This window comes from Rhodococcus sp. SJ-2 (assembly GCF_053750035.1).
Map to the genome: position 1 here is coordinate 114902 of NZ_CM132340.1, position 56745 is coordinate 171646.

The window sequence follows — 56745 nt, forward strand, 5'->3', positions numbered from 1 at the left end:
GAACCGGAACCCCGATCACGGGCAGCGGGGTCGCGGACGCCACCATCCCCGGCAGGTGGGCTGCACCGCCGGCGCCGGCGATGATGACCTTGATCCCGCGACCGGCGGCGTCCTTCGCATAATCGAGCATGCGCTGGGGGGTCCGGTGGGCGGAGACGACACCGACCTCGAATCGGACACCGAACTCGGCGAGCGCCTCAGCAGCGGCTTCCATCGTGGGCCAATCCGAATCGCTGCCCATGATCAGGCCGACCTGTGCGCCTTGCGTCATCGCGGTTTCCTGTGCCGTGTCTGTCACTCTGATTCTCCCGTGTGTTCGTTCCAGCCGTCGGTCCACTGTGCGTGCGAGAGCCAATGCGCGGCACGTTCGGCTCGTTCCCGAACCGCTGCGACGTACTCGGCGTCGTCGAGTGAGCCGGACGGGTCGCCGAGCAGGTTGACGTGCCCGATCTTGCGGTCCTTGCGTTCACCCTTGCCGTAGAGGTGTACACGCACGTCGGGCATCCGGGCGAACAGATGATGGAGTCGCTCGTCCATGCTCATCGCCGGAGCTTCCGGCGCGCCGAGGACGTTGGCCATCACCACGACGGGGGCGAGGGGGGTCGTGTCGCCGAGAGGGTAGTCGAGCACCGCGCGCAGGTGCTGCTCGAACTGGCCCGTTCGCGCACCGTCCATTCCCCAGTGCCCCGAGTTGTGCGGGCGCATCGCGAGTTCGTTGACGATCAACTCACCGGCCTGGGTCTCGAACAGTTCGACGGCCATCACACCGACCACGCCGAGCTCACCTGCGATCCGCAACGCAAGCTGCTCTGCGTCAGCCGCAACGTGCGCGGGCAGACCCGGTGCCGGTGCGATCACGACGGAGCACTGGCCGTCTCGTTGCACAGTCTCCACGACCGGCCAGCTTGCACCCTGCCCGAACGGCGAGCGGGCGACCATCGCCGACAGCTCCCGACGCCATGCCACCTTCTCCTCCGCGAGCAGCGGCACGCCGCGATCGAGTTGTTCCGAGACGATCCGCTCCAGTTCGGCCTCGTCGTCGATGATCCACACCCCGCGGCCGTCGTACCCGCCGCGGGCGGCCTTGAGCACGAACGGCCATCCGAGGTGTTCCCGAGCCGAGGCGAGGTCGCCGGTCGAGGTGATCTCCGCGAACTTCGGCATGGGCGCACCGAACGCGCCGAGCCGCTTGCGCATCGCGATCTTGTCCTGCGCGAAGATCAGCGCTTGCGGCGGAGGCAGTACGGCGACGCCCTCGCTCTGCAGAACTTCGAGGTGTTCGGTCGGAACGCCTTCATGGTCGAAGGTCAGCGCGTGGGCACCGGTGGCGGCGCGCCGCAGCGCGTCGAGATCGTCGTGGCTGCCGATTACGAGGTGGGGGCTCACCTGAGCGGCCGGTTCGTCCTCACTGCCCGCGAGTACACGCAGCGTCTGGCCGAGCGCGATCGCGGCCTGATGCGTCATCCGCGCGAGCTGGCCACCGCCGATCATCGTCACGACGGGCATCCCCGCAGTCAGCGCGCGGGGAGAGTCGGATCTGGGGAGCGAGTCAGGTCTACCGGTCACAGCTGACAATGGTGTCACAGGCCGGAGCGCCGTCGTGACAGGGCAGCAAGCCGCCCCCGAGTCGCGGGACCCGCCACTTTCGCGGCCCGGCGAACATTTCGGGACGAATATTCCGAATCGTCACTTTCCTGTGGTAAGTCTGAAAATTTTCGATGTAGTTCGTGGAAATCGCTCCACGTTTCGTAGACTCGGCCGAGTGTCCGTCGTCGATGATGCTCTGAGCCGCTTTCCCGCACCATTACGGGAGCTGATGTTGCGTCACCGCGAACTCATCAAGTTCGCGATCGTCGGAGGTACGACCTTTTTGATCGACTCCGGGATCTTCTACACCTTGAAGCTGACGGTGCTCTCGGAGAAGCCCGTCACCGCGAAGATCATCGCCGGTGTGGTCGCAGTGATCTGCTCGTACATCCTCAACCGCGAATGGTCGTTCCGAAACCGCGGGGGACGAGAACGCGCGCACGAAGCGTTCCTGTTCTTCTTCGTCAGCGGAATCGGGGTGGTTCTCAGCTTCATTCCGCTGTGGATCTCGAGTTACGTCTTCAACCTGCGTGTACCCGAGGTCAGCCTCGCCGTCGAGAACATTGCCGACTTCGTCAGCGCGTACCTCATCGGAAACCTGCTGCAGATGTTCTTCCGCTTCTACTGTTTCAAGCGATTCGTGTTCCCCGACGAAACCGTCCCGGATGTGCACACGGTGGACGAATTGGACAAGCCCGACCTCGACCGGACCTGACCGCCCTCTCACCTCGGTTCCCGGACTCCGTCCATGTGCACCGACGTCCAGTCGCGCGCCGCGCCGAGGAACAACGCGAACAGGGCTGGTCGTCGTCGCTGCAATTCGAGTCGCCCACCGTCTGCTTCCGCGAGTGCACGAGCGAGCGCGAGTCCGACCCCGGTCGATCCTCGCCCTGAGAAACCTCGATCGAAGATGTGCGGCACGAGGTCGTCGCTGACGCCGTCGCCTTCGTCGCTGACTTCGACGCACACAGTCGAATCCCCCCGCATCGCGACATGCCGCACGGATACCGTGCACGTGCCGCCGCCGTGAGCAAGAGCGTTGTCGACGAGGACAGCGACCGCTTCACGCAGACGCGATGCAGTCACGGACGAGCGCAAGGACGGGTCACCCCGAAGGACCAGATCGCGATCTGCATCGTGGTACGGACCGCGCCAGTCGGCGATCACGCCCGCAAGCTCACCTACCACGGAGACTTCGGTCCGTAATTCGGCTCCGCTGTTCCGAGACTGACGCACGAGCCCGGCGATGGCTGTGGTGAGGCGGTCGACCTGAGCCATCGCCGCCTCGGCCTCCTCGACCACTGTCGGATCCTCGTGCGTGGACAGCTCGTCGAGTCGAAGGCGGATCGCGGTCATGCGGGAGCGGAGTTGATGGGAGACGTCGCCGACCAGCGCATGCTCGCGTTGCAGGCGCCCCGAGATCTCCACCGCAGCGGAGTCGAGCACATCCGAGACCCGGTCGAGCTCTGCGATGGAATGACGCTGCGGCACCGGTTTGAAGTCTCCCTCGGCGAGCCTGGCTGCGCGCGCGGCCACATCACGCAGCGGGAAGGCCAGCCGTCTGGCGGTAGCCACCGCCACCAGCGCCCCTACTGCAACGGACAACAGGACCAGGAAGCCGACCGCGGCGAGCACCTGCCGTTGCAGCGTGCGCATGCTCTCGGAGGGGGCCTCGATCCGCAGCGACCCGGAGGTACCCATCGACAAGGACTCGACGAGGGGATTCTCCGGGGTGGCGTCACCGATGTCGAGGCGCGCTGCCTCGTTCTCAGGAGTGGGATAGACCACGACCACGCGTCCGCCGTCGGGTACGAGAAGCCGCAACGAACCGGTATCGAGTCCTCCCACCACGAGGCCGTCCGTGCCTTCCTGCGCAATGATCTCGTCCGACATCCGCTCGAGCCGATCTCGGAGGTCTCTGCGTGTGGTGTCCTCCACGAACAGATAAGCGGTGAAAGCGAGTGGGATCCCCAGCAGAAGAGCGACGAGCAGCACCGCAGCCAGAACGGCATTGAGGATGCGCCTGCGCACCGTCGGGCCCCTTCTAGTCGGTGTTCAGCCGGAAACCGACCCCGCGGACGGTCGCGATGCGTCGTTCCCCGGCCGGCCCCTCGTCGCCGATCTTCCGACGCAGCCACGACATGTGCATGTCGAGGGTCTTCGAACCTCGGAGATCTGCGTCGCCCCACACCTCGTCGAGAATTGCGTCGCGCGAGACGACCTGCCCGGCATGCTCGAGCAGGACACGCAGGAGTTCGTACTCCTTGTTCGCAAGGGTCACCTCGGAGCCGTCGACGAGAACACGCCGCGCTGCGCGTTCGAGGCGGATCCCGGAGACCTCGACAACTTCGTCCGCGTCACCGCCGCCGCGGCGGCGCAGCAGCGCGCGTACTCGCGCCATCAGTTCGGCGAGCCGGAACGGCTTACCGACATAGTCGTCGGCGCCTGCGTCGAGCCCCACCACGAAATCGACCTCGTCGGTGCGCGCTGTGAGCATCAGCACCGCCAGGTCGGAACGATTCGCTCTGATCTGACGGCACACTTCGAGGCCGTCCATGCCCGGCAACCCGAGGTCGAGGATCAGCAACTCGTAGTTCCCGGAAAGCGCTTGTTCGAGCGCTCGGGGGCCGGTGGCCTCGACGGTCACGTCGTAGCCCTCACGCCCCAGCGCTCGGGACAGAGGCGCAGCGATTGCTTCATCGTCTTCCGCTAGCAGAACGGCAGTCACTCGCTCAGCCTACGGACAGGCCGACGCGAAACCGGATCACCACGCCAGTCACCATGCCTTGCGATGTCCCCCACCTTCGCCGGAAGGTTGCGCCGCGGGACGGCCGGTGGGGGAATCGTCCTGTGCCTCGAACGCCGTCCGGTACAGCAGGGTGTGCACCTTCTGGACGTCGGGAATGTTGTCGAATTCGAGGGGGTCGTCAGCGGCCGAGACCACCACGAGCGTGCCTGTGCGCAGGATCCGGTCGACGAGGCCGTGCCGGAACTGCACGTTGCTGATGCGCCCCATCGGGATGTCGATGCCGGTATGAGTGATCACGCCCTGACGCACGAGCACCCGCCGATCCGTGACGATGAAATGGGTGGTCAGCCACCGAATCAAGGGGGCGACACATCGCCACCCCACGAGGATCGCCCACAACACCAGCACCGCTACCACCACGGCTGCGGATGCGCCGCCGTCGAGGCGGGTCTGTGCAAGCCCGACCAGGAATCCTGTGACGGCCGTGGCCGGCAGGAATACGACGACCGGAACGATCAGCATCTTCGCGTGCGGATGCCGGTGGAGCAGCAGATTCTCATCCGGTGCGAGCGCGTCCTCCGGGTATCCCATGGACACCACGATGGCACACCGGTCTACACCGGCCGCAGGTGCGTGATGTCGCCCGCGGCCACCGCGACAGGCTCACCTTCTCCGTCCGGTTGGATGACGATGCGACCCTCCTCGTCGATGTTCACGGCCCTGCCGTGCAGTTCTGCGTCCCCGGGCAGGATTGCGCGTACCCGCCTGCCGAGGGTGCTGCATCGATCCCGGTACGCGTCCGCGGCGACCGTGGGATCCCAGCCGTGCCGTTCCCACTGCCGGATGCGTTCGGCGAACGAAGCCAGCAGAGCCTCTGCGAGCCTCGTGCGATCGAGTTCGTGTGCGCCGGCGAGCAGCAGTGACGTCGCAGTGGGTACGGGCAGTTCGTCCTCGGTGAGCGTGACGTTGAGCCCCACACCGACGATGACTGTGGGAACAGGGGCTGTCGACGCCACTTCGACGAGGATGCCTGCAAGCTTATGGTCGTCGACGAGGACGTCATTGGGCCACTTGAGCTCTGCCGGAACACCGGTGACTTCACGGACGGCGTCGACGATCGCGATACCGGTGAGCAGCGGAAGCCAACCGAGATCGGCAAGGGCTACACCAGGCAGTTTCAGCAGCACCGACACGATCACCTGTGCCCGGGGAATTCCGTTCCAGGCGCGCGAGTGCCGTCCGCGTCCTCCGCTCTGGAACTCGGCGAGCAGAACGCGACGGTCGCCGGATGCGGCCTCGGCGAGCAGATCGGCGTTCGTCGACCCTGTTTCGTCGACGACGTCGACGCGTTCGTAGAACCCGTCGTCACCTTCTGCGCCGTCCACCAGCACGTGTCGCAGCTGCGATACGTCGAGCGGAACACGCAGGTCGGAATCATCGGGCAATTCGGGGTTGCGGGGCATGCGCCCCAGCCTAAAGTGGCCGAAAACAACTACTGGCGGGTAGCTCCAGTTCAATAATTCAACGCACACGGACCTCCGTGCGGCGGCGCAGATTGACGATCGCTAAGCTGACTGCCCATGACCACTGTCCAGGAGCCGTCCGCGCCCGAGGCGGCGAGTACGCCCGATATCCACACCACCGCCGGTAAGCTGGCAGACCTGCGCGAACGCCAGGCCAAGGCTCAGGCTCCGGTCGGTGAAGCAGCCATCGAGAAGGTCCACGCCAAAGGCAAGATGACCGCCCGCGAGCGCATTACCGCGCTCCTCGACGAAGGCTCGTTCGTCGAGATCGATGCGCTTGCCCGCCACCGCAGCACCAACTTCGGCCTCGCCGACAACCGTCCCATCGGTGACGGCGTCGTCACCGGCTACGGCACCGTCGACGGTCGCGATGTCTGTGTGTTCTCCCAGGACGCGACCGTCTTCGGCGGCAGCCTCGGTGAGGTCTACGGCGAGAAGATCGTCAAGGTGATGGACCTGGCACTGCGCACCGGCCGACCGCTGATCGGCATCAATGAAGGCGCAGGCGCTCGCATCCAGGAAGGCGTCGTCTCCCTCGGCCTCTACGGCGAGATCTTCCACCGCAACGTGCAGGCCTCCGGCGTGATCCCACAGATCTCACTGATCATGGGCCCCGCCGCCGGTGGGCACGTCTACTCCCCTGCCCTCACCGACTTCGTGGTGATGGTCGACCAGACCAGCCAGATGTTCGTCACGGGCCCCGATGTCATCAAGACCGTCACCGGCGAAGACGTCACCATGGAAGATCTCGGTGGCGCCCACACCCACATGGTCAAGTCGGGTGTCGCCCACTACGTCGGCAGCGACGAGCAGGACGCCCTCGACTACGTCAAGGATCTGCTCTCCTATCTGCCGTCGAACAATCAGGCTGCGACGCCGCGCATGGCGCCGACGGACCCGATCGTCGGCGCCATCGAGGACTCACTCACCGACGAGGATCTCGAACTCGACACGATCATCCCGGATTCGGCGAACCAGCCGTACGACATGCATGAGGTCATCCGTCGTCTCCTCGACGACGACGAGTTCCTCGAGGTTCAGGCCGAGCGCGCCCAGAACGTCATCGTCGGCTTCGGTCGCGTCGACGGCCGCAGCGTCGGCATCGTCGCCAACCAGCCGATGCAGTTCGCCGGCTGCCTCGACATCGATGCCTCCGAGAAGGCTGCCCGCTTCGTGCGCACCTGCGACGCGTTCAACGTCCCGATCATCACGCTGGTCGACGTCCCGGGCTTCCTCCCCGGCACCGAGCAGGAGTACAACGGCATCATCCGCCGCGGCGCGAAGCTCCTCTACGCATACGGCGAAGCGACCGTCGGCAAGATCACCGTCATCACCCGCAAGGCCTACGGCGGAGCGTACGACGTGATGGGTTCGAAGCATATGGGCGCAGACGTGAACCTCGCCTGGCCGACCGCGCAGATCGCCGTCATGGGCGCCTCCGGTGCCGTCGGATTCGTGTACCGCGGCAAGCTCAAGGAGGCCGCCGCGAACGGTCAGGACGTCGACGCACTGCGCCTCGAACTGCAGAACGAGTACGAGGACACTCTCGTGAACCCGTACGTCGCGGCAGAGCGCGGTTACGTCGACGCGGTCATCCCGCCGTCGCATACCCGCGGCCAGATCGTGTCCGCACTGCGGCTCCTCGAGCGCAAGATGGTCTCGCTCCCGCCGAAGAAGCATGGGAACATTCCGCTGTGACCGCGCTGACCGAGGAAAAGATCATCACTGACGCAGAGCTGACCGCCGTGACCGACGGTGCCCTCGAGGGCACCGAGACCTCGGCGGCTTCGGGCCCGGAGCCTGCAGCGACCTCCGACGCGCCCGCGATCCGCATCGTGAAGGGAAACCCGACCGACGCCGATGTGGCAGCGTTGGTCACAGTGCTCGCGGCCGCGAGCGCAGGCAGTGTGCCTGAGGGCGACGGAAAACCGCCGGAGACATGGGGGGCACCCACCCGGATGCACAGGCAGTGGGCGCCGTTCTCGCCGTACTCCTACCCCAACCGCGGCTGATCCATGCCCCGTTTGGTCCTCGCCTCGGCGTCGCAGGCACGGTTGTCCGTGCTACGCGGCGCCGGGGTCGAGCCGTTCGTACAGGTGTCCGAGGTCGACGAGGACGCGCTCATCGCGGAACTCGGCCCCGCCGCGGCACCCGAAGCTGTGGTCACCACACTGGCCCGTGCCAAGGCAACCGACGTCTTTCGTGCACTCACCGCAGACGGCCGCGCCCGTGACCAACACGAGGATCTCGTGGTGATCGGCTGCGATTCGATGCTGTTGTTCGACGGGAAGCTCCAGGGAAAACCCGGCACCGTCGACGTGGCCCGGGCCCGCTGGAAGCGAATGTCCGGGCACAGCGCAGAATTGCTGACCGGGCACAGTGTGCTGCGTGCACGCGGCGGGCAGATCGTCTCGCAGGTCGACGACCATTCCGGCACGACCGTGCGTTTCGGCACTCCGTCCGATGCCGACCTCGAAGCCTATCTCGCGACCGGTGAGGCGCTCGAAGTCGCCGGAGCGTTCACACTCGACGGTCTCGGTGGCTGGTTCATCGACGGTATCGAAGGCGATCCGTCGTCGGTGATCGGGATCGGCCTGCCTCTCGTCCGGCGCCTCCTCCTCGATGTCGGGGTCTCCGTCGCAGACCTCTGGTCCTCGAACTCCTTCGCCGATGAGTGACCGCAGCGCGACGGAAGAAAGCTTCGAGCGCCTCCGAGCGGAACCGTTCTTCGAGGTGGTCGTCGATCTCGTCGCAGGCTACCTTGCCACCGCATTCGACGATCCGGATTCGGTCGCGGGCGAAAAGTGGACGTTGCGCTGCTTCCCGGCCGTCGACGCACCCTCCGGAACGACCCGCCTGTTCTCGCTCGGCCTCGGGGCGCTCGATGTGCTCTACGTCGACCAGTACACCGAGAACGGCGAGACGGTCGACTACCACACCGTGATGGTCACCTCGACCTCCGCTCTGCTTCGACAACTCGGATGTCGGCTCGACGAACTCCCCTTGCGCTACCCGCTACTGCGTTTCCGGCCGGTCGAGAATGCGGCTGCGGAAGGGGACGCCGTGGCGATCGACTGGTTCCTCTCCGACGAGGGCGCCGACGATCAGTTCTTCACGCTGCCGCTCGACGAGTCGACGATCGGACCCCTTGCCGCGCTGCTGACCGATAGCGACGGCCACTCGCATGCTCGGTCCCACAACCCGTGGTTCGCGGAGTATGTGCTCGCCGCAATGGAAGACGACGACTGACCTACCGATCGCGCGCCAACGCCCTCGCCCTCGGTTGCCGTCCTTCGAGTCCGCTGCACCGAAGTCGTGGCCGATCACACCCCGATCGTCGAGCGTCGCAGTGCCGCGGCCATGGCGTCCGCTTTCGACTTCGCTCGGTCGGCGTCGACGCCGATGAAGAGCTCGTCGACCGAGTCGTGCCACAGCTCGCGCCAGCGCTCGAAACGCTCGGGAGTGAGCCCGTATTTCCCGTGCAATGCACGGTGAACGGGAGTGAACGCCCCCTCGTAACGCGACGTGCGGAAGAGGATCTGTTCCCAGAAATCACCGACGACCACGAGGTGCTCGTCGAGGCCGACGATCGCGAGCACCTCGAACACCGGGGCCAGCAGAGGGTCTGCCATCGCCCGTTCGTAGAAGAGCTTCACCAGCCGGTCGATGTCGGCACGCGACGACAGCTCGGCGCGGTGGGGTCGACTGGAGGTCACACCCACCGAAGGTACCGCTTAGAATCGACGACGCACCTGCCACCACTGCCTCAGGAGCCCCTGTGCCCGTCGCGCCCGATCCCCACACTTCCTTCGCTGCCTACGCAGATCCCGGCCGTCTCGTGTCCTCCGAGTGGCTGTCCGCTCATCTGGGCCACCCCGAGGTGAAGGTCGTCGAATCCGACGAGGACGTGCTTCTCTACGACGTCGGGCACATTCCCGGCGCGGTGAAGATCGACTGGCATCTCGACCTCAACGATCCGGTCACTCGCGACTACATCGACGGTGCCGCGTTCGCCGCGCTCATGGACCGCAAGGGGATCCGGCGCACCGACACGGTCGTGATCTACGGCGACAAGTCCAATTGGTGGGCCGCATACGCACTGTGGGTGTTCACACTGTTCGGTCACGAGGATGTCCGCCTGCTCGACGGCGGCCGCGACGCGTGGATCTCCGAGAACCGCGACACCACCCTCGACATTCCCGTCACGACGACCAGCGGCTACCCCGTCGTCGAGCGCAACGACGCTCCCATACGGGCTTTCAAGGACGACGTGCTCGACCACCTGGGCAAGGGTCCGCTGGTGGATGTCCGGTCGCCGCAGGAGTACACCGGTGAGCGCACCCATATGCCCGACTACCCGGAGGAAGGCGCGCTGCGCGGTGGTCACATCCCCACCGCGGTATCGATCCCGTGGGCGAAGGCCGCGGCGCCCGACGGTCGATTCCGTTCGCGCAGCGAACTCGACGAGATCTATGCAGGTATCAGCAAGGACGACGACATCGTCGCGTACTGCCGCATCGGTGAGCGGTCGAGCCACACCTGGTTCGTGCTGACTCATCTGCTCGGCTACCCCAATGTGCGGAACTACGACGGTTCGTGGACCGAGTGGGGCAACGCCGTGCGCGTCCCGATCGCCCGCGGCGAGGAGCCTGGAATCCTCCCGGCGTCATGAGTATCCCCGCACAGCTCGCCGAGATCGTGGACGACTTCGCCGCCGTCGAGGGCCAGGACAAACTCCAGTTACTCCTCGAGTTCAGCCGTGAGTTGCCTCCGCTGCCTGCCGAACTCGAGGAAGCAGCGATGGAGCCGGTCCCCGAATGCCAGTCACCCCTGTTCCTTTCCGTCGACGCAGCCGACCGGGCGCACGTGAAGCTTCATTTCAGTGCGCCCGCCGAGGCACCCACCACGCGTGGTTTCGCGTCGATCCTGCACCAGGGACTCGACGGCCTCAGCGCACAGGAGATCCTCGACGTCCCTGACGACTTCTACTCCGATCTCGGTCTGGCCGACGCGGTCAGTCCGCTGCGGCTTCGCGGCATGAGCGCGATGCTCGCGCGTATCAAGCGGCATCTGCGGGCCTGAAAGTCCATGGAGTTCACGGAGCTCGCCGACTATTCCATCCCGGCGGGGACCTTGACCGAGTGGTTGCCCTGCGCCGCGGAAGATGCTTGGCGTCAGGATCCTCGTCCGGCGTCGTACATCCACGAGGCGCACCTGCGCCGGTCTGCTGATCCGCGGACCGGCCAGGGCCGGGAATCGTGGCTGGGCACCGCTTTCGAGATTGCGGGCCCACTCGACCCGGAGGTATTCGGTCGTGCCCTCCAACGGTGGATCGACCGTCATGAGCCCCTGCGTAGTCAAGCGACGTTCACCTCGAAGGACAATCCGGCCAGCGCGCTGATCCGCCGGACGGCACCACCCGGAAAGGTTGCGGTGCGGCGGGTGCAACACGACCCGGCAGATTCCGCCACCATCCGGACTCAGCTCCATCTGTTGTACGACGACTACACGACACCCCAGCTGTGGCCCGCGTATGTCTTCGCGACACTGACCCACGAACCCGCCGATTCGCACGAGGAATCAGGTGGGCAGAGCGAACGGGGCACCGACCGGGTCTTCACGGTGTTCTTCGGAGCCGATCACTCGATCATCGACGGCTACTCCATCGTGCTCGTGGCGCACGAGATCACGGCACTGTACGAGGAAGAAAGGACCGGCCGACCGGCCGATCTGTTTCCCGTCGGCAGTTACATCGATTTCGGAGCCTCCGAGCGTGCCGACGCCAGCGACCTCGACATCGATCACGAGGCGGTGCGGATCTGGCGCACCACGCTGCAGGAGAGCGGAGGCGCGATGCCGGAGTTCCCGCTGCCGATCGGCCGACGCACCACCAGGACCTCACCCCAGGAACGTCTGTCCGAGCGATGGTTCGACAGCGAGGATGCGACCCGGTTCTCGGAACGATGCCGTGACGCCGACGCCGGGTTCTTCTCAGGGGTGCTGGCGTGTTTCGCTCAGGCCACCACGGACCTCACGGACGCCGACCACTTTCGCACCGTCGTCCCCTCGCATACCCGGACCGGACCGATGTGGGCCGGTTCTCTGGGGTGGTTCGTCGGTCTCCGGCCGATCGATCTCGACCTCGGTGGTTCGCCCGGTTTCGTCGCCCTCGCCAGCCGTGCAGCACAGGAGTTGCGACGCACCCGCGCGAGTGCGCGCATTCCGTTCGACAGGGTCGCTGAATTGCTCGGCGTACCGATCCGTCCTCGGTTTCTCGTGTCGTATATGGACGTCCGGTTCGTGCCCATGGCGGCCCAATGGCCGGAAGCGAACGCCCGGGCGCTGCGCAGCCGCAGTTACACGCACGACGTCTATGTATGGATCAATCGGACGCCCGAGGGCATCAACGTCTCTGCCAGATTCCCCGACAATCCCGAGGCGACGACGAACGTTCCGCGATTCCTGGAACGAATCCGCCTGCTCATGGAACGACTCAACACATCCGGACCGTGGGCGCCCGACCTGGAGAACGCGGGCTTTCCAGCTACTGGTCAGTAGCATTGTGCGTTCGAGTATGCGCCGTAGTGTGTAGAGGCCATCCGGTTACATCGTCTATCCGATTGGCGCTTAGACTGCCGACGACGGAAATAACCTAACGATCGATCAACAGGAGGCTCCGTGCCCAGTCATGCCAGCGCGCAGATCTCGAAGGTGCTTGTCGCGAACCGCGGCGAGATCGCTGTGCGGGTCATCCGAGCCGCCAAGGACGCAGGCTACGGAAGTGTCGCGGTCTACGCCGAACCCGACGCAGACGCACAGTTCGTGAAGCTCGCAGACGAGGCGTTCGCCCTCGGTGGCCAGACCTCGGCCGAGTCCTACCTGGTGTTCGACAAGATCCTCGACGCCGCGGCCAAGTCCGGCGCCGACGCGATCCACCCCGGCTACGGCTTCCTCTCCGAGAACGCCGACTTCGCGCAGGCGGTCATCGACGCGGGTCTGATCTGGATCGGCCCCTCGCCGCAGTCCATCCGCGACCTGGGCGACAAGGTGACGGCACGCCACATCGCCGAACGCGCCAACGCTCCGATGGCAGCAGGCACCAAGGACCCGGTCAAGAACGCCGACGAGGTAGTCGAGTTCGCCAAGCAGTACGGCGTACCCGTCGCCATCAAGGCGGCCTTCGGTGGTGGCGGTCGCGGCATGAAGGTCGCGCAGACCATCGAAGAGATCCCCGAGTTGTTCGAGTCCGCCACCCGCGAGGCCATTGCCGCCTTCGGTCGAGGCGAGTGCTTCGTCGAGCAGTACCTCGACAAAGCCCGCCACGTCGAAGCACAGGTCATCGCAGACCAGCACGGCAACGTCATCGTCGCGGGCACGCGCGACTGCTCGCTGCAGCGCCGCTTCCAGAAGCTCGTCGAAGAGGCTCCCGCGCCGTTCCTCACGGACGACCAGCGTGGTCGCATCCACGCGTCCGCCAAGGCCATCTGCAAGGAAGCCGGCTACTACGGCGCGGGCACCGTCGAGTACCTGGTGCAGGGCGACACGGTCTCGTTCCTCGAGGTCAACACCCGCCTGCAGGTCGAGCATCCGGTCACCGAGGAGACCGCAGGCATCGATCTCGTGCGCCAGCAGTTCCGTATCGCCAACGGCGAGAAGCTCGAGCTGACCGAGGACCCGACGCCGCGCGGTCACTCCTTCGAGTTCCGCATCAACGGCGAGGACGCCGGTCGCGGCTTCATGCCCGCCCCCGGCCCCATCACCGTCTACAAGGAGCCGACGGGCCCCGGCGTGCGCGTCGACTCGGGTGTCGTCCAGGGCGACGTCATCGGCGGCCAGTTCGACTCGATGCTCGCCAAGCTGATCGTCACCGGCGAGAACCGCGAGCAGGCGCTGCAGCGCGCCGCCCGCGCCCTCGCCGAGTTCGAGGTCGACGGCCTCGCCACGGTCATCCCGTTCCACCGCCACATCGTCGAGAACCCGGCGTTCATCGGTGACGGCGAGAAGTTCGACGTCTACACCAAGTGGATCGAGAACGAGTGGGACAACACCATCGAGCCGTTCTCCGGGTCCGGCGCAGCAGATGACGAGGACGAGACACTGCCGCGTCAGAACGTGGTCGTCGAGGTCGGCGGTCGTCGCGTCGAGGTGTCGCTGCCCGGTCAGTTCTCGCTCAGCGGCAACGGCGGAGGCGCTGCAGGCGTCATCCGCAAGAAGCCGAAGGCTCGCAAGCGCGGTGGCGCAGGCGGCGGCAAGGCGTCGGGCGATGCGGTGACCGCTCCGATGCAGGGCACCGTCGTCAAGGTCGCGGTCGCCGAGGGACAGGAAGTCGCCGAGGGCGACCTCATTGCAGTGCTCGAGGCCATGAAGATGGAGAACCCGGTCACCGCACACAAGGCCGGTGTCGTCACCGGTCTGTCGGTGGAGCCGGGTGCAGCCATCACCCAGGGAACGGTCCTCGCCGAGCTCAAGTGATGACGCGCTGAGCGGTCACACGCCGAGCAAGGTCGACGGCGCCCCTCCCCACCCCGGGGATCGGGCGCCGTCGTTTTCTCCACCACAGCAGTTCGGAGAGCATCTGATGGAACCTGTCGAGATCAACGCAGGCAACTGGTACCTCCTCGCGCGTGAGCACGAGGCGTGGGCCGACGACACCGCGTACAGCTGGTCGGTGTGCGAGGCGACGACCGCCGATGTGCAGGCAACCCTCACGCTGGCGCCCGACGGAGCGTTGAGCGGGACCGCGATCGACGGCCACACCGACGCATTGGAGGCGGCCCGTGCTGCAGTCGCGCGATTCGCTGAGGGAGGGCTGGGCCTGACCGTGCGCGGTGAGTGATCCCACCCCCCTCGCCCGGCTCCTACTACTCTGGGCGTATGGCCGAACTGCCCGAGATCCGGATCGGCACCGCGGAGCGCGAAGAAGCGATCGCGTTGCTCGGTGAACACTTCTCGGCCGGTCGGCTGTCACTCGTCGAGTTCGACGATCGAGTCGCGCTTGCGACACAGGCCGTCACTCGTGCCGATCTCGTTCCGTTGTTCTCCGACCTGCCGTCGGCACCGTCGTTCCTGCACACACCCGCGGCGGGAAACGTCGCCACCGACCTCCTCACGCTGGTTCCATTCGCACTCGTGGCACTGGTCATCATGATGGCGGTCCGCCATCCGATTGCCATATTGCTGGGTTTCGTAATCCTGTTCATGGTCGTCAGGCGCGGACTGCGACTGATGCGAGATTCCGGAACCGGGTGACCGCCGGGCCGACCAACGGGACGATTTCGCCACGGCAGCGAGCACTGAGCAGGAAAGTCGTGATCTAGGCTCTGATCATGGACTCCCCCGAAATCCGCATCGGCGACAACGAGCGGGCCGAAGCGTTGAATCTGCTGGGCGAGCATTTCAGCCACGGCCGCCTCAACCTGTCCGAGTTCGAGGAACGGAGCGCGCAGGCTACGTCTGCGACCACCCGCGGGGAACTCGAGATCTTGTTCACCGATCTCCCCACAGTAACGGCAAACGTGCCGGAGACCGTGCGGGAGAAGGACAGTGCATCGGGCACCCTCGATCATTGGCGAGAGATCGTGATGGGCCTTACGCCGCTCCTGGCCCTGGTGCTGTTCTTCGCATTCGACACGTGGCTCTGGTTCCTTCTCGTTCCGGCCGTATCGATCGTCCTGTATGCGGGACGAGACGACGATGACGACAAGCCCGAGAAGGAAAAGAAGAAGAACTGACCCGTGGCCTGTACGTCCCGCTATCGCTGTCGTTTCCCGTTCCGGGGTGTCTCGTATCGCGTCGTCCCGTTGGTGCTCGCCACCGTCACCATCACCTTCATGCTGCTCACACCCGGCGGCACCGTCCCCAGTGGCCCGCCTCATACCGACAAGGTCACGCACGCACTGATGTTCGCCGTGCTGGCCTACTGCTCTCGATACGCCCGCATCTCCCCTGTCATCACTGTGGCGTGGCTCGCGGTCTACGGGATCGTCACCGAGATCCTGCAGTCCACGGTCGCAGTGCGACGGTCCGGGTCGGTATGGGACTGGTGCGCCGATCTGGTGGGTATCGCCCTCGGCCTTGCGATCGCCGCCGGTATCGGTCGGCGAGTTCGTGCCGGTCGGACGCAGTAGACCACCAGCCCTATTCGACAGTCCGGGCGTTCTCGGTGTCGATCATCCGGGTACGCAATGTCTGCAGGCTGTCGTCGTCGAGTCCGAGACCCGACGCGAAGTACTCGTCGATAGTGCCGTATCGACGCAGCGCCTCGTCGACGGCTGCTTCGAGGTATTTGCGCTCGACCCCGAGCAACGGGACGAGCAGCGAGCGATCTCCGCCGAGCTTCTCGAAATGTACGAACATCTCCTCGAACTTCGGAAGCAGCAACTCGTTCGTCAGCATGTAGTCGTCGAAGACGTCTTCCTCTGTCGCCCCGGCGAACATGAGCAGCGCTGCGGCTGCCCAACCGGTCCGATCCTTTCCGGTGGTGCAGTGGATGAGCGCGGGAACGTCGCCCATTGCGATATCGAGGAACATCCTCCGATACGAACACTGCGCGCTCGACAGCGTGACGAGGTCGCGGTACGTCTCGAGGAGAAACTGTTCCCCCCTCCCACCTCCGAATCCGCGCACTGCTTGCACTGGATCGGCCACCAGGTCGCCCATTGCAGCAGCAATCGACCCCGCATCCTTGTCGGCGAGGACATCGAGGTCCACACCCTTTGCTCCGGGTGGCAATCTGTCCGGAGCCTGATCACGTTCGTCCACCGTTCTCAGGTCGAACACGGTGGTGATCTTCAGCTCGGTGAGGACGTCCAGATCGGTGTCGGTGACGGCACTCAGATCTGTGGACCGGAACACCACTCCGGTGCGGATCGTCCCACCGAAACTGCTGGCGCTGCCTCCGATGTCCCGTAGGTTGGCCAACGAAGGAACCGCGAAAGCCGCCATACCGGGGTCATTGCCCACCTCATCGGTCATACGCAACAAGCTACCGCCGGCGGGGACATTCGGTAGCCGCTTGCCACACCGGGCATCACCCCCGGCCGGAATGGCCCTCGGTGTCGATCATCCGGGTGCGCAATGCCTGCAGGCTGTCGTCGTCGAGTCCTAGTCCGGCTGCGAAATACTCGTCGATCGTGCCGTACCGACGGAGCGCCTCGTCGAAAGCACTCTCGAGATAAGCGCGCTGAACCCCGAGCAGTGGGAGAAACAGAGCACGGTCGCCACCGGCGGCTTCGAACCTGGCGAACATCTCTTCGAACTCTGGTAGCAGCATCTCATTCGTCAACATGTAGTCGTCGAAGACGTCCTGCTCGGTCGCGCCGGCGAACATGAGCAGCGCTGCGGCGGCCCAACCCGTGCGATCCTTGCCTGCGGTGCAGTGAATGAGCGCCGGAACATCTCCGTGGGCGATACCGGTGTACAGCTGACGGTACGAGGTCACTGCACTCTGCAGGGTGATGAGTTCTCGGTAGGTGCCGAGCAGATGTTGCTCGGCGCGCCCGTCCCCCAGATGAGTTGCGGCAGCAGCAGGGTCGGCGACCACGTCGGCGAGGGATCCCGCGACCGAGCCCGTCGGACGATCCGCGAGCACATCGAGACCGATGAGTTTCGCGCCGCCGGGTAGCCGGTCCGGGCGCCGCTCACGTTCCTCAGCCGTCCGGAGGTCGTACACAGCTGAAATCTGCAGCGAGGTGAGCACATCGATATCGGTGTCGGTGAGATCGACCAACGCTGTCGAGCGAAAGACCACACCGGTGCGAATGACACCACCGAACGAGCTCGCTCGGCCACCGATGTCTCGGAGGTTGACGAGCGACGGAACCGCAAAAGTCGGCGTGACATCGGTCGCATCCACGGCATCGGTCATGCCACCCAAGTTACGCAACATGATCCGATCCAGCAGCACACGGTCCCACCTTTCGTTGCAGTAGATCAATTGTTCGATTTTCCTTGTATATCGCTTGTATGTTCGATAGACTTCGATCATGGGTGGGGACCTCTGGAAATACAACGACACACAACTCATGGCCGAGACGCTCGCCGTCTCCGCCGAAATCCATACCTGGCAGGCACACCGCCTGGATCTGATCATCGCGATGATCGAACGCGACACCGTCAAAGAGCACGGCTACCGCAGCCCCGCCCACTGGCTGTGCGCCGCCACCAACCTCGAACTCGGGGAATGCCACCGCATCGAAACACTCGCTCGGCTCTTACGGTTGGAACCGGAAGTGCGCGAAGCCTATTCATCCGGCCTTCTCGATGCACAGAAGGCACGGCAGATCGCCTACTTCTGCCAGCACTACCCCCGCACCATGAACCCCTGCGAGTTCGAGAAGGCCCGCGACATCCTCATCGAGCACGCCAGCAAGAAGGTCGCGACCACAGCGACCGTGCGGGCATTGATCCGCCGACTCGAACACCTCTTTGGCACCGGCGACGGACCACCACCGGGTGAAGACTCTTCACGCAACGAACTGTTCGTCTCGACCACCTGGCACGGCCGGGTCGTCATCAAAGGCGAGTTCGACGCGCTCACCGGCGCGCGTCTGCGGCATCTGCTGTCCCCGCTGGCCACACCACGACCGGAGGTAAATGGCGTCAAGGACGATCGGCCGGCGTCGAAACGCAACGCCGACGGGTTCGATCAACTCCTTCAGTTCGTCGAAGCCGCCGGACTCGTCCCGGTCGAAGGCGGCGTGAAACCGCACGTGACGGTCACCGCGTCGATCAACGACCTGACGACCAACACTGCGGTGAAAGAACTATTCGCGAACAGTCCCGAGCATGGATATGCGACCGAGCCGTGGGCCGGGCCGTTGTCGATCGACGCTGCCCGGATGCTTGCGTGTGATTGTCAGGTCACCCGGATCCTTCTCGACGAACACGGGGTGCCGCTCGCGCACGGGCAGACCCGCCGCACCGCGAGTCGGGAGCAGCGACGTGCCCTGGCAGTCCGTGACGGTGGATGCGCTTTCCCGGGGTGTTCGTCACCACCGGCGTGGGCGGATGCGCATCATCTTCGCCATTGGGTCGATGGTGGTGATACCGATCTCGACAATCTGGTATTGCTCTGTGGTCATCATCATCGGTTGATGCATCACACCGAGTGGGAGGTGGAGATGACCAGCGAGCGTCGGCCGCAGTTCATCCCGCCCGTGAGTGTGGATGTGTTCCGTAAACCGATACCGGGGAACAGGCCGGATCTGGTCGCGTAGCTCCACCACAGAACACAGAATCAGCCACCGTTACCAGGGCACTCGTGTGCCCTGGTAACGGTGGCTGGCTTTACTTCTAGTTCGCCAGTGGTCTGCAGTCGGCATCACACCCAGGGTTCGTCGCGGGATGCTCGGCGGTGGCAGGCCGGTGCAGCACTCCAGAGGTCGGCCGGACATGCAGCACCGACCCATCCAGTTCCGCCTTCCCGTCGACGATCAACGAGTATCCGCCCGGGATCGCCGGTGGGTACACGAGTGAGACGCCCGGATGCACCTGCGCGTTGGCGCCGGTCCGGCGACCCGGCTCGCCGATGCGGAACACACCATCGACGAGGACCGGAGTCACCACAACCGCGTGTGGCTTGGCGTCGGTACCGGTGGTCAGCAGGTAGGCGTACTCGAAGTCACCGAGCGCGGCGTCGAGTGCGTCGAGGTCGACCTTGATGCTCATGGCGCCAAGAGTGCGCCCTCGGCGCGCCCGAGGTCAACGTCAGGACACCGGGCACGCGCTACCGAAATTCACGCCGGTACCCACAGCCACCCGACGGCCTGCCAAAAGCAGGTCATCGGTCCCGCGGGCCACAACATTCGCATCTCTCCGGGCGATGTGCAGCGAATGTGTTGTCATATCCCTTCAATGCTTCTGCAACGCCCGAGACGCCCGTCGCTGAGTGAAGTCACAATGCCGATTCGTCGAGTGATCGACGCGATTCGTCGAGCGCTAGTTCGAGGGTTACGACTCTGCGATACAACGCCTGAATTGCGGCCATGCACACACCGTTGGCGTCGACGACGGGGATATGTCGTTCGGAGAATCCGAGCCCGAACGCTGCAGCAAAATCCTGGGCCATGGGGCCGAGGTGCCGGACCGAGTGGTGGTCGAACCCGTACGTCCATACGCTGAGCGGCAATTCGCCCAGTCGAACGAGAATTTCGTCGGCACTGACCGGTGTTTGCGCCGGAATTCCACGTCTGCGGGTGGCAATTGACCGCATCCACGCAACCGGATGCCGGCTACGTGCCGAGAGTCGAGCGCGCCGGCGCCCCCGGGCCGTGGAAATCCACTGCCCGGGGAGCTCGGGGAGTCTCCTCTCGATATCTTTTCGGTCACGCTCATTCGTGAGTGTCACGGGAACTCTTCCTTTACCGCTCGACCGCCTGGACGTCGTGCTTGATGGTCGCGTCACTGGGAACCAGCAGCGCAAAGAAGTTCGTCAACGCGGTGACGATGATCGTGAACAGGTCCATGGTTACTCCTCGGACTGTACGGCGCTTGCCGCATCTGGTGAATGTGCCGGCCATTCCGGCCACGACACCAACTCTCCGCTGACAATCTGCACGGCGAATCCGTGCGGACCCCACATTTGTTCCCCGCGCGGCCACGGTCCGCCTCATCCGTGGCAGCACGGTGGAGTCGTGAGGTGCCGGAGAGGAGACTGGAACAGTTCGGTGAGGAGGCTGGCTCGATGAGTCGTCGCACGATTCTTCTGCTGTCCGGGCTCGTCATTGCGTTGGTCGCGATGGTGGTGGCATCCGTCGACTGGTCCGATATCGCACGACGCGACCCCGCGCGCAGTCTGCTTCTCGGACCGCGCGAGTCGTTCGCAGCAGCACAAGGCCCGTATCTTCCGGTATTCAGTCCGACCGAGATGGCACTGTTCGTCTGCGCTGGAGTGGCATTCCTCGTCGCCGGCGCAGTCGCGTGGACGTACCGCCCACACGATCTGACCGGACTGCTTCTCGTCGTTGCGGGTGCGCTGTGGCTTCTGGGTGGGCTACGTCGCTCCAGTAACCCAGTGGCATTCACCGTCGGTATCGTTGCAACAAACCTGTATCTGCCGTTACTTCTCCAGGCTGTGATCGGTTTCCCCACCGGTCGCCTACAGCAACGTTGGGAACGGTGGTTCGTCGGCGCCGCGTGGGCACTCGCTGTGGTCGGCGTCGCGGCCGAATGGATGTTCTTCGATCCGCGCGCCGCAGAGTCGATACAATCGTCGACCTCCACGAATCTGCTGCTGATCCGGCACGGTCCCGAAATCTCCGACGCGATCCAACTCGGTGTCGGTACGGGGGCAGTTGTGCTCACCGCGATCCTCGTCGGTGTGGTGGTCGCCCGCTTGAAACGGGGATCTCCGGCATATCGAGCGGGGTTTGCGCCGCTCGGGATCGCATGCGCAGCTGCAGGACTCCTCACAATCGCCACACTCGCCATCGCAGTTCCGGGCTCTCCCCATACCTGGATTCTGAATCTGCGCTATCCCGGGGCCGCACTGTTCCCACTCGCCGTCGCGATCGGACTCGTCCGATACCGGCTCACCCGGGCGGCCGTAACCGACGCGATGGTCGAGATCGGCGACATCCCCATCGACGTCGGTTTCGTCGATGCGTTACGCCGCGCCGTGCACGACCCGAGCCTGGCCCTGTGGACATACTCGGACGGCACCTACCTCGACTCCGACGGCGAACCGCAGACCTTGCCCCGCCGCTCCCGCACGCGGGGATTCACCCTCCTCGAACACGAGGGAACACCCGCTGGGGTGCTCGTCTACGACGCCACGTTGGAAGCCCAGCCGGAACTACTCGCCGCGGTGCGTGGCGCAACCAGCCTGGCCCTCGACCACGATCGCCTCCAGCGCGCCCTCGAGGAGCAGCTCGCCGAGGTGCGCCGGTCTCGCGAACGCATCGTCACAGCGGGCGATGTGCAACGGCGCCGCCTCGAGCGCAACCTGCACGACGGCGCTCAGCAACGGCTGGTAGCGGCCTCACTGCTGCTCCGCCGGGCACAGCGAACCGACGACGGTATGCAGATGCGCTCGTTCCTCACCGACGGCGCTGCCGAGCTGAACGCCGCACTCACGGAACTGCGCGACCTGGCGCGTGGCGTCTACCCGCCGGTGCTGGCCGAGCGAGGTTTGGCGGTCGCATTGAACTCGATGGCCGAGCGAGCACCGATTCCGGTGTGCATCGACGAAGATCTCGAGTCACGGTTGCCGAGCCACGTCGAACTTGCCGCGTACCTCATCGCATCGGAAGCTGTGACCAACGCCGCGAAGCACTCGTCCGCGACCCTTGTGAGAATCATGGTGTACCGCGAGGGCGATACGCTCCGCTTGACCGTCACCGACAACGGATCGGGCGGCGCCCGGCGGGTTCCCGGAGGCGGATTGGACGGCCTGTCGGATCGTGCCGAAGCCCTCGGCGGCAGCTTCACTCTCGACAGCCCGACCGGCTGCGGCACGACTTTGACGGTCACGCTGCAGCTTCGCGCGGACGCCGACAGCTGACCAAGCGACACTTCCGCACCGCCGCGCCGCGCGGTTCAATGGATGAGGGGTCGTCGGCGAAAGGTGCAGGCGATGGCGGTGAACGGTCGGCTGGAGGCCGGTTCGGTGTTTGCCGGATACAGAATCGAGAAGTTGCTCGGTGTAGGCGGTATGGGGGCCGTCTATCTGGCGGCCCACCCGCACCTACCGCGCACGGTTGCGCTGAAGCTTCTCCATTCCGGTCTCACCTCGGATGACTACGTCGCCGCCCGCTTCGAACGCGAAGCCGGGCATGTGGCGCGCCTCGAACACCCGAACATCGTGCAGATCTACGACCGCGGACGAACCGACGACCGCCTGTGGTTCACGATGCAGTACGTACCCGGAACGACCGCCGCCGACCTGATCGTTGCCGGCCCCACGCCGGTGGAACGAGCCCTGCATATCATCACCGAGACCGGGAAAGCGCTCGACTATGCGCACCGCGCGGGCGTTCTGCATCGCGATGTCAAGCCGGCGAACATCCTGATCGTGGAACCTGCCGGCCCCGGTGAACGAGAACGTGTCCTACTCACGGATTTCGGTATAGCAAAGGCCCTCGACGAACCGGGACGTCTCACACGTACCGGGGTGTTCGTAGCGAGCCTGCACAACGCCGCACCAGAGCAGTTCGACACGACGGTGGAACTCGATCCCCGCGCCGATCTCTATTCACTCGGCTGCACGTTCTATCATCTGCTCACCGGACGACCCCCGTACCCGGGTGAGACGCTCCCGCAGTTGTGGCACGGACACGCCCGGGACCCGATCCCGCGGCCGAGTGCACTGCGTTCCGATCTCAGCCCGGCAATGGATGCCGTCGTTGCGCGGGTACTGGCGAAGAACCGGAACGACCGGTACGACACGTGTCGGGCGTTCTGCGACGCTGCGCGGGCAGTGCTGAACCGCGATACGGGCGCACTGCTCGATCCCACCCAGGTGTCGCCCTTACCGACCACACCTACTGCTCGCACCGGTCCGCGGCGCCGGCGGTCCAGCCCCTTGCGTGTCGTTCTCGCCGACGACTCTGTGCTTCTTCGGGAAGGGATCCGAAGCCTGCTCACCGATGAGGGTCTCGACGTGGTCGGCGAAGCAGACGACGTCCAGACCTTGATCGATACGGTGGCACGAACTCGACCCGACATCGCCGTCGTCGATATCCGGATGCCGCCGACCCACACCGTCGAGGGCATCGAAGCCGCACGAACGATCCGCACCGAATATCCCGAGACCGCAGTGCTACTGCTGTCGCAGTACGTCGAATCCGAGTACGTGATGGATCTGTTGGCAACCGGCGCAGCAAGTGTGGGATATCTACTCAAGGATCGCGTCGGCGACATCGACGAGTTCGTGGACGCACTCCACCGTGTCGCCGACGGCGGGTCGGCGATCGATCCCGGTGTGGTGAGCCGGATGGTGTCGCGCCCTCATTCTGATTCGAGGCCGATCGACGACCTGTCGGCGCGGGAACGCGAGGTGCTCACGCTCATGGCCCAGGGCCGATCCAATCGCGCGATCGGTGCGACACTGTTCCTCGGCGAACGCACCGTCGAGGCGCACATACGGTCGATCTTCCTCAAGCTCGGGCTGCATCCGGAACCGGAGGACCATCGTCGCGTGCTCGCGGTGATACGACATCTCGAGGCAAGCACACCCTGATCACAGCACTTGTTCAGACGACAGCAGTTGTTCAGGCGACAGTGGCGAGCACCCTGTCGAGCGCGGCGATCGCCTCGTCGAGTTCCTCGGAGGTGACGGTCAGGGGCGGCCGGAAACGGATGCCGCGCTGCCCCGAACCGATCATGAGGACCTGCTCCTCGTGGTACAGACGAGCGAGCACTCGGTCACGAAACTCCTGTGATGGCAATGTGATCGCGCACATCAGCCCACGGCCCCGCGGCTCGGTGACGATCGGATACTGCGCCGCGAGCTGCCGCAACGCAGCCAGCAGATGCGCACCGGTCGTCCGCGCACGATCGACCAGTCGATCGCGCTCGATCACTTCGAAGATGCGGCGGGCACGCACCATGTCGGTAAGGTTTCCACCCCAGGTGGAGTTGAGCCGCGAAGACACCGCAAAGACATTGTCCGGAACCTCGTCGAGACGCCCACCGGCCATGATCCCGCACACCTGGGTCTTCTTCCCGAACGCAACGATGTCGGGCTCGATGCCGAACTGTTGGTACGCCCACATCGTTCCCGTGATGCCGACTCCGGTCTGCACCTCGTCGACGACCAGCAGTGCATCGTGCTCGCGGCAGAGTGCCGCGATCGCCTGGAAGAACTCCGGCCGGAAATGGTGATCGCCGCCTTCACCTTGAATGGGTTCGGCGATGAAGCACGCGATGTCGTGGGGATTGTTCGTGAAAGCAGCACGGGCCTGCGCGAGCGCGCGTGCTTCGTCCTCCTCGACGGCGCCACCGTCACGCAGGTACGGAGCATCGATGCGAGGCCAGTCGAATTTCGGGAAGCGATCGGTCTTGACGGGATCGGTGTTGGTCAGCGACATCGTGTATCCGGTGCGCCCGTGGAACGCTTCTGTCAGGTGCAGCACCTTGGTCCCCAGTGCGGGATCGCGACCGTGCGATTCGTTCAGCCGGCTCTTCCAGTCGAACGCGGCCTTGAGTGCGTTCTCGACCGCGAGGGCGCCACCGTCGATGAAGAACAGGTGCGGTAGTGCCGGATCGCCGAGTATTCGCGCGAATGCGTCGACGAAACGGGCCATCACCACGGTGTAGATATCGGAGTTGCTGGGTTTGTTGGCAGCAACCGCGGCAAGTTCGTCCCGCAGCGCAGGATCGTCGGCAATGTCGGGGTGGTTCATCCCGAGAGCGGACGACGCGAAGAAGCCGAACATGTCGAGATAGCATGTGCGGTCGCGGCGGTCGACGAGGCGCACCCCTCTCGAGCGTTCGAGATCCAGGACAAGGGGAAATCCGTCGGCCACCATGTGCGCTCGGATGACGGCGTGTACCCGGTCGGGTGCCACGACTTCGGCACCGTCCCGATCACGGAATGCAGTGCTCATATCCGCGAGGGTACGCGAACATTTTCAGCCCAGCCGTAGTTTCAATTGAAGAACAAAGCGTCGATATGTCACTTCTCGTAAAATGTCTGCAGCACGACTGTGCTTCGAGTGGCAACATTCGCAGTCGCGCGGATTTCTTGGAGGAGATACTCGAGTTCCCGCGGCGTCGCAACACGCACAAGGAGCATATAGCTTTCATCGCCCGCCACCGAGTGACACGATTCGATTGCTTCGATGTGACGTAGACGTGCGGGCGCGTCGTCGGGTTGGGACGGGTCGAGAGGGGTGATCGCGACATACGCCGACAGCATGAGGCCGAGTGCTTCCGGGTCCACCTTCGCGGTGTAGCCGCGAATCACGTTCCGGGACTCCAGTCTGCGCACTCGCGACTGCACCGCGGAAATCGACAACCCGGCCTTCTCAGCAAGCACCGACAAGGTGGCGCGTCCGTCCGCAATCAGTTCACGCAACAGCAACCTATCGATCTCGTCCAACGACTCTTTCGAAGATTCCGGCACCAGCGCAGGTTAACCGAGCGACAGAGGACCCACCGATGAATGCAACGGACACTTTCAGTAATCGTGCGCGCACCGCTGTGCAGAAGTGCGGCGCCACGCTGCCCGACGGCGATGGTGCTCTGGCGGCGACCACACCCATCGACGGCACCGAACTCGCACAGCTGGAACCACACACCGCGGCCCAGATCGATGCGGCGATACACGCTGCCGCAGACGCGTTCGAGCAGTGGCGCAACGTCCCCGCTCCCGTACGAGGTCGGCTCGTCCGCCGGTTCGGTGATCTACTCGTCGAGCACAAGCATGATCTCGCCGAGATCGTCACGCTCGAGGTCGGAAAGATACCGTCCGAGGCACTCGGCGAAGTCCAGGAAATGATCGACGTGTGCGACTTCGCCGTGGGCCTGTCGCGGCAGCTCTACGGACGCACCATGCCCTCCGAGCGACCAGGCCACCGCTTGATGGAGACGTGGCACCCCCTCGGTGTAGTCGGTGTGATATCCGCGTTCAACTTCCCGGTGGCGGTGTGGTCCTGGAACACGGCGATCGCGCTGGTGTGCGGCAACCCTGTGGTGTGGAAGCCCTCGGAGACCACTCCGCTGACCGCTCTTGCGTGTGACGCACTGCTGCGTCGTGCCGCAGCGGACGTCGATGCGCCCGCCGGCCTGCATCATGTCCTGCTCGGCGACGCTACCGCGGGTGAAGCGCTCGTCGACGATCCACGGATAGCGTTGGTCAGCGCCACCGGTTCGGTCCGGATGGGACGGATCGTCGCGCCCCGGGTCGCCGCACGGTTCGGCCGCTGCCTGCTCGAACTCAGTGGCAACAACGCCGCGATAGTCACCGCCTCGGCAGATCTGGAACTGACCGTGCGGGGAGTCGTGTTCGCCGCGGCAGGCACCGCAGGACAACGCTGCACCACGCTGCGCCGGCTGATCGTGCATCGCTCCGTCATCGACAACCTCGTGGAGCGCCTCGCGACCGTATACCGCGGGCTCCGGGTAGGGAACCCGTTCGACGAGGGCGTTCTCGTGGGACCGCTGATCTCCTCACACGCCTACGATGCGATGCGCTCGGCCCTCGACCGCGCCGAACTCGACGGGGGCATCCTCGTAGCAGGTGGGCAACGGGTGCAGGTGCAGGGCGACGGCGTCTACGTCTCTCCAGCGCTCCTGCGGATGCCCATGCAGACCGACGTCGTACGTGAAGAGACGTTCGCACCCGTCCTGTATGTGCTCCCCTACGACGACTTCGACGAAGCGATCGCTCTGCACAACAATGTTCCCCAGGGATTGTCGTCGTCGATCTTCACTACCGACCAACGCGAGGCCGAGCGCTTCCTTGCGCGCTCGGACTGCGGTATCGCCAACGTGAACATCGGCACGTCCGGCGCCGAGATCGGCGGCGCGTTCGGCGGGGAGAAGGAAACAGGCGGGGGACGCGAATCCGGCTCCGACTCCTGGAAGGCGTACATGCGTCGCGCGACCAACACTGTGAACTATTCCGACGGGCTCCCACTCGCCCAGGGTGTCGAGTTCGGATGATCAGTCGAGTTCGGACGAAGTTCTGTGGCCACCCGTTGCGTCAATGGTTACGCAGCGCGTCGATGAGCTCGCTCTTCTTCATGTCGGAGTACCCGGTCAAGCCCAGCTCTTTGGCGCGCTTCTTCAAATCGGCGACAGTCCAGTCGTCGTAGGACCCGGCTTTCCCTCCCTTGCGACCGACATCGGATTTTCCGCGATTCGCCGCGGCGTTCGAGATGCGGGCAGCTTTCTCCTTGGACGCACCGTCGTCGCGGAGGTCCTCGTACATCTTCTCGTTCTTGATCGACGGATTCGGCATTGCGGTCTCCTTTCGGTTCATGCCGGGTACCCCGCGGTGCCACACTCAATCGTCCCACCGGAACGGACGCTGTGGCGCGCGCCACAACCTGTGATAAACCAGGGTGCATGTACCCAGGTAACTTCGTCGCCACCTCACCGAACAAGGCCGCTATCGTGCGCCCCGCCACCGGCGAGTCATTGACCTACCGACAACTCGACGAGAACTCGCTCCGGCTCGCGAAATACCTGCGCGAACTCGGACTGAAGCCTGGTGATCACGTCGCCCTCATCTCCGACAACGACCTCCGCGTGATGGAGGTGTACTGGGCTGCACTGCGCTCCGGCCTGTACATCACCGTCGTAAACTGGCACCTCACCGCTCACGAAGCCGCATATGTGGTCGACGACTGCGGCGCGAAGGCATTGATCGTCTCCGCGAATGCCGCCGACGCGGTGGACACCTCTGCCGACGCATATCCGAACGTAGAGCACCGGCTCGCGTACGGCGGAACGCTGCCTGGATTCGAGGATTACGCGCGGGCCGTCGAACGCTTCGACACCACACCTCTGCACGATCAGCCGCGCGGTCAGGACATGCTGTACTCGTCCGGCACCACGGGCCGCCCCAAAGGCATCAAGCCGAAGCTGCCGGACGGGCAGGTCCAGGACATTCCCGACCCGTACACAGCTGTGTTCACCCCGATGTACGGCTTCGATTCGGACACGGTGTACCTGTGTCCCGCACCGCTGTACCACGCTGCGCCACTGCGGTTCTGCGGCACAATCCAGTCGGTGGGCGGCACGGTGATCCTCATGGATCGGTTCGATGCGGAAGAAGCGCTTGCGCTGATCGATCGGTACGAGGTCACCGCCAGCCAATGGGTGCCGACTATGTTCGTGCGCATGCTCAAGCTTCCCGAGCAAACCCGCCTGAAGTACGACGTGTCGAGCATGTCGGTCGCAATTCACGCTGCAGCACCGTGCCCACCCGAGATCAAGCAGGCGATGATCGAGTGGTGGGGACCGGTGATCAACGAGTACTACGCCTCCACCGAAGGCTCCGGCGCGACCTTCATCAACTCCGAACAGGCCCTCGCTCGTCCGGGTTCGGTCGGTCACGACGGCGTGATGGGGCACGTCCGGATCTGCGGTGAGGACGGCCAGGAACTACCCACGGGATCGATCGGGACGGTGTGGTGGGAGCGCGACGAGCGTCCGTTCGAGTATCACAACGACCCCGAGAAGACCGAGAAGGCAACACATCCCGATCACCCCACGTGGACGACCAGCGGCGACATCGGGTATCTGGACGAGGATCGGTTCCTGTATCTCACCGACCGCGCAGCATTCCTGATCATCTCGGGCGGTGTGAACATCTATCCGCAGGAATCCGAGAACGTTCTGACCCTTCACCCCAAGGTGTTCGACGTCGCGGTCATCGGCGTGCCGAACGACGAGTTCGGCGAAGAGGTCAAGGCTGTTGTGCAACTCGCTGAAGGGGTCGAACCCGGACCCGAGGTCGAGCAAGAACTACTCGAGTACGTGCGGTCGAAGGTGTCGAAGTTCAAGGCTCCGCGCAGCATCGACTTCTCCGACGACCTGCCTCGCACCCCGACCGGCAAGCTCGTCAAACACAAGCTGCGCGCCCGCTACGTTCCGGCTGTGTCGTGACGTCACCGCCTGCCGACCCGACGACCCTGGCCGGGCAGCTCCCGGCCGGGGTCCTCGTCACCGATCCCGACATCCTCGCGGGATACCGGCACGATCGTGCGTTCGACCCCGACGCGGCCGTGCCGCTCGCGCTCGTCCGCGCGACCTCCACCGCTGATGTGCAGACCACGTTGCGGTGGGCGTACGAGAACCGTGTGCCGGTGGTGCCCCGCGGCGCCGGAACGAGCCTGTCCGGAGGCTCCGGCGGTCTGGCCGACGGAATCGTTCTCAGCACCGAGAAGATGCGTGACATCACGATCGACCCCGCCACACGCACCGCCGTCGCTGGTCCGGGCCTGCTCAATGCCGAGGTCAAGGCAGCCGCAGCCGAACATGGCCTGTGGTATCCGCCGGATCCGTCGTCGTTCGAGATCTGCTCGATCGGCGGCAACGCCGCGACCAATGCGGGTGGGCTGTGCTGCGTCAAGTACGGGGTGACCTCCGACTACGTGCTCGGGCTCGAAGTGGTTCTCGCCGACGGCACCGCAGTGCGGCTCGGTGGCCCCCGACTCAAGGACGTTGCGGGTCTATCGCTGACGAAACTGTTCGTGGGCAGCGAGGGCACTCTCGGAGTGATCACCGAGGTGACGCTCCGCTTGATTCCACCGCAACCACCGGCGTCGACGATGGTTGCGACCTTCGGGTCGGTGAAGTCCGCGGCGGACGCCGTCATCGCGATCACCGCAACGCTTCGCCCGGCCATGCTCGAATTCATGGACCGCACCACGATCAACGCTGTCGAGGACGCCTTGCGGATGGACCTGGACCGCGGAGCCGAGGCCATGCTGATCGCACAATCCGACGCTCCGGGTGCGGCCGCGGAACACGAAATCGAGGTGATGGTGCGTGCGTGCCGGGACGCTGGGGCTCACGACGTGTTCGACACGTCCGATCCTGATGAAGGTGCTGCGTTCACCGCTGCGCGGCGGATGGCGATTCCCGCGGTCGAACGCCTCGGAAGCCTCCTCCTCGAGGATGTGGGGGTACCGTTGCCGATGCTCCCGGACCTGGTCGCCGGCGTAGCGGAAATCGCCGATCGCAACGAAGTGACGGTTGCCGTGATCGCGCATGCGGGAGACGGAAACACCCACCCGCTGGTCGTCTACGACCCCGGCGACGAGAAGATGGTGGAGCGGGCACACGCCGCGTTCGGCCGGATCATGGACCTCGCGATCGGCCTCGGCGGCACTATCACCGGGGAGCACGGCGTGGGCAGGCTCAAGAAACCTTGGCTGCCGGAGCAGGTGGGCCCCGACGTGATGGCGTTGACCCGCCTGATAAAGAACGCCCTCGACCCCCGCTCGATCCTCAACCCAGGGGCTGTCCTGTGACGAATGGCCGACCGATCGACCCCACGACAGCACCTTTCCGCACCTCGGTGCCGCCGCGGCAGGGAACACGCCATAATCGGGGCGTGAACATGCGTATGCCAGAGGCCGGTACCGATCTTCCATTGCGCGACACCCGCTATCGGGAGCTCGAGCTCTACCCTGAATTCGACTTCGTCACCGCGTGGTTGCGCGACTATGTCCGCTCGACGATCGAGAATGCACGCATCAGCGAACGCGAGTACTGGTCCGTCGTATGTCTGCCGTCGGTCGGAGCATCGGACAAGGGGCATCGGATGATCAGTGTCCATGCCGGTGACCAGGAGATCGCGTGCTTGTACGTCGATACCAGTGTCCGCGAGGACAGGCAGATCGGCGGTTTCGTGACAGTCGACGTACGCATCCTCGAGCAGTCGTGCGGCGCCGACTTCGATCGGATCACGGCAAGCTCCCCCGCGCTGAGTCTCCGCCGTCGCGGCGATCAGGTGTCGATCGGGTGGAGTGAGATACCGGCAAGTCGCGAGCAGTTCGATGCGCTCCCGTGGCGGCCTGCGGCGCACGAACTCGTCCGCAGGTTGATGCAGAACGGCAGGAACCACTGGGCGGATGTGCACTGCCCGCAGCTCGCCATGTTCGCACTGGAGTGACCGGCAACGCGTAATTCCCGAGACTGTCGGACATCGGGTGCACCATGGACTGGTGACCGACGTCCTCGCCCGTTTCTCCGCGCCCACCCGGGAGTGGTTCGGAGGTGCATTCGACGCGCCCACACCTGCGCAGCTCGGCGCGTGGGATGCGATTTCGTCGGGTGCGCACACACTCGTCGTCGCGCCCACCGGCTCAGGCAAGACGCTGTCGGCGTTCCTATGGTCACTCGACCGGCTCGCTGCCCGCCCCCTGGAGACATCCGACTCACCGCGCGAACACCGCACCCGGGTCCTCTACATCTCGCCGCTCAAGGCACTCGGGGTCGACGTCGAGCGCAATCTCCGGTCGCCGCTCGTCGGCATCACCCAGACCGCGAAACGGCTCGGTCTGGCGCCGCCTGAGATCACCGTGGGTGTCCGCTCGGGCGACACCTCGCAGGCCGACCGGCGCAAGCTCGCCCGTACACCTCCCGACATCCTCATCACCACCCCCGAATCACTGTTCCTCATGCTCACCTCGGCCACACGCGAGACACTCGCAGGCGTCGAATCAGTGATCGTCGACGAGGTGCACGCTGTCGCCGGGACCAAACGCGGCGCGCATCTGGCGCTGTCCCTCGAACGTCTCGACCTGCTCCTACCGAAGCCCGCTCAGCGGATCGGACTGTCCGCAACGGTGCGTCCGCACGAGGAGGTGGGCCGCTTCCTCGTCGGGGGCGAGCCCATCCGGATCGTCGCCCCTCCAGCAGTCAAGACCTGGGAGCTCACGGTCCAGGTGCCGGTCGAGGACATGACGGAGTTGGGCACATCCGGTATCGACGACGATTCCGAGTCACCGACGCCGCAGGCCGGGTCGATCTGGCCGCACGTCGAGGAGCAGATCGTCGATCTCGTCACCGCCCACCGCTCGACGATCGTGTTCGCGAATTCGCGCCGACTCTCCGAAAGGTTGACCGGCCGGCTCAACGAGATCTACACCGAACGCACCGGCAGCGCCGTCGACCGCGAGACCGCGCCGCCGGCGCTCCTCGGCGCATCCACCGAGGTGACCTACGGCGCCGAACCGGTCCTTGCCCGTGCCCACCACGGTTCGGTGAGCAAAGACCAACGCGCTCTCATCGAGGATGATCTGAAGTCCGGTCGGCTGCGCTGCGTCGTGGCTACCTCGAGCCTCGAACTGGGTATCGACATGGGCGCGGTCGATCTCGTCATCCAGGTGGAGGCACCACCATCGGTGGCGAGCGGGCTGCAACGAGTGGGGCGGGCCGGGCACCAGGTCGGTGAGACTTCACGCGGAGTGCTGTTCCCCAAGCACCGCACCGACCTGATCCATTGCGCCGTCACCGTCGAGCGGATGGTCGCCGGGCACATCGAGGCCCTGCAGGTCCCGGCGAATCCCCTCGACGTCCTCGCACAGCAGACCGTGGCAGCGGCCGCACTCGAACCCCTCGGGGTCGACGACTGGTTCGACACTGTCCGGCGGAGCGGATCGTTCACGTCGCTGTCGCGGGGCGTCTACGAATCGGTGCTCGATCTGCTCTCGGGCCGCTACCCGTCGGACGAGTTCGCCGAACTCCGTCCCCGCGTGGTGTGGGACCGCACCGACGGCACGCTGACGGGCAGGCCCGGGGCACAACGACTGGCCGTCACGTCCGGCGGGACCATCCCTGACCGCGGTTTGTTCACCGTGTACATGGTGGGCGAGAAGAACACCCGCGTGGGAGAACTCGACGAGGAGATGGTCTACGAGTCGCGGGTCGGCGATGTCTTCGCGCTCGGCGCGACGAGCTGGCGAATCGAGGAGATCACCTTCGACCGGGTGCTCGTGTCCCCCGCATTCGGCCGCGCCGGGCGTCTGCCGTTCTGGCACGGCGACAACCAGGGACGCCCTGCAGAACTCGGCGCGGCGCTCGGTGCGTTCATCCGCGAGCTCGGCCACGCTGCACCCGACGACGCCGACGCACGATGCCGATCCGGCGGACTCGACGACTACGCGACCGCAAATCTGATCGGCCTCCTCGACGAGCAACGCACCGCCACCGGCCACCTCCCCACCGATCGCACCCTCGTCGTCGAGCGCTTCCGCGACGAACTGGGCGATTGGCGTCTCGTCCTGCATTCCCCGTTCGGTCTGCGTGTCCACGCACCGTGGGCTCTCGCAGTCGGGGCGCGTCTGCTGGACCGGTTGGGCATCGAGGCACATCCTTCGCCGTCCGACGACGGCATCATCGTCCGGCTACCCGACACCGAGGACGATCCGCCCGGCGCCGACATCTTCGTCTTCGACCAGGACGAGATCGAGGATCTGGTCACCGAACAGGTGGGTGGCTCGTCCCTGTTCGCGTCCCGGTTCCGTGAATGCTCGGCGCGCGCGTTGCTGTTGCCGCGGCGCAACCCCGGTAAACGCGCGCCCCTGTGGCAGCAACGTCAGCGTTCCGCGCAACTGCTCGACGTGGCCCGCCGGTACCCGAGTTTCCCCATCCTGCTCGAGACGGTGCGCGAATGCCTGCAGGACGTCTACGACCTCCCCGCGCTGCGCGACCTGCTCGGCCGTCTCGCGCGGCGGCAGATCCGGCTCGTCGAGGTCGAGACACCCACAGCGTCACCGTTCGCCGCGTCGTTGCTGTTCGACTATGTCGGTGCGTTCCTCTACGAGGGCGACAGTCCGCTCGCCGAGCGGCGCGCGGCTGCGCTGTCTCTGGATTCGACGTTGCTCGCGGAGTTGCTCGGCCGGGTCGAGTTGCGCGACTTGCTCGACGCCGACGTGATCGAGCAGGCCGAACTCGAATTGCAGCGCCTGGTGCCTGAGCGGCGTGCTCGGGATGCGGAGGGCGTTGCGGATCTGGTGCGTTTGCTTGGGCCGTCGACCGATGCCGAACTGCGGGAGCGCAGTACCGACGACCCTGCTCCGTGGCTCGCCGAGCTGTCGGCCCAGCGACGCGTTCTGCAGGTGTCGTACGCAGGCCGGAAGTGGTGGGCGGCAATCGAAGACGCGTCACGATTGCGCGATGCGCTCGGAGTGCCGTTACCGATCGGGGTCCCCACGGCATTTATCGAACCGGTCGCGGATCCACTCGGCGACCTCGTCGCACGTTACGCCCGCACACACGGGCCGTTCACCACGGCGGCAGCGGGGACCCGCTTCGGTCTCGGCGCGACGGTCGTCGAATCCGTTCTGCAGCGATTGGCCGACGACAAGCGCGTCACCTCGGGTGAATTCCGTCCCGGCGCCACCGGAGCGGAGTGGTGCGACAGCGAGGTCCTGCGCCGTCTGCGTCGACGCTCCCTGGCCGCGGCACGCCACGAGGTCGAGCCGGTGAGCACCGCAACCCTCGGCCGTTTCCTGCCCGACTGGCACCATCTCGGACGCGGGCCCGGCGCGAGCGCGCTCTACGGTCTCGATGGTGTCGCAGCCGTCGCCGAGCAGATCGCGGGTGTGCCGATCCCGGCGAGCGCCCTCGAACCGCTGATCCTTGCGCCGCGGGTACGCGATTACTCGCCCGCGATGCTCGACGAGTTGACGTCGAACGGCGAGATCATCTGGTCCGGCGTCGGCTCGATCTCGGGAAAGGACGGCTGGATCTCGCTACATCCCGCCGACCTCGCCCCCGCCACACTCGCTCCTGCCGAGGAGATCGAGCTGACGGGCATCCACCGGGCGATCCTGGAGGCCCTCTCGGGTGGGGGCGCATACTTCGTACGGCAACTCGGGGACGCAGTGAAAGCGCTCGAACCGGACGCGACCGATACGGCTCTGAGTGCTGCGATGTGGGATCTGGTCTGGAGTGGGCACATCGCGGGCGACACACTCGCACCGCTCCGCGCGCTCATCGGCGACACATCACGTGCCACCCCCGCGCATCGTGTGCCGCGGAGGGCTCCGCGGGCCCGCATGTATCGGGCGCGTCCGACCGTTCCGTCACGGACTGGGCCGCCGACCGTTGCGGGCCGGTGGTCGCTGCTACCCGAGCGTGAGACCGACCCGACGGTGCGGGCGCACACAACTGCCGAACTGCTCCTCGAGCGGTACGGCGTGGTGACCCGGGGCGCCGTGACGAGCGAGGCCGTCCCCGGGGGGTTTGCGCTCATGTACAAGGTGCTCAGCCGGTTCGAGGAAACGGGGCGCTGCCGACGGGGGTACTTCGTCGATTCTCTCGGCGGCGCACAGTTCTCGACCCCGGACGTGGTGGATCGGCTGCGCTCGTTCTCCGATTCCCTCGAGGGTCGCCACACCCGCACCGAGGCGGTGACGCTCGCCGCCTGCGATCCCGCCAATCCGTACGGCGCCGCACTCCCGTGGCCCAAGGCAGCTGCAGCGGCGGCGAGCACGTCGAAGCACCGGCCTGGCCGGAAGGCCGGTGGCCTTGTGGTACTGGTCGACGGGAGCCTCGTAGTGTTCGTCGAGCGCGGTGGGCGCACTCTGCTCACCTTCACCGACGATCCCGGTCGGCTCCGCACCGCATTCGCGTCGCTCGCTCACACCGTCAAGAACGGTGGCGTCGACAAGATCGTGGTCGAGAAGATCGATGGTGTCTCGATCCACGGTCATGCCCTCGCGGAACTGCTCGGCGAAGCCGGGTTCTCCGCGACACCGCGCGGATATCGGTTGAGGTCCTGACGTGCCCGAAGGCGATACGGTGTTCCAGACCGCTGCACGACTGCACGCGGCGCTTGCGGGAAACATCCTGACCGAAAGCGATTTTCGGGTTCCCCGCTTCGCGACTGTCGATCTCACCGGTGAAACAGTGGAGGAAGTGGCCGCACAAGGCAAGCACATTCTGGTTCGCTTGCCGCATCACACTTTTCACTCGCATTTGATGATGGACGGTCAGTGGCACGTGTATGAGCGCGGAACACGCTGGCGCAAGCCGGGTTTCCAGGCTCGTGCGGTACTCGGCACCGAACACGTGCAGGCGGTGGGGTTCGATCTCGGCATCGTCGAAGTGCTGCCCCGAGAGAAGGAGAGCGACGCCGTGGGGCACCTCGGACCGGATCTGCTCGGACCGGACTGGGATCCGGTGCTTGCGGCCGTCAATCTCATGCGTGATCCTGCCCGCCCGATCGGGCTTGCACTGCTCGACCAGCGCATCATGGCCGGGGTGGGCAACGTCTACCGTAGTGAGCTGTGCTTCCTGCGCGGCGTCGATCCTGCGACACCGGTACGAGAGGCCGGCGACCCGGCCGGCTGGGCAGAACTCGCCCACCGTGTGTTGTACGCCAACCGGAACAGGACTTCGCGGGTCACGACCGGCGATGCGCGCCGGGGTCGTGGGCTGTGGGTGTATGGACGCGCCGGCAGGCCATGTCTGCGCTGTGGGCGGCCCATCGAATCGGGACGCCTGGCCGGTCCATCCGATCCCGATCGCGTGGTCTACCGCTGCCCTGGGTGTCAGCTCCTGCGCTGAGCGTCGTGCGCGGCGCGCTCGAGAAGCGCAACGCAGTGTTGCACGAACGTTTCCCGTGGGACGGCGATCGCCCCTTCGAGGTACCCCATGAACAAGCTGGTCAAGGCTCCGACGAGTCCTACAGCCACCATGTTGCGGACGGCGTCGTCACCGATCTCGGTGAGTTGGGCGCTGACGAGTGCGACGAACACCGGTGCGAGTTCGACGCCTCTGCCGCTGATTGCGGGTTCGCGCAGCGGTGCGAGCAGTAGTACGCGACCCATCGCCGGCTCGTCGACCATCAGGGCAACGAATGCCCGGACCGCTGCTTCCGCCCGGCGGGCGTGCGCCGCTGAGCTCACTGCCGCGACGAGCACGTCGCGGGCGCGGTCACCCACGAGCCCGTACACCGCCCGGACGAATGCGTCGCGGTCGGTGAAGCTCTCGTAGAAGTAGCGTTCGGTGAGTTCGGCTGCCCGGCACACCGCGCGCACATTCGCGGCGGATCCGTCGGGCGCGCCGATGAGGGCGATCCCCGCGTCGAGGAGACGTTCCCTTCGGACACGCCGACGCTCGTCCAGGCCGATACCCGCCCAGCTTCGGCGCGTGGTGTCCACTGTGCGATTCCCGTCGTCGACTACGTGTGATCGGATCCTACTCTGGCAACATACGTAGTCAGAGTCCTTCGCCGGGAGCTGAGCCGACGTCGGCCGAGACGACAGGACCTTTCCGAACAACGCTGAGATTTTCGCCGACTCATGCCACGCTGTCGATATGGGACTCGACGCCAACGCGCTACTCCACGGGCCGTTGTTCTCCCGCGATGCGCCGCTCGACCGTAACAATGCCGCCAGTCGCATCAGCGCGTATGTCTATGGCAACGTACTGGTGCTGGCAGTGCTCATCCCGATTGTCCCCGGACCGAACTACGTCGGAATCGCGATCGTCCTCGGCACCGCCCTGTCGACGTTCGTGGCGCACGCCTTTGCGGAATCGGTGGGGCACAGCGTCCGGCAGGGCAGCCGCCTCACCGCAGCCGAACGGCGGGCCGAAGTACGCGACTCCGTGCCGATTCTCACCTCTGCAGTGGTCCCGTGCGTCGTCCTCGCGATCGGTTGGCTCGGCTGGATCGAGCCGCGTACCGCTCAGCTGCTGGCGGAGCTTGCGGTCCTGGTGCGAATCGGCGGCATCGCGTTCGTGATCGGACGACTCAACGGTGAGCGTCCCAGCACTCGACTGCTGATGACTGCAGGCGCGCTCGCCCTCGTGGGGGCGACGATCGTGGTGATCAAGGTCCTGCTCACGCACTGATCACTTCGAAGACACTGATCACTTCGAAGACACTGCTCACTTCACAGGGACCGGTTCGAGGATCTCGGCGCGCGCCTCCGGAGCGGCCGCGCGCAACGCATCAGCGGATTCGTCGTCGAGCCGGCTCTGCGAATCGACCTCTGCCTCGACCCGGGCCCGATACGTCTCGACCTCCCGGTCGATCGCTGCCTCGTTCCAGCCGAGGATCGGCGCTACGAGATGCGCGACCTGTTCCGCGCAATGCACGCCCCGGTGCGGATACTCGATCGAGATGCGGGTCCGGCGGGCGAGGATGTCCTCGAGATGGAGCGCGCCCTCGGCGAATGCCGCATAGACGGCCTCGACCTGGAGATACAGCGGGGCGTCGGTGATCGGCTCCAGCAATTCGGGCCTGCCCTCCGCGCACGCGAGTACGTCCTCGACCAGTGAGCCGTACCGGTCGAGGAGATGCTTGACCCGGTACGGGTGGAGGTTGTGCTGCTCAGCAAGGTGCATCGTCTGATTGACCAGGGCGAAGTATCCGTCCGCACCCAGCAGCGGCACCTTCTCGGTGATCGACGGCGCAATGCGGGCCGGAATGTCCTCGGCCGCGAGATCCACCGCGTCTTCGGCCATCACCCGGTAGGTCGTGTACTTGCCCCCTGCGATCGCTACCAGGCCCGGCGAGACACGGGCGACCGCATGTTCGCGCGACAGTTTCGAGGTTTCGTCGCTCTCCCCTGCCAGCAACGGACGCAGGCCCGCGTAGACACCGTCGATGTCGTCGTGGGTGAGCGGGACGACGAGCACACTGTTGACGTGGTCGAGGATGTAGTCGATGTCGGCCTTCGTCGCGGCGGGATGTGCGAGGTCGAGGTTCCAGTCGGTGTCGGTGGTGCCGATGATCCAGTGGTTTCCCCACGGAATGACGAACAGCACCGATTTCTCGGTCCGCAGGATGATCGCCGAGTCGCTCACGATGCGGTCGCGCGGAACCACGATGTGCACGCCCTTCGATGCGCGCACCCGGAATCGGCCGCGTTCACGCGACAATGCCTGGATCTCGTCGGTCCACACGCCGGTCGCGTTGATGACCACGTGGGCACGCACTTCGGTGACAGAGCCGTCCTCGCTGTCGCGCACTCTCACACCCGACACGCGGTCGGCCTCACGCAGGAAGCCGACGACCTGGGTCGAGGTTCGCACCACCGCGCCGTACTGGGCCGCAGTCCGCGCCACCGTCATGGTGTGGCGGGCGTCGTCCACAACCGTGTCGTAGTAGCGGATCCCACCGACGAGGGAATTGCGTTTGAGTCCCGGCGCCATTCGCAGTGCGCCCGCACGTGTCAGATGTTTCTGCGCGGGAACTGATTTCGCTCCGCCCATCCGGTCGTAGAGGAAGATGCCCGCCGCCATGTAGGGGCGCTCCCAACCGCGATGGGTGAGGGGGAACAGGAACTTCAGCGGCTTGACCAGGTGCGGCGCGAGCGTGGACAGCGACAGTTCGCGTTCGCGCAGCGCCTCGCGGACCAGGCCGAATTCCAGTTGCTCGAGATACCGCAGGCCCCCGTGGAACATCTTCGACGACCGGCTCGACGTGCCGGACGCGAAGTCCCGTGCCTCGACGAGTGCCACGCGCAGGCCACGGGTCGCGGCGTCGAGAGCAGTTCCCGCCCCGACGACACCGCCGCCTATCACCACGATGTCGAACTGCTCGCCGCCGAGGCGTCGCCATGCGTCCTCGCGCTGCTGCGGACCGAGAATCTGCACACCTGATCGGTTGGTCACCGCGCCACTCCCTCAGTCGCCGACATGTCCTGTACAACGCTAGTAGGTTCGACCGCACAGTGCTGTGCAGTGAACACTCTTCCGATACCTCGAGGACTCCCGTGAACCAGTACATCGCCGCGATCGACCAGGGCACCACGTCCAGTCGATGCATCATCTTCGACCACGACGGGCGCGTCGTGTCGGTTGCTCAGAAGGAACATCGGCAGGTTTTCCCGCAGGCCGGCTGGGTCGAGCATGACCCTGAGGAACTGTGGCTCAACACTCGCGAAGTGGGTGCTGCGGCTCTCGCGAAGGCGGATCTGCGCAGGAAGGACGTCGCTGCGATCGGGATCACCAACCAGCGTGAAACCACGATCGTGTGGGATCGCACCACCGGCGAGCCGGTGTACAACGCGATCGTGTGGCAGGACACCCGGACCGATCGGCTGGTGGAGCAACTGGCGGGTGATGCCGGACCTGATCGGTATCGCGCCACTACCGGGCTGCCGCTGTCCACCTATTTCTCCGGCCCGAAAGTTCGGTGGATCCTCGACAACGTCGACGGGGCGCGGGAGAAAGCCGAGGCGGGCCGTCTCGCGTTCGGCACGGTCGACACCTGGATTCTGTGGCACCTCACCGGCGGCTGTGGGCAGGACGGCAACCCACCGGGTGTCCATGTCACGGACGTCACCAACGCGTCGCGCACGATGCTGATGGATCTCGAGACCCTGCAGTGGGATCCACAGATCTGTGACGACATCGGGATTCCCATGTCCATGCTGCCGGAGATTCGTAGTTCGTCGGAGGTCTACGGATATGCGCGCGAGCGGGGCCCGCTTGCCGGGGTTCCCGTTGCCGGCATCCTCGGCGACCAGCAAGCCGCAACCTTCGGTCAGGCGTGCCTTTCGCCCGGGGAGGCCAAGAACACCTACGGCACGGGCAATTTCCTGCTTCTCAACACCGGTACGACGCCGGTGCACAGCACCCACGGCCTGCTCACCACCGTGTGTTATCGCATCGGTGACGCCGACGCCGTGTACGCCCTCGAAGGGTCGATCGCGGTGACCGGATCACTCGTGCAATGGCTGCGCGACAACCTCGGCATCATCAACTCCGCCGCCGAGATCGAGACCCTCGCGTCGGCGGTGCCCGACAACGGCGGCGCCTATATCGTTCCGGCGTTCTCCGGACTGTTCGCGCCGCACTGGCGACCCGACGCACGCGGAGTGATCGTGGGACTCACGAGGTTCGTCGACAAGCGCCACCTGGCCCGAGCCGCCCTGGAGGCCACGGCATTCCAAACACGGGAGGTGCTCGAAGCGATGCGCGCCGATTCGCACGTCGAACTGAGCACACTCAAGGTCGACGGCGGAATGGTCGCGAACGAAATGCTCATGCAGTTCCAATCAGACATGCTCGCCGTGCCGGTGGTTCGTCCGATCGTGCCGGAGACCACTGCGCTCGGCGCGGCCTATGCGGCCGGTCTTGCCGTTGGCTACTGGAGTGGCGAGGACGACATCCGACGGAACTGGGCCGCCGACAAGACGTGGGAACCCCACATGGTCACGGCCGAACGTGAGCGTCTCTTCGCCGCATGGAACAAGGCGGTCGAACGCACCTACGACTGGGCGTGATGACCTACCCGGTGACCCACATGCCGTCGGGAATCGGCGCACCGAGTCCGGAGAGGCGGACCCCGTGCACGTGGTCGCCGATGAGCACCGCCGGCGCGGGCCGGACGTACCACGCACCTGGGGTCAGCTCTGCCAAGCGCTGCTGCACGACCTCGTACGCGGCGGTGCGCTCTTCGACGGTCGTGCCGACACGACCGGCATCGAGCGCCGCATCGAGGTCGGGATCGTCGACTCCCACGATGTTCCCCTTGGACGTCGAGTGAAAACTCGACCAGAGCGAGTGATCGGGGTCCTGAATGGTCACGCCGTGCACCATCATGTCGAAGTCGCGCGTACCGAATCGCGCGAAGGCCGCGGGGAAATCGAGGACCTCGACCTCGACGTCGACGTTGTCGAATGCTCTCAGCTGTGCCTGTGCGGTCTCGGCGACCGCCTTGTTCTCCACGGTCGGGAAGGTGGTGAAGGTGAACGACACCGGCTTCCCTTCCGCCGCCAGTTCATCGAACAATTGCTGTGCGGTGTCTGCATCGTGTCGGCCCAGCGGGATGTCGGAGTACCACGGAGACTCCTCCAGGAAGAGGGTCTCGGGAACGACACCTTCGCCGTTGTAGACGGTCGTGTTCATCGCATCCAGATCCACGGCGAGCGCCACCGCCCGTCGGGCACGCGGATCATCGAAGGGAGCGCGACGGTTGTTCATGCCCAGATACTGCCCACCGCCCATCGGCACGATCTCGACGGCCGTTCCGGCGTTCTCGGCTTTGGCGAGGGTGTTCCAGTTGCTGTCCGAGGCGAGGTCGGCACCGCCGGTGGTGATCGAATTGAGTCGTTGTGTGGTGTCGGGGGACGTACGGATCGTGAGGCCGTCCAGGTACGGCCTGGGCGCATCCCAATACCGCGGGTTCTTCTCGAGCTCGATGACGTTCTGCCGGGACCACGTTGCGAGCGTGAAAGGACCTGCACCGATCGGGTTCTCGTCGAATGCTGCCGCGCCCTGTTGCAGCGCCGCAGGCGAAGCGATCCAGTTCATCGAACTGACGATCACACTGTGTGCGTAGTTCGGGTTCGGTGCGGTCAACGTGACCTCGAGTGTCGTCGGGCCGAGCACCTCGGTCGAGGCGATCTGCGATGCCTCACCGATCGATCCCGACGCGGTGGCGGGGTCGCGCAACCGATCCCAGTTGAACTTGACCGCCTCGGCGTCGAGCGGTGTTCCGTCGGAGAACGTCACGTCGGGCCGGAGCGTGAGCACCATCGTGGTGCCGCCGTCGTCGCTCGAGAAGTCGGTGGCCAGGCCGTATCCGATCTCGAGGGTGTCGACGTCGGTGGTCATCAATGTGCCGTACAGCGCATTTCCCAGCAGGGACGATCCCGCATAGGTGTTGCTCATGGCCGCGGGGTCGAGGGTTCGCGGCTCACCCATCTGGATGATGTTCGCGACACCGCCCGCCACCGGATCTCCAATTTCTGCAGAATCACCTTGTGTACCAGCAGAATCCGATCCGACACACGCGCTCAGCAGCAGGACCGAGCATACCGCGGCCGCTGCCGCATCGATGGTGCGCCCCCTCCATGACAGTCTCCCTCGAAACATTGGCACCCTTCCCGGCAGCCCCTCCTGGACGAGACCGAGACTACGTTATTACTGTAAGTCACACCATAAGATTTACAGGGGGAATGCCGACCGCTTCGCATCAGGCTCGGGCACGAGGTGGACGACCCTCGTGAGCATGTTCTCGGCGCCGACCTCTGCCGGATCGGTGAGGTAGTACTCGCGTACCGGGCCCACGGCATCGACTCCGCGCGCCGCGAGGTCTGCGAACAGGGCGTGATAGGCAACGGGCAGGAGCGACGCCGGACCAGTGAAGTCCACCGCTGCGAAAAGACCGCCTGGCATCAGAAGAGCGTCGACGCCGGCTTCGGGAGCGACTTCGATGCCCACCCCGAAGTCGACGGTCCCCTCGAGCACTACCGGATATCGACCGACCACCGGCGCCTCCGTGTCGACACCCAGCGCAAGTGCGTCCCCGAGGAGGCCTTCGATCGACGCAGCAACGGTGCTGTCGAGGTCATCCACCTCAGCACTGCCTTCGCGCCACAGCACGACCTGATCGTCGATGCGTCGCAGCCGAACCGGAAGTTTCATTGCGGCAAGCTCTTCGAGCGAACCGACGAGGGCGAGCGAGCGCATTGCCCGCTCGGCCTCGTGCTCGATACGGGCACGCTCGACGGCCAGCACATCCGCACCGCCCGCCGGATCATCGACGATGCGGCGAATCGCGGCGACAGAAACTCCGGCTCGACGGAGCAGGCCGACCCTCAGCGCCGATGCGAGTTGGGCGGGCGCGTAGTACCGGTATCCGGTGTGCGGATCGACTCGACCCGGGGTAAGCAGTCCCTCGCGGTCGTAGTAACGCAGGGCTTTCACAGTGAGTCTGCACGCCCGCGCAAACTCACCGATACTCATCCACTGCGTCGGATCGGTCATGTCGCGTCGGTGCCATCTGTGAACGGAATCACCGTGATCACATCGACGAGCAGACCGTCGGGGTCGACGGTCATGAAATGCCGTTGCCCGAAGTCCTCACTGCGCAGACTCGAGGCGATGGGCAGTCCTGCCGCCCTCGCACAGTCGTGGACCGCGTCGACGTCGTCGACCTCGACCGAGACGAGCACTCCCGCGGGCGATCCGCGGAAACCCTCCGGGATCGTCTCGTGGCCTTGTATGACGAGCCCGAGCTGCACCGATTCGGTGGTCGATGATTGCAGCTGGACGTACCAGTCGCTGTCGTACACGACGGTCAGCCCCAGGAGACCGACATAGAAGTCGCAGCTGCGGCGGATGTCGGCGACCGGGACGACGGGAAAGATGCTTTGCGTGACGGATGTACTCCGTGTTGTGAAGGTGCTCATACATCTCACCGTCTTCCCTCCCCCGGGGGGAGAGTCAAACCCCGGCGCCGCCATCGCGTGTGACCCGGCCGATCAGCCCAGGTCGTCGTGCCGCATCAACTGCCGAGCGGCTTCGGTCACCGACCCGCTCAGCGACGGGTACACCGAGAAGGTCTGCGCGAGGTCTGTCACGTTGAGGTTGTTCTGTACCGCCAAGGCAATCGGCAGGATGAGTTCGGATGCGTTGGGCGCGACGATCACTCCGCCGATCACCACACCGGTCGCGGGGCGGCAGAAGATCTTGACGAAGCCGCGTCGCAACCCGGACATCTTCGCCCGTGGGTTGGTGTTGAGCGGCAACATCACTGTGCGGGCAGGAATCTCGCCCTTGTCGATGGTTGCCTGACTGACACCCACGGCCGCGATCTCGGGGCGGGTGAACACTGCCGCAGCGACCGTCTTGAGTTTGATGGGGCTCACGCCCTCGCCGAGCGCGTGGTACATCGCGATGCGCCCCTGCATCGCGGCGACGGAGGCGAGCGGCAGGAGGCCGGTGCAGTCGCCTGCGGCGTAGATTCCCGGCACCGACGTGCGCGACACACGGTCGACGGGCAGGTAGCCGCCCCGGTCGAGTTCGAGTCCTACCTTGTCGAGTCCCAGGCCCTGGGTGTTCGGGACCGATCCGACCGTCATGAGTGCGTGACTGCCCTCGACGACGCGACCATCCGACAGGAGCACCCGGACGCCGTTTCCGGTGCGTTCGACCGAATCGGCGCGCGCGTGCTTGACGAGGGTGACGCCGCGTTCGGTGAGCACTTCCTCGAGCACGAGTGCCGCGTCTTCGTCCTCGTGAGGCAAGATGCGGTCGCGACTGGAGACCACAGTGACCTGGACCCCGACCTCGGTGTATGCCGAGACGAACTCCGCGCCGGTCACACCGGAGCCGACCACGACGAGATGCTCGGGGAGCTTGTCGAGGTCGTAGAGATGACGCCACGTCAGGATGCGCTCGCCGTCGGGTTCTGCATTGGGAAGAACGCGCGGACTCGCGCCGGTCGCGATGAGCACCACATCGGCGTCGAGCACCTTGTCTTCACCTGTGAACAGCTTGGCGCGGACCTTGTGGGCGGCCATCCCGATCTCGGGATCGATCAGCTCGCCGTACCCGGACAGCAGCGAGATTCCTGCAGCCTCGAGTTTCGTGCGGATGTCGGCCGACTGTGCACGTGCGAGGCTCTTGACACGTGCATGCACCTGCGGCAATGCGACGGAGGTGCGTTCGAGTTCGATGCCGAGGTCGGCGGCGCGGCGCATGTCGGTGCGGACGCCGGTGGAGGCGATGAAGGTCTTGGACGGGACGCAGTCGAAGAGAACGCATGCGCCGCCGATGCCGTCCGAATCGATCAGAGACACCGACGCGCCGTACTGCGCTGCCACGAGCGCCGCCTCGTAACCGGCGGGTCCGCCGCCGATGATGACAATCCGAGTCATTGTTCTCCTCTGTATCGATTCCGAATAAGGTTATCGGGCCGAACTCGGGCATCCGCGGGGGTGTGCGAACGCCCGCGACAACGCTATGCCACCGCGGGTGCACGGCGCAGACAGACCGTGCAACGATGTCGGCGACTCGGTCACCGCTGGCGACGCCCGGCACGGTGCGATCGAGACCGAACCGTTAGCCTTGTGGACGTGCCGATCTACGCCGCCTACGGGTCCAACATGCATCCGGAGCAGATGCTGACGCGCTGCCCGCACTCGCCGATGTCCGGCACCGGCTGGTTGCACGGGTGGCGGCTGACGTTCGCGGGCGCCGATATCGGCTGGGAAGGCGCACTGGCGACCGTGGTGGAGGACGCCGATTCCAAGGTGTTCGTGGTGTTGTACGACGTACCCGAGGACGACGAGCGCAGCCTCGACCGCTGGGAGGGCGCCGAACTCGGCTTCCACCGCAAGATCCGCGTCCGCATCGACACCGCCGACGGGCCCGCCCTTGCCTGGCTGTATGTCGTCGACGGATACGAAGGCGGGCTTCCGTCCGCTCGCTATCTGGGCGTGATGGCCGACGCCGCAGAGATCGCAGGCGCTCCGTCGGACTATGTGATGAACCTGCGCACCCGCAACAGCCGCAACGTCGGCCCGGGGCGTCCCGACTCCTTCTAGCCGTTGCCTCTGGTGAGCAAACGTGAGCACGCTCTGTTTGCTTCTTCATCAGGCAGCCTCACCTTCCGATGAGACAGTCCCGGACTCACCCAGCAACTGCTGGTGCCGGGTTGACGCTTCCTCGCCTGCAGCGTTGACCACTTCCGTGGTCGCGGACTCCCGCGTGGCTCCACGTCCGTCTCCACCCGAATCGGTGGCGGCCGGGCTACTTCCGGTACCGGTCCCCGTTGCACCCGTGCGGTGGGTCTCGCCGAGGCGGGCGAGGTTGATCGCGGCATTATGATCACGATCGATCGTCAGGCCGCAGTGGTCACACACATACGTTCGGTCCGCGAGGGTCAGGTTTGGTTTTCGCCTGCCACACCCCGAACACATCTTGCTGGACGGAAAGTACCGGCCGGCCTCCACCAACACCGAGCCGTACCACGTGGTTTTGTAGTCGAGCATCCGGCGGATCTGCGCCAACGCCGCGTCCGCGAGGGCCAGGTTCAGGCCCTTCTTCCGCGCCCCGCCCGCCGAACGCATCCCCGACGCATTCAACGTCTCCACCACGATCACCCGATGCCGCTGCGCCAACTCGGTGGTGGCCTTGTGCAACACATCGCGGCGCACCGCCGCGGCGTGGGCGTGGGTGCGGCCGATCCGGCGTTGCTGCCGCACCCACCGCTTCGACGGCCGCCGTTTCGTCTTGGTCGACGGGTCGTACGGACCACGCTGCCGCGCGGCCCTGCGCTGCAACGCCCGCAGCCGGTCCTGGACAGCGGTCAGAGACTTCGGCGCCGGAACCCGGTCGAGTTCGCGTCCGTCCGGCGTCGCGACAACGATCAGGGAGTCGGCTTTGACGCCGACGTCGACACCGACCACCGACTCACCCTCACCGACATGCCCCGGCACGGCGACAGCACGGTGCACGAGAACCTGAAACGCCACATGCCACCGACCCGCCGAATCCTCGGACAAGGTGGCAGACAGGATCCGGGCGGTGCCCGCCTCGATCCGGCGGGCCAGTTTCCGGGTGGATTCGCAGGTGTGGATCCGCCCCAACCTCGGCAGGGTGACGTGATGGCGGTCGGTCTCGACACCGATGGTGCCGGTGGTGAACCGCACCGATCGGCGGGACCGGACGGTCTTGAAGCGAGGGAACCCGATCGTTTTCCCGGCCCGCATACCTTTGCGGGATGTCGACCACGCGTCCAATCCCCGAGCGAGCGCGTCCAACCCGGAGTCGTAGGCCTCCTTGGAGTTCTCGGCCCACCACGGCGCGACCTCGTGTTTGCGGGCGTTCCACTGCTTGCGCAGACCCGCGAGTGACCATCCCCATGCGGGTGTCAACTCGTCCTCGTCGAGGCCGTAGGTGCGTTCGGCTTGCCGCTGGTTCATGACCGCTTTCACGGCGGCGAGCATCGTGTTGTGCGCTTTACGGGCCCCGCCGGCGTGCGAGCGGAATGCTCGTATCTGGGTGGGTGTGGGGTCGAGCGCGAACGTGTAGGCCTGCGCGGTCCAGCCGTCGGGGATCTCGAAGCGCGCCATCACGCGACCTGCGGTTCGGGTACGTCCTGTGTGGTGGCAGTGACCGGCCGCATCGCACGAGTGCGCGCACGGTTGTGGCGGTAGAGGCGGACGGATCTCGAGGTCGGATCCTCGGTGAGGTCCCGCACCGGATCGTCCTCGGTCTCACCGTGGTCGCTCGCCACGATCCGGCGGTCCTGCGCCGGCAGGGCCGCCGTCGGGTGCAGGGCTCCGAGCCGGACCGGACGGTTGCGGTAGGTCACGATGATCATGCTCGCAGAGGGGTCCGACATGTGACTTGTGGGTGCGCCCATTCGGTCGGCTTCACACGCATTGTGAACACATTCGGTCATGTTTGTTCACATTTGCTCACAGAATGTCGAGCAGTTCGTAACCCCTTTCTCGAAGGTGTGGTTCCGAGCCCGGATACCGGGTTCGGAACCACACCTTTCTGCATTGTCGAGCGGTGGTATAAGGTCACGCTAACCAAACTTAGGTAAGCCAATCTTGGCATCGAGAAAGAGTGTGGACCCCTCGTGATTCGTAGTAACCGGCGTGGACCCGCCACGCCCCGATCGGCGGGAGCGCGCTCTGCCGTACCCGCACTGATCCTGATTCCCGCGCTTCTCGCGGCCGCATGCGGCTCGTCCGACACGTCATCGTCCAGCGCGGACGGGCCGGCCGAAGCCGAGTCTCTGACGGTCGCCGTCGCGAAGGACACGGGACCCCTCAACATCTTCGCCGGTGCGTCCGACCAGATGACCGAACTCGTCTACGACAAATTGCTCTCCCCCTCGCCGTACGTCGCCGAACCGCAGCCGTGGCTGGCCACCGATGTCCGACAGGTCGACGCCACGACTTGGGAGGTGGATCTGCGCGACGACGTGAACTGGCACGACGGCGAAGCGTTCACCGCCGACGATGTCGCTTTCAGCTTCCACTACATGCATGCCGCGCCGACCGGACGTTTCACACACCACGTCAACGACACACCGTCGATCTCGACGGTGGAAGCGACGAGCCCGACCTCGGTGCGGTTCGTGTGCGACTACGCTTGCCCCGAACTCGGCACGGTCACGCTCGCCGATCTTCCCGTCCTCCCCGAGCACATCTGGTCGAAGGTCGACCCCGCGAAGGCGAAGGAGGTGACCGACCTCCCGATCGGCACCGGGCCGTTCAAGCTTGTCGACTACAGCCCGACCACCGGGTACAAGTTCGAGGCCAACGCCGACTACTTCCCCGGTGCTCCGACGGTCGACGAACTGGTCATGCCGGTGATCGCCGATTCTTCGGCCGCATTCACCGCCCTGCGCTCCGGCCAGGTCGACGCGGTCGATCGCGCGCTCACCCCGGAGTTGGTCGATCAGTTCACCGCATCGAACGACATCGGCACCATCACCGTGGCGCCGCTGACCTACCCCGAGCTGAAGCTCAACTTCACCCGTGAACCCTTCGCACAGGCCGACTTCCGTGCCGCACTGAACTTCGCGGTGGATCGCGATCAGATGCTCGACCTCGTCGGCCTCGGCCAGGGCCGCCCCGGCACCCAGGGCTACGTCCATCCGGATGCACCGTTCGCCGATCCGGACGCATCCACCCCGTACGACCCGGCTCAGGCCACCGCGCTGCTCGACTCACTCGGGTGGAAGGACGTGGACGGCGACGGTACGCGCGAGAACCCGGCCGGAGAAGCCGCGGCGTTCACGTTGATCGTCAACGGTGGTGACGCGCCGCAGGTCCGCGCCGCCGAATTGATTGCGGAGGACTTCGCCGAGGTCGGTATCGACGTCGTCGTCAGCCCGCTCGACGCCGGGTCGCTCTCGGACGCCTCTGCGAAGAAGAACTTCGACCTCTACGTCACCACGAACAGCCCACATGCGGTGGCCGACTCCACACAGTTCATCATGTCGCACCGCTCGGGAAACCTGTGGAAGCATCCCGATCTCGCCTACCCGGAATTCGATGCGCTGTACGAGAAGTGGCGCGTCACCGAGACCAATGAGTCGCGCATCGCGGCAATGCAGGAGATGCAGGAACTGTTCAACCGCCAGCCCACCGCCATCGCCCTGTACTACCCGGACGAGACCTGGGCGTTCCGCTCCGACCGATTCGCCGGATGGGTCGAGACCCCCGGCTACGGCATCGTCCACAAGTGGTCGTTCCTGCCCTCCGACGTCGTCGACGCCGCGAACGCGGAAGCGCCGCAGGACTGATGACCGTCCTGCGCCGGGCGGGGCAGTACGCCCTGGTTCTGTGGGCCGCGGTGACGTTGAATTTTGCGCTACCGCACCTGGCACCGGGTGATCCCGTCAACTATCTCTACGGCGGCGACCAGCAGTCGCTCGACCCGAAGTACATCGCGCAGATGCGCGCAGACTACGGGCTCGACCGGCCGATCCTCGAACAGTACGTCTCCTTCTGGTCCGGTCTGCTGCACGGAGATCTCGGAATGTCCGTGCAGCACAATCGTCCCGTTCTCGATGTGCTGTGGGAGAAGCTTCCGTGGACGATCGCACTGGTCGGCATCGGAACGCTACTCGCATTCGTCATCGGCTCTCTGCTCGGCGCATGGGCGGCATGGCGCCGTGGCTCCGCGAAGGAAACCGGGACCGTCGTCACGGTTCTCGCGATCGATTCGATGCCCGGTTTCTGGATCGGCATGATCCTCATCGCGGTGTTCTCGGTAACACTCGGGTGGTTCCCGTCGTACGGCGCGGCCTCATTCGATGCCACCGGATTCGGATGGCTCACCGAAGTCGCGTCCCGCATGGCTCTCCCCGTCGCGACGCTCACCATCGCCGGTATCGGCGGGTTCTTCCTCATGACCCGTGCGTCGATGGTGGGCGTGCTGGACGAGCCGTTCATCCGGCTCGCCCGTGCGAAGGGACTCGGCGAGTTCCGTGTCGCGGTCGGACACGCCCTGCGCAACGCTCTGCTGCCCCTGTACACCACGCTCACCCTCACCGTGGGTGTGCTGCTGTCGGGAGCTGTCGTCGTCGAGTCCGTCTTCGCCTATCCCGGTCTGGGCAAGCTCACCTTCGACGCTGTCACCGCACGTGACTATCCGCTGCTTCAGGGTGCGTTCCTGCTCGCCACCGTCGGCATCATCGCGGCGAATCTGCTCGCGGACCTGACGTATCCGTTGCTGGACCCGCGGGTGCGCAAGGACCGGACCGCAGCGAAGCGGCACGACGCTCGATCACCGGAAGGGATACCGGCATGACGCTTCTCGGCACGAAAACCCGCTCGCAGCGCCTCGCACTCGTGGGCACAGTCATTCTGGGCATCCTTCTGCTGTGTGCGGTCGCCGCACCGTGGCTCGCGCCGTACGACCCGACCGAGCGCGTCACACGGCCGTTCTCCAAGCCGTCGGCCGAGCACCTTCTCGGCGCGGACGACGTGGGACACGATCTGCTGTCGATGCTCATCCACGGCGCCCAGATCTCGCTGTTCGTCGGCGTGGTTGCCGCACTCGTCGCAACGACGATCGGCACCGTGGTGGGCATTGCCGCCGGATACGTGCGCGGAGCCACCGATGCAATCCTGATGCGCGTCGTCGACGTGATCCTGTCGTTGCCGGTACTGCCGCTGACCATCGTCATCGGAGTCTTCGCCGGCCCCGGCCTGACCACACAGATCACAGTGATCTCGGCGGTGCTGTGGGCGGGCCTGGCCCGGGAACTGCGGTCGCAGGTGCTCACCCTGCGCGAGAGGGACTACATCCAGGCGGAACGGGCAATGGGCGCCGGCCCGCTGTATGTGCTACGCCGGCACATTCTCCCGGCCATCTTCCCGCTCGTGATCCCGCAGTTCGTGCTCACCGTCAAGACCGCGATCCTGCTCGAAGCGTCACTGGCATTCCTCGGACTCGGCGACATCTCGGCGGCGAGCTGGGGTTCGATGCTGTCGATGGCACACGCACGCAATGCGTTTCTCACCGACGCGTGGGTGTGGTGGGTCCTGCCACCCGGCATCGCTATCGCGGTCACGGTACTCGGGTTCGCGTTGCTCGGGAACGCTATCGAAGAGCGGTCACGCCCGGTTCTCACCCGTGCGCGGTCACGTCTGTGCCGGAAGACTCGCCCGGTCGATATCCCTGTGACCGAGGAGAATCCGACCGCACCCCTCATCGTCGACGATTTGACGGTGGTGTACGGCGAGAACGGCCGCGGCGCAACGAATGTCTCCTTCACCGTTTCGCCCGGTGAACTCGTCGGCCTCGTCGGCGAGTCGGGCAGCGGCAAGTCCACCGTGGCCGCTACCACGATCGGACTGCTGCCTTCCGCCGCACGGATCACCTCGGGACGGATCCTCGTGTCCGGCCGAGATGTCGCAACACTGTCGAAAGACGAGGTCCGAGAAATACGGGGGAACCGGATCTCCCTCATCCCGCAGGAGGCGTTGAGCGCACTGAACCCCGTGCGCACCATCGGGTCTCAGATCGACGAGGCAATTCGTACACACCGCAGGTGCGGGCGGCGTGAGGCACGGAACCGAACCGTCGAACTGCTCACCCAGGTCGGGCTCGGAGCTGATCGTGCCGACTCGTATCCGCATCAGCTGTCGGGCGGTATGCGCCAGCGAGTGGTCATCGCGATGGCATTGGCGAACCAACCGGATGTGGTGATCGCGGACGAGCCCACCAGTGGTCTCGATGTGCTCCGCGAGGCGGAGGTACTCGCTCTGCTCAACGATCTGCGCACGCGCCATTCGCTGGCACTGCTGATCGTCACGCACAATCTGCCGGTGATCGAACGGATCGCCGATCGCATCGCGGTGATGAAGGACGGCGATCTCGTCGAGATCGGTACTGCCGCCCAGATCTCGACCGACCCGCAGCATCCCTACACTCGAGCACTCGTCGACGCCGCTCCGAGGCTCGAACCCCTCCGGGAGAAGGTGGCCCCATGAGCCCGTTGCTCGAGGTCGAATCGTTGTCGGTGGTCTTCGACGGGGTACCCGCGGTGACCGACGTGAACCTGCAGGTCGGGCTCGGTGAATCCATTGCGCTGGTCGGCGGTTCGGGCGCCGGGAAATCCACGGTGGCGCGTGCGATCGCAGGCCTCGTGACCGCGATGTCCGGCAGCATCGTCTTCGACGGTGTCGATCTCGTGTCCGCACCACGGCGCACGAGCAGGGCGCTTCGCCGTGGTATGCACCTGGTGTTCCAGGACCCGTATGCGTCGCTCCCACCCGGCATGCGGGTGGGCGACATCGTCGCGGAACCGATGGTGATCCACCGCATCGGTGACAAGGCCGGCCGGCGAGACGCTGTGCTGGACGCACTCGCGTCGGTACGGCTCGCACCGGCTGCCGATTTCGTCGATCGCTACCCGCACGAGTTGTCGGGTGGGCAGCGACAACGCGTCGCGTTCGCGCGGGCACTCGTGACCCGGCCCCGGCTCCTGCTCGCCGACGAACCCACCAGCGGTCTCGACGCGTCGCTGCGCGTGGAGATCGTCGATCTGATGTCGGAACTTGCGCGCACCCAGGATCTCGCGGTCCTCCACATCACCCACGACCTGGCGCTCGCAGCCCGCAGCTGCGACACGTTCATGGTCATGCAGGACGGGAGGGTCGTCGAAACAGGAAGTGCCACCGACGTTCTCACCAGCCCCTCGCACCAGTACACGGCGTCCCTGGTGGCCGCCGCGACCGGTGCGCTCCAACCGCCCTACAGGAGAAGAAATGTCTGCACCACTGCAACTCGTCGATGACGGCATGAAAGTCGACTTCACCGTCGACGATGTCATGAAGTACCACGGCCCAGGATTCCCCGGGGGCGTCGCCCATGCCGTCAAGGTGCTCGAGCGTGCCCTGCCGGTTCTGAGCCCCGACTCCCCAGCGGAACGTCGCGAGATCACCGTCGCCACTGCGCACCGCGGCCAAGGCGTGCGCGACACGTTCGAAGCGGTGACACGCGCCGTCACGGAGGAACGGTTCACTGTCGACTCGACGCTCGAGCGCTCCGACCGAGGTTCGACCCTCGAACGCTACGTATTCGTGCTGACCTACCGCGGCACCACCGTGCGCCTCGAGATCCGGGAAGGGTTCGTCACCGACGAATTCATCAGCCTCGGACGCAAGGCGGATCGCACCGAGACCGAGAATGCACGACTCACGGTCCTCAAGCAGGAGATGGCCGATCGCCTGCTCGCGGCGCCCGCGGATGAGGTCTACGACCTCATCGGGTAGGTCCCCGTACCGTACGACCATGTCCACCACGCGCACAGCACTGACCCCGCTCGTCGTCACCACTGCATCCGCGGCGGCCTGGTTCGCGTGGCTCGGTTGGGACTCTGGCTACCGCGAACTTCCGGACGGCAGTGTGGAGGGGCCCTATTCGACGATGCAGGTGATCGCGTGCGGAGCGACGATCGCCTGCATCGTCGTCGCGGGATGCGTGGCGCTGCGCTGTTCGGTCAGGGGCAGCATCGCGGTGATCGCATGCGTCACCGCGGGGTTCGCAGCAATGTGGGCGCGCGATGCGGCATCATCGGATTCGAGCGGCTTGTGGGCAATAGGGCTGACCTTGCTGGTCCTCGGCATGATCACCGGCCTGACGATCGTCGCGGTCCTCACCCGATTCGCGCAGAACGCGTACCGGTCAAGACGGTGAGATGGCATCGCGACAGGCGTGCGCGTTGACGCTCGGATGATCTGGACCGGCTGACGAGTCCGTCCATGGTGTCGATGTCGAGAACCGCGAGCAGGTGACCACCTGGAACGACAACGTGCGTTCGCCGTCCCCCGATGACCATGCATGCGCTGGCGCGGATACGGTCAACCCGTGATTCTGTGTCATCCCCAACCGCTAACCTCTCGATCATGACCGAGAAGACGAAGGGCCCCGAATCGTATTTCCCATCGATCGAGAAGAAATACGGCCGCCCGATCGAAGAGTGGAAGACCTTGATCCGCTCATCCGATATGACGAAACACATGGAGCTCGTGAATTGGCTGAAAGCCGATCATGGTATGGGCCACGGTCACGCGAATGCGCTTGTGGCCCATACCCTGAAGGAACCCGGAGCTCAGTAGCCGCACTCAGGTGTTGTCGACCCAACGCAGGAGCGCGTAGAGGAATCGGGTCGCGCCCGGCATGAAGTTGCTGCCGTGGTGGTACATCGGATCAAGTGTGGTCGCGATGATGCGGCCCGCGGTGGTGACGGTGTCCTCGTACAGCATCATGCCTGCGTCGTGCGGATTACCTTCGGCGTCGGGCTCTTCCGACACGAGCAAAGGCACGACGTCGGCATCGGTGTTGTAGATGCCGTGGTGGTGCCAGATGACCGACTTCGAGGTCAGGTACTGCCACGATTCGTGGTCGTGGCTGCGTGTGCGGATCATCGGATCCTCTTTCGTGAGCCACCACCAGAAATTCGTGGGTCGCTGTTCCCACTGCACACCCGGAAGCCAGTAGTGGGCGCCGCTTTCACCGAGGGCGACAACGGTGGCGCCGCGCTCGGCCACAGATCTGAACTGCGCGGCGTTCTTCGCGACGAGTTCCGGATGGAGACGCTCACCGATGATGACGGTGTCGTATCCGTCCAGATCACCATCGTCGAGTTCCGGGAGATAGAGGAAGTCCGGTTGGTATGCCAATACAGCGGGGTCCTTCATCGTCTGCAGGTGGTAGTAGGTGCCGCCGTGGACGATTGCGAGTCGCTTGCCACTCCGGAAGGCGCGGTCGGTGCGAGCAAAGGGTTCGATGGTTGTCACCGCTGCACCAGCCAATCGATGAGTTGCGTGGTCAGTTTCGAGGAGCTGTTGGGGTCGTTCGCCCAGCCGGTGAGGTCGTTGCCGCCGTGCGCGAGCACCTGACCTTCTCCCAGGGGATAGACGTAGTCGAGAGGGAGGGCGTGGCGTCCGATCCGGGTGGTGACCAGGGCGTCCTCCGGAATCTTGTCGATGTAGCCGCGCGCGTAGAACCCGGTGACGCCCTTGCGGGTACTCAGATCGACAGGATCGATGCCGTCCCAGACGGGATGCGGGTCGCCGAGAGTGATCGCCAGGTCTTTCGGCCCGGTGTACGCCAGCTTGCGCCACACACCCAGCCCCGGAAGAAAGCCGGTGAGCACGTGCCCCATGACCGCGACCCGGCCACCCGAGGTGACGAACTCGGTGAGCAGGTCCTTGTTTCGCTCGAGGAAGATCTGATCGGACCCTCCGCCGATGATCAGGCCGCGCACCGACGTGAGGTCGATGCTCGGCAGGCGGTAGATGTCGACCTCGCCGAGTCGAGGATCACCGTGGACACCACCCGCGAGGTTGTCGGAGCCCATGGTGATTCGTAGGACCGGAGCGAGTGCGGCGGAGGCAGATTCGCCTGGGTCGGGAGCGATGCGTTCAGGTGCTGACACAGGATTCTTCCGTTAGGTCGAGCATGACGCTCGTGAGGTGACGTAACGGCTCCTAAGGTAAGCCTTTCTTAACCAACGGTCAACTTTCATGCACCTCCGCGTCGGCTTCACTCCAGGAGACCGGCGAGTGTCTTCCAGGTGGCGTCCCATGTCCAATTCTTCGCCCACTCCCGTCCGGCGCTGCCCATTCGGGTAGCGGCGTCGGAGTCCTCGAGCAGCATGAGCAGGGCCTTCGACAATTCCGCATCGTTCGCTGTCACGAGACCTGTAGCTCCGGCCAGGACCGTTTCCGGCGCACCGCCCGAGTCGCCGGC

General features: G+C 65.4%; 57 protein-coding genes (2 of these 57 only partly in view). 32 read left to right on the top strand and 25 right to left on the bottom strand.

The window, feature by feature from the left end:
* Window positions 1–271 carry the 5' portion of a 5-(carboxyamino)imidazole ribonucleotide mutase gene (gene purE / locus ACSYG9_RS00565; RefSeq protein WP_440127487.1) on the bottom strand. It extends 233 nt beyond the left edge of the window, so the window shows 271 of its 504 coding nt (coding positions 1–271); it begins with the start codon at window positions 269–271; its stop codon lies off the left edge, out of view.
* 23 nt (window positions 272–294) lie between these two features.
* The gene (locus tag ACSYG9_RS00570) at window positions 295–1566 is read right to left on the bottom strand and encodes a 5-(carboxyamino)imidazole ribonucleotide synthase (protein WP_454840700.1); all 1272 of its coding nucleotides are present in this window, start codon (window positions 1564–1566) and stop codon (window positions 295–297) included.
* Window positions 1567–1816: 250 nt separating this feature from the next.
* Between ACSYG9_RS00570 and ACSYG9_RS00575 the strand changes: the two genes are divergently transcribed.
* The gene (locus ACSYG9_RS00575) at window positions 1817–2302 is read left to right on the top strand and encodes a GtrA family protein (protein ID WP_440127488.1); all 486 of its coding nucleotides are present in this window, start codon (window positions 1817–1819) and stop codon (window positions 2300–2302) included.
* Between the two features lie 8 nt (window positions 2303–2310).
* Here the strand turns inward: ACSYG9_RS00575 and ACSYG9_RS00580 are convergent, their stop codons facing one another.
* Genes ACSYG9_RS00580 through ACSYG9_RS00595 form a run of 4 tightly spaced genes read right to left on the bottom strand, consistent with a single transcriptional unit; the run spans window position 2311 to window position 5799 of the window.
* Window positions 2311–3618, bottom strand: coding sequence for an ATP-binding protein (locus ACSYG9_RS00580; RefSeq protein ID WP_440125369.1), 1308 nt, complete (start codon window positions 3616–3618; stop codon window positions 2311–2313).
* A gap of 13 nt (window positions 3619–3631) precedes the next feature.
* Window positions 3632–4315: a response regulator gene (locus tag ACSYG9_RS00585; protein WP_169685797.1), complete on the bottom strand. Its 684-nt coding sequence runs from the start codon at window positions 4313–4315 to the stop codon at window positions 3632–3634.
* Between the two features lie 48 nt (window positions 4316–4363).
* Window positions 4364–4927 (bottom strand): PH domain-containing protein, encoded by a 564-nt coding sequence (locus ACSYG9_RS00590; RefSeq protein ID WP_440125370.1) that lies wholly within the window; start codon window positions 4925–4927, stop codon window positions 4364–4366.
* A 23-nt stretch (window positions 4928–4950) separates the two neighbouring features.
* Window positions 4951–5799: a biotin--[acetyl-CoA-carboxylase] ligase gene (locus ACSYG9_RS00595; protein ID WP_454840703.1), complete on the bottom strand. Its 849-nt coding sequence runs from the start codon at window positions 5797–5799 to the stop codon at window positions 4951–4953.
* A gap of 117 nt (window positions 5800–5916) precedes the next feature.
* Between ACSYG9_RS00595 and ACSYG9_RS00600 the strand changes: the two genes are divergently transcribed.
* Genes ACSYG9_RS00600 through ACSYG9_RS00615 form a run of 4 tightly spaced genes read left to right on the top strand, consistent with a single transcriptional unit; the run spans window position 5917 to window position 9108 of the window.
* Complete coding sequence (locus ACSYG9_RS00600; RefSeq protein WP_440125372.1) at window positions 5917–7557, top strand: carboxyl transferase domain-containing protein; 1641 nt, start codon at window positions 5917–5919, stop codon at window positions 7555–7557.
* The gene (locus ACSYG9_RS00605; protein WP_454840705.1) at window positions 7554–7871 is read left to right on the top strand and encodes an acyl-CoA carboxylase subunit epsilon; all 318 of its coding nucleotides are present in this window, start codon (window positions 7554–7556) and stop codon (window positions 7869–7871) included. The genes ACSYG9_RS00600 and ACSYG9_RS00605 overlap by 4 nt, the downstream gene beginning before the upstream one ends.
* A gap of 3 nt (window positions 7872–7874) precedes the next feature.
* Entirely contained in the window at window positions 7875–8537 is a 663-nt protein-coding gene (locus ACSYG9_RS00610; RefSeq protein WP_440125374.1) for a Maf family nucleotide pyrophosphatase, read from the top strand.
* Window positions 8530–9108: a hypothetical protein gene (locus ACSYG9_RS00615; RefSeq protein ID WP_454840707.1), complete on the top strand. Its 579-nt coding sequence runs from the start codon at window positions 8530–8532 to the stop codon at window positions 9106–9108. The genes ACSYG9_RS00610 and ACSYG9_RS00615 overlap by 8 nt, the downstream gene beginning before the upstream one ends.
* A gap of 74 nt (window positions 9109–9182) precedes the next feature.
* On the opposite strand, the gene ACSYG9_RS00620 is transcribed toward ACSYG9_RS00615, so the two are convergent.
* Window positions 9183–9575 (bottom strand): group III truncated hemoglobin, encoded by a 393-nt coding sequence (locus ACSYG9_RS00620; RefSeq protein ID WP_440125376.1) that lies wholly within the window; start codon window positions 9573–9575, stop codon window positions 9183–9185.
* Window positions 9576–9637: 62 nt separating this feature from the next.
* On the opposite strand from ACSYG9_RS00620, the gene ACSYG9_RS00625 reads away from it, so the two are divergent.
* From ACSYG9_RS00625 to ACSYG9_RS00660, 8 genes are all read left to right on the top strand, one after another.
* On the top strand, window positions 9638–10531 hold the full coding sequence (locus ACSYG9_RS00625) for a rhodanese-like domain-containing protein (protein ID WP_440125377.1): 894 nt from the start codon (window positions 9638–9640) through the stop codon (window positions 10529–10531).
* Entirely contained in the window at window positions 10528–10941 is a 414-nt protein-coding gene (locus tag ACSYG9_RS00630) for a SufE family protein (protein ID WP_440125378.1), read from the top strand. The genes ACSYG9_RS00625 and ACSYG9_RS00630 overlap by 4 nt, the downstream gene beginning before the upstream one ends.
* A 6-nt stretch (window positions 10942–10947) precedes the next feature.
* Complete coding sequence (locus ACSYG9_RS00635; protein WP_454840710.1) at window positions 10948–12417, top strand: condensation domain-containing protein; 1470 nt, start codon at window positions 10948–10950, stop codon at window positions 12415–12417.
* 120 nt (window positions 12418–12537) lie between these two features.
* Window positions 12538–14331, top strand: a complete 1794-nt coding sequence (locus ACSYG9_RS00640; RefSeq protein WP_440125380.1) for an ATP-binding protein — start codon at window positions 12538–12540, stop codon at window positions 14329–14331.
* A 106-nt stretch (window positions 14332–14437) separates the two neighbouring features.
* The gene (locus ACSYG9_RS00645; RefSeq protein WP_440125381.1) at window positions 14438–14695 is read left to right on the top strand and encodes a hypothetical protein; all 258 of its coding nucleotides are present in this window, start codon (window positions 14438–14440) and stop codon (window positions 14693–14695) included.
* A gap of 38 nt (window positions 14696–14733) precedes the next feature.
* On the top strand, window positions 14734–15108 hold the full coding sequence (locus ACSYG9_RS00650) for a DUF1707 SHOCT-like domain-containing protein (RefSeq protein WP_440125382.1): 375 nt from the start codon (window positions 14734–14736) through the stop codon (window positions 15106–15108).
* 77 nt (window positions 15109–15185) lie between these two features.
* Complete coding sequence (locus tag ACSYG9_RS00655; RefSeq protein ID WP_440125383.1) at window positions 15186–15590, top strand: DUF1707 SHOCT-like domain-containing protein; 405 nt, start codon at window positions 15186–15188, stop codon at window positions 15588–15590.
* Between the two features lie 99 nt (window positions 15591–15689).
* Window positions 15690–15986: a VanZ family protein gene (locus tag ACSYG9_RS00660; RefSeq protein ID WP_440127489.1), complete on the top strand. Its 297-nt coding sequence runs from the start codon at window positions 15690–15692 to the stop codon at window positions 15984–15986.
* Window positions 15987–15996: 10 nt separating this feature from the next.
* On the opposite strand, the gene ACSYG9_RS00665 is transcribed toward ACSYG9_RS00660, so the two are convergent.
* Together ACSYG9_RS00665 and ACSYG9_RS00670 are read right to left on the bottom strand one after the other, a co-directional pair.
* Window positions 15997–16803 carry a tyrosine-protein phosphatase gene (locus ACSYG9_RS00665; RefSeq protein WP_440127490.1) on the bottom strand — a complete coding sequence of 269 codons (807 nt, stop codon included), beginning with the start codon at window positions 16801–16803 and terminating at the stop codon, window positions 15997–15999.
* A gap of 85 nt (window positions 16804–16888) precedes the next feature.
* On the bottom strand, window positions 16889–17725 hold the full coding sequence (locus tag ACSYG9_RS00670) for a tyrosine-protein phosphatase (protein ID WP_440125384.1): 837 nt from the start codon (window positions 17723–17725) through the stop codon (window positions 16889–16891).
* A 118-nt stretch (window positions 17726–17843) separates the two neighbouring features.
* Between ACSYG9_RS00670 and ACSYG9_RS00675 the strand changes: the two genes are divergently transcribed.
* Complete coding sequence (locus tag ACSYG9_RS00675) at window positions 17844–19076, top strand: DUF222 domain-containing protein (RefSeq protein ID WP_454840713.1); 1233 nt, start codon at window positions 17844–17846, stop codon at window positions 19074–19076.
* A gap of 76 nt (window positions 19077–19152) precedes the next feature.
* Here ACSYG9_RS00675 and ACSYG9_RS00680 read toward each other — a convergent pair whose 3' ends face one another.
* Together ACSYG9_RS00680 and ACSYG9_RS00685 are read right to left on the bottom strand one after the other, a co-directional pair.
* Window positions 19153–19527, bottom strand: a complete 375-nt coding sequence (locus ACSYG9_RS00680; RefSeq protein WP_440125386.1) for a pyridoxamine 5'-phosphate oxidase family protein — start codon at window positions 19525–19527, stop codon at window positions 19153–19155.
* A 226-nt stretch (window positions 19528–19753) separates the two neighbouring features.
* On the bottom strand, window positions 19754–20071 hold the full coding sequence (locus ACSYG9_RS00685; protein WP_440125387.1) for a tail fiber domain-containing protein: 318 nt from the start codon (window positions 20069–20071) through the stop codon (window positions 19754–19756).
* A 471-nt stretch (window positions 20072–20542) separates the two neighbouring features.
* Between ACSYG9_RS00685 and ACSYG9_RS00690 the strand changes: the two genes are divergently transcribed.
* Together ACSYG9_RS00690 and ACSYG9_RS00695 are read left to right on the top strand one after the other, a co-directional pair.
* A complete protein-coding gene (locus ACSYG9_RS00690) occupies window positions 20543–22360 on the top strand; it encodes an ATP-binding protein (RefSeq protein WP_454840715.1) in 1818 nt (605 codons plus the stop codon).
* A 72-nt stretch (window positions 22361–22432) separates the two neighbouring features.
* Window positions 22433–24037 (top strand): protein kinase domain-containing protein, encoded by a 1605-nt coding sequence (locus ACSYG9_RS00695; RefSeq protein WP_454840716.1) that lies wholly within the window; start codon window positions 22433–22435, stop codon window positions 24035–24037.
* A 31-nt stretch (window positions 24038–24068) separates the two neighbouring features.
* Here the strand turns inward: ACSYG9_RS00695 and lat are convergent, their stop codons facing one another.
* Together lat and ACSYG9_RS00705 are read right to left on the bottom strand one after the other, a co-directional pair.
* The gene (gene lat / locus ACSYG9_RS00700) at window positions 24069–25406 is read right to left on the bottom strand and encodes an L-lysine 6-transaminase (RefSeq protein WP_454840717.1); all 1338 of its coding nucleotides are present in this window, start codon (window positions 25404–25406) and stop codon (window positions 24069–24071) included.
* A 68-nt stretch (window positions 25407–25474) separates the two neighbouring features.
* Window positions 25475–25924, bottom strand: coding sequence for an AsnC family transcriptional regulator (locus ACSYG9_RS00705; RefSeq protein WP_440125391.1), 450 nt, complete (start codon window positions 25922–25924; stop codon window positions 25475–25477).
* 35 nt (window positions 25925–25959) lie between these two features.
* Here ACSYG9_RS00705 and amaB point away from each other — a divergent pair, with 35 nt between their 5' ends.
* The gene (amaB, locus tag ACSYG9_RS00710) at window positions 25960–27465 is read left to right on the top strand and encodes an L-piperidine-6-carboxylate dehydrogenase (RefSeq protein WP_454840718.1); all 1506 of its coding nucleotides are present in this window, start codon (window positions 25960–25962) and stop codon (window positions 27463–27465) included.
* A gap of 40 nt (window positions 27466–27505) precedes the next feature.
* On the opposite strand, the gene ACSYG9_RS00715 is transcribed toward amaB, so the two are convergent.
* Entirely contained in the window at window positions 27506–27763 is a 258-nt protein-coding gene (locus ACSYG9_RS00715) for a DUF7218 family protein (protein WP_454840720.1), read from the bottom strand.
* Between the two features lie 107 nt (window positions 27764–27870).
* Between ACSYG9_RS00715 and ACSYG9_RS00720 the strand changes: the two genes are divergently transcribed.
* From ACSYG9_RS00720 to ACSYG9_RS00740, 5 genes are all read left to right on the top strand, one after another.
* Window positions 27871–29415 (top strand): AMP-binding protein, encoded by a 1545-nt coding sequence (locus ACSYG9_RS00720; protein ID WP_454840721.1) that lies wholly within the window; start codon window positions 27871–27873, stop codon window positions 29413–29415.
* Entirely contained in the window at window positions 29412–30785 is a 1374-nt protein-coding gene (locus ACSYG9_RS00725) for an FAD-linked oxidase C-terminal domain-containing protein (protein WP_440125395.1), read from the top strand. Before ACSYG9_RS00720 ends, ACSYG9_RS00725 begins: the two co-directional genes overlap by 4 nt.
* 89 nt (window positions 30786–30874) lie before the next feature.
* Complete coding sequence (locus tag ACSYG9_RS00730) at window positions 30875–31429, top strand: hypothetical protein (RefSeq protein ID WP_440127491.1); 555 nt, start codon at window positions 30875–30877, stop codon at window positions 31427–31429.
* A 52-nt stretch (window positions 31430–31481) separates the two neighbouring features.
* A complete protein-coding gene (locus ACSYG9_RS00735) occupies window positions 31482–36047 on the top strand; it encodes an ATP-dependent helicase (RefSeq protein WP_454840723.1) in 4566 nt (1521 codons plus the stop codon).
* A gap of 1 nt (window position 36048) precedes the next feature.
* A complete protein-coding gene (locus ACSYG9_RS00740; RefSeq protein WP_454840725.1) occupies window positions 36049–36834 on the top strand; it encodes a DNA-formamidopyrimidine glycosylase family protein in 786 nt (261 codons plus the stop codon).
* Here ACSYG9_RS00740 and ACSYG9_RS00745 read toward each other — a convergent pair.
* Complete coding sequence (locus ACSYG9_RS00745) at window positions 36819–37400, bottom strand: TetR/AcrR family transcriptional regulator (RefSeq protein WP_454843054.1); 582 nt, start codon at window positions 37398–37400, stop codon at window positions 36819–36821. The two genes, ACSYG9_RS00740 and ACSYG9_RS00745, sit on opposite strands and share 16 nt — an antisense overlap.
* A 187-nt stretch (window positions 37401–37587) precedes the next feature.
* Here ACSYG9_RS00745 and ACSYG9_RS00750 point away from each other — a divergent pair, with 187 nt between their 5' ends.
* Window positions 37588–38124 (top strand): hypothetical protein, encoded by a 537-nt coding sequence (locus ACSYG9_RS00750; protein WP_440125398.1) that lies wholly within the window; start codon window positions 37588–37590, stop codon window positions 38122–38124.
* Window positions 38125–38160: 36 nt separating this feature from the next.
* Here the strand turns inward: ACSYG9_RS00750 and ACSYG9_RS00755 are convergent, their stop codons facing one another.
* Window positions 38161–39891 carry an FAD-dependent oxidoreductase gene (locus ACSYG9_RS00755; RefSeq protein WP_440125399.1) on the bottom strand — a complete coding sequence of 577 codons (1731 nt, stop codon included), beginning with the start codon at window positions 39889–39891 and terminating at the stop codon, window positions 38161–38163.
* Window positions 39892–39992: 101 nt separating this feature from the next.
* Here ACSYG9_RS00755 and glpK point away from each other — a divergent pair, with 101 nt between their 5' ends.
* Window positions 39993–41507 (top strand): glycerol kinase GlpK, encoded by a 1515-nt coding sequence (gene glpK, locus ACSYG9_RS00760; RefSeq protein ID WP_440125400.1) that lies wholly within the window; start codon window positions 39993–39995, stop codon window positions 41505–41507.
* A gap of 4 nt (window positions 41508–41511) precedes the next feature.
* Here glpK and ACSYG9_RS00765 read toward each other — a convergent pair whose 3' ends face one another.
* The 4 genes from ACSYG9_RS00765 to ACSYG9_RS00780 all read right to left on the bottom strand — a co-directional run bounded on the left by ACSYG9_RS00765 (window position 41512) and on the right by ACSYG9_RS00780 (window position 45890).
* On the bottom strand, window positions 41512–42930 hold the full coding sequence (locus ACSYG9_RS00765) for an ABC transporter substrate-binding protein (RefSeq protein WP_454840726.1): 1419 nt from the start codon (window positions 42928–42930) through the stop codon (window positions 41512–41514).
* 243 nt (window positions 42931–43173) lie between these two features.
* Entirely contained in the window at window positions 43174–43995 is an 822-nt protein-coding gene (locus tag ACSYG9_RS00770; protein ID WP_440125402.1) for a MerR family transcriptional regulator, read from the bottom strand.
* Complete coding sequence (locus ACSYG9_RS00775; RefSeq protein WP_454840727.1) at window positions 43992–44420, bottom strand: VOC family protein; 429 nt, start codon at window positions 44418–44420, stop codon at window positions 43992–43994. The genes ACSYG9_RS00770 and ACSYG9_RS00775 overlap by 4 nt, the downstream gene beginning before the upstream one ends.
* Before the next feature lie 72 nt (window positions 44421–44492).
* Window positions 44493–45890 carry an NAD(P)H-quinone dehydrogenase gene (locus tag ACSYG9_RS00780; protein ID WP_440125404.1) on the bottom strand — a complete coding sequence of 466 codons (1398 nt, stop codon included), beginning with the start codon at window positions 45888–45890 and terminating at the stop codon, window positions 44493–44495.
* Between the two features lie 198 nt (window positions 45891–46088).
* On the opposite strand from ACSYG9_RS00780, the gene ACSYG9_RS00785 reads away from it, so the two are divergent.
* A complete protein-coding gene (locus tag ACSYG9_RS00785; RefSeq protein WP_440125405.1) occupies window positions 46089–46559 on the top strand; it encodes a gamma-glutamylcyclotransferase in 471 nt (156 codons plus the stop codon).
* A 48-nt stretch (window positions 46560–46607) separates the two neighbouring features.
* Here ACSYG9_RS00785 and tnpB read toward each other — a convergent pair whose 3' ends face one another.
* Both tnpB and ACSYG9_RS00795 read right to left on the bottom strand, forming a co-directional pair.
* On the bottom strand, window positions 46608–48089 hold the full coding sequence (gene tnpB, locus ACSYG9_RS00790; RefSeq protein WP_454840729.1) for an IS607 family element RNA-guided endonuclease TnpB: 1482 nt from the start codon (window positions 48087–48089) through the stop codon (window positions 46608–46610).
* Window positions 48089–48361 carry a hypothetical protein gene (locus tag ACSYG9_RS00795; protein ID WP_454840731.1) on the bottom strand — a complete coding sequence of 91 codons (273 nt, stop codon included), beginning with the start codon at window positions 48359–48361 and terminating at the stop codon, window positions 48089–48091. The genes tnpB and ACSYG9_RS00795 overlap by 1 nt, the downstream gene beginning before the upstream one ends.
* A gap of 243 nt (window positions 48362–48604) precedes the next feature.
* Here ACSYG9_RS00795 and ACSYG9_RS00800 point away from each other — a divergent pair, with 243 nt between their 5' ends.
* The 7 genes from ACSYG9_RS00800 (at window position 48605) to ACSYG9_RS00830 (ending at window position 55109) form a co-directional block, all read left to right on the top strand.
* Entirely contained in the window at window positions 48605–50281 is a 1677-nt protein-coding gene (locus ACSYG9_RS00800; protein ID WP_454840732.1) for an ABC transporter substrate-binding protein, read from the top strand.
* Window positions 50281–51291 carry an ABC transporter permease gene (locus tag ACSYG9_RS00805; RefSeq protein ID WP_454840733.1) on the top strand — a complete coding sequence of 337 codons (1011 nt, stop codon included), beginning with the start codon at window positions 50281–50283 and terminating at the stop codon, window positions 51289–51291. The genes ACSYG9_RS00800 and ACSYG9_RS00805 overlap by 1 nt, the downstream gene beginning before the upstream one ends.
* The gene (locus tag ACSYG9_RS00810; RefSeq protein ID WP_454840735.1) at window positions 51288–52979 is read left to right on the top strand and encodes a dipeptide/oligopeptide/nickel ABC transporter permease/ATP-binding protein; all 1692 of its coding nucleotides are present in this window, start codon (window positions 51288–51290) and stop codon (window positions 52977–52979) included. The genes ACSYG9_RS00805 and ACSYG9_RS00810 overlap by 4 nt, the downstream gene beginning before the upstream one ends.
* Window positions 52976–53785: an ABC transporter ATP-binding protein gene (locus ACSYG9_RS00815; protein WP_454840737.1), complete on the top strand. Its 810-nt coding sequence runs from the start codon at window positions 52976–52978 to the stop codon at window positions 53783–53785. Before ACSYG9_RS00810 ends, ACSYG9_RS00815 begins: the two co-directional genes overlap by 4 nt.
* On the top strand, window positions 53757–54263 hold the full coding sequence (locus ACSYG9_RS00820) for a hypothetical protein (RefSeq protein WP_440125412.1): 507 nt from the start codon (window positions 53757–53759) through the stop codon (window positions 54261–54263). The genes ACSYG9_RS00815 and ACSYG9_RS00820 overlap by 29 nt, the downstream gene beginning before the upstream one ends.
* A 19-nt stretch (window positions 54264–54282) precedes the next feature.
* The gene (locus tag ACSYG9_RS00825; protein ID WP_440125413.1) at window positions 54283–54687 is read left to right on the top strand and encodes a hypothetical protein; all 405 of its coding nucleotides are present in this window, start codon (window positions 54283–54285) and stop codon (window positions 54685–54687) included.
* A gap of 209 nt (window positions 54688–54896) precedes the next feature.
* A complete protein-coding gene (locus ACSYG9_RS00830; protein ID WP_440125414.1) occupies window positions 54897–55109 on the top strand; it encodes a DUF4287 domain-containing protein in 213 nt (70 codons plus the stop codon).
* 6 nt (window positions 55110–55115) lie between these two features.
* Here ACSYG9_RS00830 and ACSYG9_RS00835 read toward each other — a convergent pair whose 3' ends face one another.
* The 3 genes from ACSYG9_RS00835 to ACSYG9_RS00845 all read right to left on the bottom strand — a co-directional run.
* The gene (locus ACSYG9_RS00835; protein ID WP_454840739.1) at window positions 55116–55790 is read right to left on the bottom strand and encodes a hypothetical protein; all 675 of its coding nucleotides are present in this window, start codon (window positions 55788–55790) and stop codon (window positions 55116–55118) included.
* Window positions 55787–56431, bottom strand: coding sequence for a hypothetical protein (locus ACSYG9_RS00840; protein ID WP_454840741.1), 645 nt, complete (start codon window positions 56429–56431; stop codon window positions 55787–55789). The genes ACSYG9_RS00835 and ACSYG9_RS00840 overlap by 4 nt, the downstream gene beginning before the upstream one ends.
* A gap of 107 nt (window positions 56432–56538) precedes the next feature.
* Window positions 56539–56745, bottom strand: the final stretch of a protein-coding gene (locus ACSYG9_RS00845) for a glycosyltransferase family 4 protein (RefSeq protein WP_454840742.1). It continues 897 nt past the right edge of the window; the window shows 207 of its 1104 coding nt (coding positions 898–1104); its start codon lies beyond the right edge, outside the window; its stop codon occupies window positions 56539–56541.

Excerpts from the sequence above, each read along its gene's own strand:
- ACSYG9_RS00575 (WP_440127488.1), top strand. The coding sequence starts at position 1,817 with ATGTTGCGTCACCGCGAACTCATCAAGTTCGCGATCGTCGGAGGTACG.
- ACSYG9_RS00590 (WP_440125370.1), bottom strand. The coding sequence starts at position 4,927 with ATGGGATACCCGGAGGACGCGCTCGCACCGGATGAGAATCTGCTGCTC.
- ACSYG9_RS00595 (WP_454840703.1), bottom strand. The coding sequence starts at position 5,799 with ATGCCCCGCAACCCCGAATTGCCCGATGATTCCGACCTGCGTGTTCCG.
- ACSYG9_RS00600 (WP_440125372.1), top strand. The coding sequence starts at position 5,917 with ATGACCACTGTCCAGGAGCCGTCCGCGCCCGAGGCGGCGAGTACGCCC.
- ACSYG9_RS00610 (WP_440125374.1), top strand. The coding sequence starts at position 7,875 with ATGCCCCGTTTGGTCCTCGCCTCGGCGTCGCAGGCACGGTTGTCCGTG.
- ACSYG9_RS00615 (WP_454840707.1), top strand. The coding sequence starts at position 8,530 with ATGAGTGACCGCAGCGCGACGGAAGAAAGCTTCGAGCGCCTCCGAGCG.
- ACSYG9_RS00630 (WP_440125378.1), top strand. The coding sequence starts at position 10,528 with ATGAGTATCCCCGCACAGCTCGCCGAGATCGTGGACGACTTCGCCGCC.
- ACSYG9_RS00635 (WP_454840710.1), top strand. The coding sequence starts at position 10,948 with ATGGAGTTCACGGAGCTCGCCGACTATTCCATCCCGGCGGGGACCTTG.
- ACSYG9_RS00645 (WP_440125381.1), top strand. The coding sequence starts at position 14,438 with ATGGAACCTGTCGAGATCAACGCAGGCAACTGGTACCTCCTCGCGCGT.
- ACSYG9_RS00650 (WP_440125382.1), top strand. The coding sequence starts at position 14,734 with ATGGCCGAACTGCCCGAGATCCGGATCGGCACCGCGGAGCGCGAAGAA.
- ACSYG9_RS00655 (WP_440125383.1), top strand. The coding sequence starts at position 15,186 with ATGGACTCCCCCGAAATCCGCATCGGCGACAACGAGCGGGCCGAAGCG.
- ACSYG9_RS00660 (WP_440127489.1), top strand. The coding sequence starts at position 15,690 with ATGCTGCTCACACCCGGCGGCACCGTCCCCAGTGGCCCGCCTCATACC.
- ACSYG9_RS00665 (WP_440127490.1), bottom strand. The coding sequence starts at position 16,803 with ATGGCGGCTTTCGCGGTTCCTTCGTTGGCCAACCTACGGGACATCGGA.
- ACSYG9_RS00670 (WP_440125384.1), bottom strand. The coding sequence starts at position 17,725 with ATGACCGATGCCGTGGATGCGACCGATGTCACGCCGACTTTTGCGGTT.
- ACSYG9_RS00675 (WP_454840713.1), top strand. The coding sequence starts at position 17,844 with ATGGGTGGGGACCTCTGGAAATACAACGACACACAACTCATGGCCGAG.
- ACSYG9_RS00680 (WP_440125386.1), bottom strand. The coding sequence starts at position 19,527 with ATGAGCATCAAGGTCGACCTCGACGCACTCGACGCCGCGCTCGGTGAC.
- ACSYG9_RS00685 (WP_440125387.1), bottom strand. The coding sequence starts at position 20,071 with ATGCGGTCAATTGCCACCCGCAGACGTGGAATTCCGGCGCAAACACCG.
- ACSYG9_RS00690 (WP_454840715.1), top strand. The coding sequence starts at position 20,543 with ATGAGTCGTCGCACGATTCTTCTGCTGTCCGGGCTCGTCATTGCGTTG.
- ACSYG9_RS00695 (WP_454840716.1), top strand. The coding sequence starts at position 22,433 with ATGGCGGTGAACGGTCGGCTGGAGGCCGGTTCGGTGTTTGCCGGATAC.
- lat (WP_454840717.1), bottom strand. The coding sequence starts at position 25,406 with ATGAGCACTGCATTCCGTGATCGGGACGGTGCCGAAGTCGTGGCACCC.
- amaB (WP_454840718.1), top strand. The coding sequence starts at position 25,960 with ATGAATGCAACGGACACTTTCAGTAATCGTGCGCGCACCGCTGTGCAG.
- ACSYG9_RS00715 (WP_454840720.1), bottom strand. The coding sequence starts at position 27,763 with ATGCCGAATCCGTCGATCAAGAACGAGAAGATGTACGAGGACCTCCGC.
- ACSYG9_RS00720 (WP_454840721.1), top strand. The coding sequence starts at position 27,871 with ATGTACCCAGGTAACTTCGTCGCCACCTCACCGAACAAGGCCGCTATC.
- ACSYG9_RS00730 (WP_440127491.1), top strand. The coding sequence starts at position 30,875 with ATGCGTATGCCAGAGGCCGGTACCGATCTTCCATTGCGCGACACCCGC.
- ACSYG9_RS00750 (WP_440125398.1), top strand. The coding sequence starts at position 37,588 with ATGGGACTCGACGCCAACGCGCTACTCCACGGGCCGTTGTTCTCCCGC.
- ACSYG9_RS00765 (WP_454840726.1), bottom strand. The coding sequence starts at position 42,930 with ATGGGTGAGCCGCGAACCCTCGACCCCGCGGCCATGAGCAACACCTAT.
- ACSYG9_RS00770 (WP_440125402.1), bottom strand. The coding sequence starts at position 43,995 with ATGACCGATCCGACGCAGTGGATGAGTATCGGTGAGTTTGCGCGGGCG.
- ACSYG9_RS00775 (WP_454840727.1), bottom strand. The coding sequence starts at position 44,420 with ATGAGCACCTTCACAACACGGAGTACATCCGTCACGCAAAGCATCTTT.
- ACSYG9_RS00780 (WP_440125404.1), bottom strand. The coding sequence starts at position 45,890 with ATGACTCGGATTGTCATCATCGGCGGCGGACCCGCCGGTTACGAGGCG.
- tnpB (WP_454840729.1), bottom strand. The coding sequence starts at position 48,089 with ATGGCGCGCTTCGAGATCCCCGACGGCTGGACCGCGCAGGCCTACACG.
- ACSYG9_RS00795 (WP_454840731.1), bottom strand. The coding sequence starts at position 48,361 with ATGTCGGACCCCTCTGCGAGCATGATCATCGTGACCTACCGCAACCGT.
- ACSYG9_RS00805 (WP_454840733.1), top strand. The coding sequence starts at position 50,281 with ATGACCGTCCTGCGCCGGGCGGGGCAGTACGCCCTGGTTCTGTGGGCC.
- ACSYG9_RS00810 (WP_454840735.1), top strand. The coding sequence starts at position 51,288 with ATGACGCTTCTCGGCACGAAAACCCGCTCGCAGCGCCTCGCACTCGTG.
- ACSYG9_RS00815 (WP_454840737.1), top strand. The coding sequence starts at position 52,976 with ATGAGCCCGTTGCTCGAGGTCGAATCGTTGTCGGTGGTCTTCGACGGG.
- ACSYG9_RS00820 (WP_440125412.1), top strand. The coding sequence starts at position 53,757 with ATGTCTGCACCACTGCAACTCGTCGATGACGGCATGAAAGTCGACTTC.
- ACSYG9_RS00825 (WP_440125413.1), top strand. The coding sequence starts at position 54,283 with ATGTCCACCACGCGCACAGCACTGACCCCGCTCGTCGTCACCACTGCA.
- ACSYG9_RS00830 (WP_440125414.1), top strand. The coding sequence starts at position 54,897 with ATGACCGAGAAGACGAAGGGCCCCGAATCGTATTTCCCATCGATCGAG.